Annotated in this window: 51 protein-coding genes and 1 riboswitch (1 of these 52 only partly in view); of the genes, 37 read left to right on the top strand and 14 right to left on the bottom strand. The window is 71.4% G+C overall.

Features of this window, described 5'->3' with window-relative positions; translation table 11 throughout:
• The first annotated feature begins 23 nt into the window (after positions 1–23).
• Positions 24–170, top strand: a complete 147-nt coding sequence (mmpA, locus tag J8M51_RS26550; protein WP_179203551.1) for a morphogenic membrane protein MmpA — start codon at positions 24–26, stop codon at positions 168–170.
• A 30-nt stretch (positions 171–200) separates the two neighbouring features.
• Here mmpA and J8M51_RS26555 read toward each other — a convergent pair whose 3' ends face one another.
• Positions 201–1382 (bottom strand): saccharopine dehydrogenase family protein, encoded by a 1182-nt coding sequence (locus tag J8M51_RS26555; protein ID WP_086764564.1) that lies wholly within the window; start codon positions 1380–1382, stop codon positions 201–203.
• A gap of 103 nt (positions 1383–1485) precedes the next feature.
• Between J8M51_RS26555 and J8M51_RS26560 the strand changes: the two genes are divergently transcribed.
• The 4 genes from J8M51_RS26560 to J8M51_RS26575 all read left to right on the top strand — a co-directional run bounded on the left by J8M51_RS26560 (position 1486) and on the right by J8M51_RS26575 (position 6712).
• Positions 1486–1866 (top strand): MmcQ/YjbR family DNA-binding protein, encoded by a 381-nt coding sequence (locus tag J8M51_RS26560; RefSeq protein ID WP_086764573.1) that lies wholly within the window; start codon positions 1486–1488, stop codon positions 1864–1866.
• Positions 1867–2052: 186 nt separating this feature from the next.
• Positions 2053–3270: a CaiB/BaiF CoA transferase family protein gene (locus tag J8M51_RS26565; protein WP_267299528.1), complete on the top strand. Its 1218-nt coding sequence runs from the start codon at positions 2053–2055 to the stop codon at positions 3268–3270.
• Positions 3267–4481 (top strand): acetyl-CoA C-acetyltransferase, encoded by a 1215-nt coding sequence (locus tag J8M51_RS26570; protein WP_216588274.1) that lies wholly within the window; start codon positions 3267–3269, stop codon positions 4479–4481. Before J8M51_RS26565 ends, J8M51_RS26570 begins: the two co-directional genes overlap by 4 nt.
• A 56-nt stretch (positions 4482–4537) precedes the next feature.
• Positions 4538–6712: a 3-hydroxyacyl-CoA dehydrogenase NAD-binding domain-containing protein gene (locus J8M51_RS26575; RefSeq protein WP_267299529.1), complete on the top strand. Its 2175-nt coding sequence runs from the start codon at positions 4538–4540 to the stop codon at positions 6710–6712.
• A 193-nt stretch (positions 6713–6905) separates the two neighbouring features.
• Here J8M51_RS26575 and J8M51_RS26580 read toward each other — a convergent pair whose 3' ends face one another.
• Positions 6906–7613 (bottom strand): MerR family transcriptional regulator, encoded by a 708-nt coding sequence (locus tag J8M51_RS26580; protein WP_086754263.1) that lies wholly within the window; start codon positions 7611–7613, stop codon positions 6906–6908.
• A gap of 120 nt (positions 7614–7733) precedes the next feature.
• Between J8M51_RS26580 and J8M51_RS26585 the strand changes: the two genes are divergently transcribed.
• Positions 7734–8213 carry a macro domain-containing protein gene (locus J8M51_RS26585; RefSeq protein ID WP_086754261.1) on the top strand — a complete coding sequence of 160 codons (480 nt, stop codon included), beginning with the start codon at positions 7734–7736 and terminating at the stop codon, positions 8211–8213.
• A 105-nt stretch (positions 8214–8318) separates the two neighbouring features.
• Here the strand turns inward: J8M51_RS26585 and J8M51_RS26590 are convergent, their stop codons facing one another.
• Positions 8319–9830, bottom strand: coding sequence for a M1 family metallopeptidase (locus J8M51_RS26590; protein WP_086754259.1), 1512 nt, complete (start codon positions 9828–9830; stop codon positions 8319–8321).
• Between the two features lie 225 nt (positions 9831–10055).
• Here J8M51_RS26590 and J8M51_RS26595 point away from each other — a divergent pair, with 225 nt between their 5' ends.
• The 3 genes from J8M51_RS26595 to J8M51_RS26605 all read left to right on the top strand — a co-directional run bounded on the left by J8M51_RS26595 (position 10056) and on the right by J8M51_RS26605 (position 15106).
• Positions 10056–12020 (top strand): Xaa-Pro dipeptidyl-peptidase, encoded by a 1965-nt coding sequence (locus J8M51_RS26595; protein ID WP_086754257.1) that lies wholly within the window; start codon positions 10056–10058, stop codon positions 12018–12020.
• Positions 12017–13294 carry a M14 family metallopeptidase gene (locus J8M51_RS26600; RefSeq protein WP_086754255.1) on the top strand — a complete coding sequence of 426 codons (1278 nt, stop codon included), beginning with the start codon at positions 12017–12019 and terminating at the stop codon, positions 13292–13294. The genes J8M51_RS26595 and J8M51_RS26600 overlap by 4 nt, the downstream gene beginning before the upstream one ends.
• Before the next feature lie 84 nt (positions 13295–13378).
• Positions 13379–15106, top strand: a complete 1728-nt coding sequence (locus J8M51_RS26605; RefSeq protein ID WP_086754253.1) for a BCCT family transporter — start codon at positions 13379–13381, stop codon at positions 15104–15106.
• 120 nt (positions 15107–15226) lie between these two features.
• On the opposite strand, the gene J8M51_RS26610 is transcribed toward J8M51_RS26605, so the two are convergent.
• Complete coding sequence (locus J8M51_RS26610) at positions 15227–16162, bottom strand: FAD-dependent oxidoreductase (RefSeq protein ID WP_086754251.1); 936 nt, start codon at positions 16160–16162, stop codon at positions 15227–15229.
• A 90-nt stretch (positions 16163–16252) separates the two neighbouring features.
• Here J8M51_RS26610 and J8M51_RS26615 point away from each other — a divergent pair, with 90 nt between their 5' ends.
• Both J8M51_RS26615 and J8M51_RS26620 read left to right on the top strand, forming a co-directional pair.
• A complete protein-coding gene (locus tag J8M51_RS26615; RefSeq protein WP_086754249.1) occupies positions 16253–17287 on the top strand; it encodes an oxidoreductase in 1035 nt (344 codons plus the stop codon).
• Positions 17288–17470: 183 nt separating this feature from the next.
• Positions 17471–19111: an ABC-F family ATP-binding cassette domain-containing protein gene (locus tag J8M51_RS26620; protein WP_267299530.1), complete on the top strand. Its 1641-nt coding sequence runs from the start codon at positions 17471–17473 to the stop codon at positions 19109–19111.
• Between the two features lie 87 nt (positions 19112–19198).
• Here the strand turns inward: J8M51_RS26620 and J8M51_RS26625 are convergent, their stop codons facing one another.
• The 3 genes from J8M51_RS26625 to J8M51_RS26635 all read right to left on the bottom strand — a co-directional run bounded on the left by J8M51_RS26625 (position 19199) and on the right by J8M51_RS26635 (position 22777).
• Positions 19199–21583, bottom strand: a complete 2385-nt coding sequence (locus J8M51_RS26625) for a Tex family protein (RefSeq protein ID WP_267299531.1) — start codon at positions 21581–21583, stop codon at positions 19199–19201.
• Between the two features lie 103 nt (positions 21584–21686).
• Complete coding sequence (locus J8M51_RS26630; protein ID WP_179202933.1) at positions 21687–21830, bottom strand: LPFR motif small protein; 144 nt, start codon at positions 21828–21830, stop codon at positions 21687–21689.
• 80 nt (positions 21831–21910) lie between these two features.
• Complete coding sequence (locus tag J8M51_RS26635) at positions 21911–22777, bottom strand: SCO6745 family protein (RefSeq protein ID WP_086753530.1); 867 nt, start codon at positions 22775–22777, stop codon at positions 21911–21913.
• Positions 22778–22888: 111 nt separating this feature from the next.
• Between J8M51_RS26635 and J8M51_RS26640 the strand changes: the two genes are divergently transcribed.
• The gene (locus J8M51_RS26640) at positions 22889–23842 is read left to right on the top strand and encodes a GlxA family transcriptional regulator (RefSeq protein ID WP_086753528.1); all 954 of its coding nucleotides are present in this window, start codon (positions 22889–22891) and stop codon (positions 23840–23842) included.
• Between the two features lie 60 nt (positions 23843–23902).
• Positions 23903–24538: a DJ-1/PfpI family protein gene (locus tag J8M51_RS26645; protein WP_086753526.1), complete on the top strand. Its 636-nt coding sequence runs from the start codon at positions 23903–23905 to the stop codon at positions 24536–24538.
• Positions 24539–24556: 18 nt separating this feature from the next.
• Here the strand turns inward: J8M51_RS26645 and J8M51_RS26650 are convergent, their stop codons facing one another.
• Positions 24557–25300: an enoyl-CoA hydratase/isomerase family protein gene (locus tag J8M51_RS26650; RefSeq protein ID WP_086753524.1), complete on the bottom strand. Its 744-nt coding sequence runs from the start codon at positions 25298–25300 to the stop codon at positions 24557–24559.
• Between the two features lie 70 nt (positions 25301–25370).
• Between J8M51_RS26650 and J8M51_RS26655 the strand changes: the two genes are divergently transcribed.
• Together J8M51_RS26655 and J8M51_RS26660 are read left to right on the top strand one after the other, a co-directional pair.
• Complete coding sequence (locus J8M51_RS26655) at positions 25371–26081, top strand: HdeD family acid-resistance protein (protein WP_086753522.1); 711 nt, start codon at positions 25371–25373, stop codon at positions 26079–26081.
• A 173-nt stretch (positions 26082–26254) separates the two neighbouring features.
• A complete protein-coding gene (locus tag J8M51_RS26660) occupies positions 26255–26770 on the top strand; it encodes an ATP-binding protein (protein ID WP_086753520.1) in 516 nt (171 codons plus the stop codon).
• 56 nt (positions 26771–26826) lie between these two features.
• On the opposite strand, the gene idi is transcribed toward J8M51_RS26660, so the two are convergent.
• The 4 genes from idi to galE all read right to left on the bottom strand — a co-directional run bounded on the left by idi (position 26827) and on the right by galE (position 30135).
• Complete coding sequence (gene idi / locus J8M51_RS26665) at positions 26827–27420, bottom strand: isopentenyl-diphosphate Delta-isomerase (protein WP_086753539.1); 594 nt, start codon at positions 27418–27420, stop codon at positions 26827–26829.
• Between the two features lie 125 nt (positions 27421–27545).
• Positions 27546–28067 carry a GNAT family N-acetyltransferase gene (locus J8M51_RS26670; protein ID WP_086753518.1) on the bottom strand — a complete coding sequence of 174 codons (522 nt, stop codon included), beginning with the start codon at positions 28065–28067 and terminating at the stop codon, positions 27546–27548.
• Positions 28058–28996 carry a cation diffusion facilitator family transporter gene (locus tag J8M51_RS26675; protein ID WP_086753516.1) on the bottom strand — a complete coding sequence of 313 codons (939 nt, stop codon included), beginning with the start codon at positions 28994–28996 and terminating at the stop codon, positions 28058–28060. Before J8M51_RS26675 ends, J8M51_RS26670 begins: the two co-directional genes overlap by 10 nt.
• A 167-nt stretch (positions 28997–29163) precedes the next feature.
• Positions 29164–30135 (bottom strand): UDP-glucose 4-epimerase GalE, encoded by a 972-nt coding sequence (galE, locus tag J8M51_RS26680; protein ID WP_086753514.1) that lies wholly within the window; start codon positions 30133–30135, stop codon positions 29164–29166.
• 404 nt (positions 30136–30539) lie between these two features.
• On the opposite strand from galE, the gene J8M51_RS26685 reads away from it, so the two are divergent.
• The 20 genes from J8M51_RS26685 to J8M51_RS26775 all read left to right on the top strand — a co-directional run bounded on the left by J8M51_RS26685 (position 30540) and on the right by J8M51_RS26775 (position 51872).
• The gene (locus J8M51_RS26685; RefSeq protein WP_086753512.1) at positions 30540–32375 is read left to right on the top strand and encodes a DUF5941 domain-containing protein; all 1836 of its coding nucleotides are present in this window, start codon (positions 30540–30542) and stop codon (positions 32373–32375) included.
• Positions 32372–33136: a phosphocholine cytidylyltransferase family protein gene (locus J8M51_RS26690; protein ID WP_086753510.1), complete on the top strand. Its 765-nt coding sequence runs from the start codon at positions 32372–32374 to the stop codon at positions 33134–33136. The genes J8M51_RS26685 and J8M51_RS26690 overlap by 4 nt, the downstream gene beginning before the upstream one ends.
• A complete protein-coding gene (locus tag J8M51_RS26695) occupies positions 33124–34188 on the top strand; it encodes an iron-containing alcohol dehydrogenase family protein (RefSeq protein WP_086753508.1) in 1065 nt (354 codons plus the stop codon). Before J8M51_RS26690 ends, J8M51_RS26695 begins: the two co-directional genes overlap by 13 nt.
• Before the next feature lie 28 nt (positions 34189–34216).
• Entirely contained in the window at positions 34217–34945 is a 729-nt protein-coding gene (locus J8M51_RS26700; RefSeq protein WP_086753506.1) for a CDP-alcohol phosphatidyltransferase family protein, read from the top strand.
• Positions 34942–35826: a glycosyltransferase family 2 protein gene (locus J8M51_RS26705; RefSeq protein ID WP_086753504.1), complete on the top strand. Its 885-nt coding sequence runs from the start codon at positions 34942–34944 to the stop codon at positions 35824–35826. Before J8M51_RS26700 ends, J8M51_RS26705 begins: the two co-directional genes overlap by 4 nt.
• A gap of 95 nt (positions 35827–35921) precedes the next feature.
• Complete coding sequence (locus J8M51_RS26710; RefSeq protein ID WP_086753502.1) at positions 35922–36851, top strand: ABC transporter permease; 930 nt, start codon at positions 35922–35924, stop codon at positions 36849–36851.
• Positions 36844–37620, top strand: coding sequence for an ABC transporter ATP-binding protein (locus J8M51_RS26715; RefSeq protein WP_179202931.1), 777 nt, complete (start codon positions 36844–36846; stop codon positions 37618–37620). The genes J8M51_RS26710 and J8M51_RS26715 overlap by 8 nt, the downstream gene beginning before the upstream one ends.
• Positions 37621–38050: 430 nt before the next feature.
• A complete protein-coding gene (hpnC, locus tag J8M51_RS26720; RefSeq protein WP_086753500.1) occupies positions 38051–38953 on the top strand; it encodes a squalene synthase HpnC in 903 nt (300 codons plus the stop codon).
• Positions 38950–39900 (top strand): presqualene diphosphate synthase HpnD, encoded by a 951-nt coding sequence (gene hpnD, locus J8M51_RS26725; RefSeq protein ID WP_086753498.1) that lies wholly within the window; start codon positions 38950–38952, stop codon positions 39898–39900. Before hpnC ends, hpnD begins: the two co-directional genes overlap by 4 nt.
• Complete coding sequence (locus tag J8M51_RS46315; protein WP_368862289.1) at positions 39900–40040, top strand: DUF6380 family protein; 141 nt, start codon at positions 39900–39902, stop codon at positions 40038–40040. Before hpnD ends, J8M51_RS46315 begins: the two co-directional genes overlap by 1 nt.
• Positions 40037–41464: a hydroxysqualene dehydroxylase HpnE gene (gene hpnE / locus J8M51_RS26730; protein WP_086753496.1), complete on the top strand. Its 1428-nt coding sequence runs from the start codon at positions 40037–40039 to the stop codon at positions 41462–41464. The genes J8M51_RS46315 and hpnE overlap by 4 nt, the downstream gene beginning before the upstream one ends.
• Positions 41465–41553: 89 nt before the next feature.
• The gene (locus tag J8M51_RS26735; RefSeq protein ID WP_256964091.1) at positions 41554–42606 is read left to right on the top strand and encodes a polyprenyl synthetase family protein; all 1053 of its coding nucleotides are present in this window, start codon (positions 41554–41556) and stop codon (positions 42604–42606) included.
• Positions 42607–42743: 137 nt separating this feature from the next.
• Positions 42744–44735 (top strand): squalene--hopene cyclase, encoded by a 1992-nt coding sequence (gene shc, locus J8M51_RS26740; RefSeq protein ID WP_086753492.1) that lies wholly within the window; start codon positions 42744–42746, stop codon positions 44733–44735.
• Positions 44735–45379, top strand: coding sequence for a phosphorylase family protein (locus tag J8M51_RS26745; RefSeq protein ID WP_086753490.1), 645 nt, complete (start codon positions 44735–44737; stop codon positions 45377–45379). The genes shc and J8M51_RS26745 overlap by 1 nt, the downstream gene beginning before the upstream one ends.
• A 5-nt stretch (positions 45380–45384) precedes the next feature.
• The gene (gene hpnH / locus J8M51_RS26750; protein WP_086753488.1) at positions 45385–46425 is read left to right on the top strand and encodes an adenosyl-hopene transferase HpnH; all 1041 of its coding nucleotides are present in this window, start codon (positions 45385–45387) and stop codon (positions 46423–46425) included.
• Between the two features lie 4 nt (positions 46426–46429).
• The gene (ispG, locus tag J8M51_RS26755) at positions 46430–47587 is read left to right on the top strand and encodes a flavodoxin-dependent (E)-4-hydroxy-3-methylbut-2-enyl-diphosphate synthase (protein ID WP_086753534.1); all 1158 of its coding nucleotides are present in this window, start codon (positions 46430–46432) and stop codon (positions 47585–47587) included.
• Between the two features lie 40 nt (positions 47588–47627).
• Positions 47628–49604, top strand: a complete 1977-nt coding sequence (dxs, locus tag J8M51_RS26760; RefSeq protein WP_086753486.1) for a 1-deoxy-D-xylulose-5-phosphate synthase — start codon at positions 47628–47630, stop codon at positions 49602–49604.
• Entirely contained in the window at positions 49605–51023 is a 1419-nt protein-coding gene (locus J8M51_RS26765; protein WP_086753484.1) for an aspartate aminotransferase family protein, read from the top strand.
• A 97-nt stretch (positions 51024–51120) separates the two neighbouring features.
• Positions 51121–51753, top strand: coding sequence for a helix-turn-helix domain-containing protein (locus J8M51_RS26770; protein WP_086753482.1), 633 nt, complete (start codon positions 51121–51123; stop codon positions 51751–51753).
• Positions 51750–51872, top strand: a complete 123-nt coding sequence (locus J8M51_RS26775) for a DUF6126 family protein (RefSeq protein ID WP_086753480.1) — start codon at positions 51750–51752, stop codon at positions 51870–51872. Before J8M51_RS26770 ends, J8M51_RS26775 begins: the two co-directional genes overlap by 4 nt.
• A gap of 46 nt (positions 51873–51918) precedes the next feature.
• Here the strand turns inward: J8M51_RS26775 and J8M51_RS26780 are convergent, their stop codons facing one another.
• Entirely contained in the window at positions 51919–52716 is a 798-nt protein-coding gene (locus tag J8M51_RS26780; RefSeq protein WP_086753478.1) for a tyrosine-protein phosphatase, read from the bottom strand.
• A gap of 257 nt (positions 52717–52973) precedes the next feature.
• On the opposite strand from J8M51_RS26780, the gene J8M51_RS26785 reads away from it, so the two are divergent.
• Both J8M51_RS26785 and J8M51_RS26790 read left to right on the top strand, forming a co-directional pair.
• Positions 52974–55049 carry an alpha-galactosidase gene (locus J8M51_RS26785; RefSeq protein ID WP_086753476.1) on the top strand — a complete coding sequence of 692 codons (2076 nt, stop codon included), beginning with the start codon at positions 52974–52976 and terminating at the stop codon, positions 55047–55049.
• Positions 55050–55351: 302 nt separating this feature from the next.
• Positions 55352–55510: riboswitch (cyclic di-AMP (ydaO/yuaA leader) on the top strand.
• A 4-nt stretch (positions 55511–55514) separates the two neighbouring features.
• Positions 55515–56528 (top strand): M23 family metallopeptidase, encoded by a 1014-nt coding sequence (locus tag J8M51_RS26790; protein WP_086753474.1) that lies wholly within the window; start codon positions 55515–55517, stop codon positions 56526–56528.
• A 206-nt stretch (positions 56529–56734) separates the two neighbouring features.
• On the opposite strand, the gene J8M51_RS26795 is transcribed toward J8M51_RS26790, so the two are convergent.
• Positions 56735–57671: the 3' portion of an IS481 family transposase gene (locus J8M51_RS26795; RefSeq protein WP_107473673.1), read on the bottom strand. Its footprint extends 20 nt past the window's final position; only the last 937 of its 957 coding nucleotides appear in the window; its start codon lies off the right edge, out of view; its stop codon occupies positions 56735–56737.

The following is a 57671-nucleotide window of genomic DNA, read 5'->3' on the forward strand; positions in this document are numbered from 1 at the left end:
TCATGATCGGCAGGCTGGGCCGTATGACGACGCACCGAGCACCCAAGCCCGCCGCCGGACCCGCCCAGGCCGTCGAGCGTGCCGTGACGACCGGGCTGATCCTCGCCGTGATCGCCGGACTGGCCTGGATCGCCGGGATGGTCTACACGCTGACCGGGTGGGCCCAGTAGTCCCGCCCGGCCCACCCGATCGGCCGGGTCCTACTGGGACGCCGCCACCCGGAAGGTGATCCCCGCCGCGCGCAGCCGTTCGATCAGCGCGTCGCCCATCGCGACCGCCGTCGTGACCTGCCCCGCCGTGGCCGGGAGGTCGTCGAAGGCCAGGCAGAGCGCGGACTCGGCGAACATCTTCGCCGTCTCGCCGTAGCCGGGGTCGCCGCCCGCGACCTCCGTGAAGACCCGGCGCCCACCGCCCTCGCCGACGAACCGCACCGAGAACCAGCTCTTCGCCCGCTTCTCCTCGCTCGGCCCCTCACCCGGCTTCAGCCGGTCGCCCAGCCAGCGCCGCACCGGCGGCACCTGCGCGGCGGCGACCATCGCGCCGACGAACGCCACCCCGCCCACCGCGTACGGCAGGGTCTTCACGGCCGCGTAGTGGCGGTAGCGGAAGTCCGGTCCGTAGCGCCGCAGGGCGCGCGCCGAGCGCTGCACCACCTGCGCGTCGATGGTCGGCAGCGGCAGCGCCCACGCCCCGACCTCCTTGGCGAACCGGGGCGCGCTCACCGGCGCGTACGCCCGGCGCCCCACCAGGCGCGGCTCGTGCCGCCTGCGGTCCTGCGCGGCGGACATCGTCTGCCGGCCGCGGGAGAACCCGGTGAGCGCGGAGTTGAACGTACCGCCCGAGAACATGCCCTCGGCGCGCACGAAGCCGTCCACGGTGATCGGCACGTCCTCCGGGAGCTGCCGCACGGTGAAGTACGCGCCCAGGTCGTGCGGTATCGAGTCGAAGCCCGCCGCGTGCACGAGACGGGCGCCGGTCTCCCGCGCGCGTGCGTCGTGCCGGACGAACGTCAGGTCGACGAACTCGGGCTCACCGGTGAGGTCCAGATAGTCGGTGCCCTCGTCCGCGCAGGCGGCCACCAGCTCCTCGCCGTGGGTGATGTAGGGGCCGACCGTGGTGGCCATCACCCGTGTCTGCCGGGCGAGTTCGCGTACGGCGTCCGCATCGGACCCGTCCGCTCGCAGCACGCCGATCCCCGCGCCGCCGGGCAGCCGTTCGCGCAGTGCCGCGAGCTTGTCCGCGTCGCGCCCGGCGATCGCCCAGCGCAGTCCCTCGGGCGCGTTCCCGGCGAGATACTCCGCGGTGAGCTGCCCGACGAACCCCGTGGCCCCGTAGAGCACGATGTCGTACGCCCGCTCCGCCCTGCCCTGCCCGTTGCTCATGTAACCCCTCAAGCCTCGCCCGCGACCCGCCCACGCGCCGTTGTCGGTGGCTGAGGCTAGCGTGAGGGACGAGCAGCCGAGCGCGCGGGATCCGGAGGTGGCCGTGGCCGTACCGAAGAACGCCCTGAAAAAATGGGAGAAGGTGCGCGAGTTCGCCCTGGGGATGCCCGGTGCGGCCGAGGAGTTCCCGTGGGGCGAGAGCGTCGCGAAGGTCAACAAGAAGGTGTTCGTGTTCCTCGGGACGGATGACGGCGGCTACCCGCTGGGCGTCACCGTGAAGCTCAGGGACGAGGAGACCCACGCCCACGCCCTCACCTGCCCCGGCGCCGAGCCCGCGGGGTACGGCCTGGGCAGGGCCGGGTGGGTGCGGGTGCCGCTGGAGGAGAAGGGCGCCCCGCCCGCGGAGCTGCTGTGCGACTGGGTCGAGGAGAGCTACCGCGTGATCGCCCCGAAGCGCCTCATAGCGGAGCTGGACGCCCGCTGAAGCCACGGGACGGAAGCCCGGCGAGGGCGGGCTGACACCCGCCGCGACTCCGGGCACAATGACTAAGCGTTTGCTCATTCTGGGCTTGTGCGGAGTGGAACACGTTCTTAGCATCACTGGTGTCACAGCAGATGTGTCACACACGCGACGGGTCACGGACGACCGGTCGCCGAGCATGGGGGCTCCATGGCAGTGGCGAAGACGCCCGGGCACGGACCGCTCGCCGGTGTGCGCGTGGTGGAGCTCGCGGGCATCGGCCCGGGACCGTTCGCCGCCATGCTCCTCGCCGACCTCGGCGCCGACGTCGTCCGCGTCGACCGGCCGGGCGGCGCCGGCCTCGCCGTGAACCCGCTGTACGACGTCACCAACCGCAACAAACGCTCGGTGATCGTCGACCTGAAGTCCCCGGGCGGCCCGGACACCGTCCTCGACCTGGCCGAACGCGCCGACATCCTGATCGAGGGCTACCGGCCGGGCGTCGCCGAACGCCTCGGCGTCGGCCCCGGGCCCTGCCACGCCCGCAACCCGAGGCTCGTCTACGGCCGGATGACCGGCTGGGGCCAGCAGGGCCCCCTCGCCCCCCGCGCCGGACACGACATCGCGTACATCGCCCTCACCGGCACCCTCGGCATGATCGGCACCCCCGGCACCCCGCCACCCGCCCCCGCCAACCTCCTCGGCGACTACGCGGGCGGCTCCCTCTATCTCGTCGTCGGTGTCCTCGCCGCCCTCCACCACGCCCGCGCCACCGGCACCGGCCAGACCGTGGACGCGGCCATCGTGGACGGCGCCGCCCACCTCTCGGCGATGCTCCACGGCATGCTGGCCGCCGGCGGCTGGCAGGACCGCCGCGCCGCCAACCTCCTCGACGGCGGCTGCCCCTTCTACGGCACCTACGAGACCGCCGACGGCCGGTACATGGCCGTCGGCGCCCTGGAGCAGCGGTTCTACGAGGAGTTCATCGACCTCCTCGGCATCAAGGACCGTGCCCCGGCCCGCAAGGACACGGCCGCCTGGGGCGCGCTGCGCGAGACGGTCGAGGCCCGCTTCCGGACCCGTACACGGGACGAGTGGACGGCCGTCTTCGAGGGCTCCGACGCCTGTGTGGCCCCCGTCCTCACGCTCCGCGAGGCCCCGCACCACGCGCATCTCGCGGCCCGGGGCACCTTCACCGACTTCGGCGGCATCACCCAGCCCGCCCCCGCGCCCCGCTTCTCCGCCACCCCCACCTCGGTCCGCACCGGCCCGGCCCAGCCGGGCGCCGCCCTGGCGGACGTGGCGGACGACTGGGGCATACCCGGCCTCCTGGAGGACACCTCCGGCCCGGCCCCCTCCGCCCGGGACACCGACCCGCACCGGCCTCCGGGCCGCACCCTCCCGCCACTGGAAAGGCCAGACTCGTGAGCACCGAAGCGTACGTGTACGACGCGATCCGCACCCCGCGCGGTCGCGGCAAGGCGAACGGCTCCCTGCACGGCACCAAGCCCATCGACCTCGTCGTCGGCCTGATCCACGAGGTCCAGAACCGCTTCCCCGGCCTCGACCCGGCCGCCGTCGACGACATCGTGCTCGGTGTCGTGGGCCCCGTCGGCGACCAGGGCTCCGACATCGCCAGGACCGCCGCGATCGCCGCCGGGCTGCCCGACACGGTCGCCGGCGTCCAGGAGAACCGCTTCTGCGCCTCGGGTCTTGAGGCCGTCAACCTGGCCGCCGCGAAGGTCCGTTCGGGCTGGGAGGACCTGGTGCTCGCGGGCGGTGTCGAGTCGATGTCCCGGGTGCCGATGGCCTCGGACGGCGGCGCCTGGTTCAACGACCCGATGACCAACCTGGCCGTCAACTTCGTACCGCAGGGCATCGGCGCCGACCTCATCGCCACGATCGAGGGATTCTCCCGGCGCGATGTGGACGAGTACGCGGCGCTGTCCCAGGAGCGGGCGGCGGAGGCATGGAAGGACGGCCGCTTCGACCGGTCCGTCGTCCCCGTCAAGGACCGCTCCGGCCTGGTGGTCCTCGACCACGACGAGTACATGCGGCCCGGCACGACCGCCGACTCCCTCGCCAGGCTGAAGCCGTCGTTCGCGGACATCGGCGAGCTGGGCGGCTTCGACGCGGTGGCGCTGCAGGAGTACCACTGGGTCGAGGAGATCGACCACGTCCACCACGCGGGCAACTCCTCCGGCATCGTCGACGGCGCGTCCCTCGTCGCCATCGGCAGCAAGGAGATCGGCGAGCGCTACGGCCTGCGCCCGCGCGCCCGGATCGTCTCCGCCGCGGTCTCCGGCTCCGAGCCCACCATCATGCTCACCGGCCCCGCGCCCGCGACCCGCAAGGCCCTCGCCAAGGCCGGGCTGACCATCGACGACATCGACCTCGTCGAGATCAACGAGGCGTTCGCCGCCGTGGTGCTGCGCTTCGTCCGGGACATGGGCCTCTCCCTCGACAAGGTGAACGTCAACGGCGGCGCGATCGCCCTCGGCCACCCGCTCGGCGCGACCGGGGCGATGATCCTCGGCACCCTCGTCGACGAGCTGGAGCGGCAGGACAAGCGGTACGGCCTGGCCACGCTGTGCGTGGGCGGCGGCATGGGCGTCGCGACCATCGTCGAACGCGTGTGAAACCCGGCGGAACCAAGAGACTTCTGAACCAAGAGACTTCTACGGAGACCCCCGCTATGACCGTGAGCACCACCATCCGCTGGGAACAGGACCGCACGGGCCTCGTCACCCTCGTCATCGACGACCCGAACCAGTCCGCGAACACCATGAACCAGGCGTTCCGCGACTCCCTCGCGGTCGTCACCGACCGGCTGGAGGCGGAGAAGGACACCATCCGCGGTGTCGTCATCACCTCCGCCAAGAAGACCTTCTTCGCCGGCGGCGACCTCCGCGACCTCATCCGGGTCACCCCCGACACCGCCCAGGAGCTGTTCGACGGCGGCCTGGAGATCAAGCGGAACCTGCGCCGTATCGAGACCCTCGGCAAGCCGGTCGTCGCCGCGATCAACGGCGCGGCCCTGGGCGGCGGCTACGAACTGGCCCTCGCCTGCCACCACCGCGTCGCCCTCGACGCCCCCGGCTCCAAGATCGGCTGCCCCGAGGTCACCCTCGGTCTGCTCCCCGGCGGCGGCGGTGTCGCCCGCACCGTACGGCTGCTGGGCATCGCCGACGCCCTGCTGAAGGTGCTGCTCCAGGGCACCCAGTACACCCCGCGACGCGCCCTGGAGAACGGCCTGATCCACGAAGTGGCCGCCACCCAGGACGAGTTGATGGACAAGGCCCGGGCCTTCATCGACGCCAACCCCGAGTCGCAGCAGCCCTGGGACAAGCCCGGCCACCGCATCCCCGGCGGCACGCCCGCCCACCCGAAGTTCGCGGCGAACCTCCCCGCGTTCCCCGCCACCCTGCGCAAGCAGACGAACGGCGCGCCCTACCCGGCGCCGCGCGCCATCCTCGCCGCCGCCGTCGAGGGCGCCCAGGTCGACTTCGAGACCGCCCAGGTCATCGAGGCGCGCTACTTCGTGGAGCTGGCGGCGGGCCAGACCTCGAAGAACATGATCCAGGCCTTCTTCTTCGACCTCCAGGCCGTCAACTCCGGCGCGAACCGCCCCAAGGGCGTCGAGCCCCGCCAGGTCCGCAGGGCCGCCGTCCTCGGCGCCGGGATGATGGGCGCGGGCATCGCCTACTCGTGCGCCCGCGCGGGCATCGACGTCGTCCTCAAGGACGTGACCCCCGAGGCGGCGGCCCGGGGCAAGGCCTACTCGGAGAAGCTCTGCGCCAAGGCGGTCGCCAAGGGCCGCACCACCCAGGAGAAGGCCGACGCCCTCCTCGCCCGGATCACGCCCACCGCCGATCCGGCGGATCTCGCGGGCTGCGACGCCGTCATCGAGGCCGTGTTCGAGAACACCGAGCTGAAGCACAAGGTCTTCCAGGAGATCGAGGGGGTCGTCGCACCGGACGCCCTGCTCTGCTCCAACACCTCCACCCTCCCCATCACCGAGCTGGCCGAGGGCGTCGTCCGCCGGTCCGACTTCATCGGGCTGCACTTCTTCTCGCCCGTCGACAAGATGCCGCTCGTCGAGATCATCAAGGGCGCGGAGACGGGTGACGAGGCCCTGGCCCGTGCCTTCGACCTCGTCCGGCAGATCAAGAAGACCCCGATCGTCGTCAACGACTCGCGTGGTTTCTTCACCTCCCGGGTCATCGGGCACTTCATCAACGAGGGTGTCGCGATGGTGGGCGAGGGCATCGAGCCCGCGTCCGTCGAACAGGCCGCGGCCCAGGCGGGTTACCCCGCGAAGGTGCTCTCCCTCATGGACGAGCTGACCCTCACCCTGCCGCGCAAGATCCGGGCCGAGTCCCGGCGGGCCGTGGAGGAGGCGGGCGGCACCTGGGTGGAGCACCCCGCCGACACGGTCATCGACCGCATGGTCGACGAGTTCGCCCGTCCGGGGCGCAGTGGTGGCGCGGGCTTCTACGACTACGCCCCCGACGGCAGCCGCGGCAAGCTGTGGCCCGGCCTCCGTGAGCACTTCACCCGGCCCGGCCACCGCATCCCCTTCCGCGACATGCAGGAACGCATGCTGTTCGCGGAGGCCCTGGACACCGTCCGCCTCGTCGAGGAGGGCGTCCTCACCTCGGTCGCCGACGCCAACATCGGCTCCCTCTTCGGCATCGGCTTCCCCGGCTGGACCGGCGGCGTCCTCCAGTACATCAACGGCTACGACGGCGGCCTCCCGGGCTTCGTCGCCCGCGCCCGCGAACTGTCCGACCAGTACGGCGACCGCTTCACACCGCCGGCTCTGCTGGTGGAGATGGCGGAGAAGGGGGAGCGGTTCAGCGACGAGTGAGCCCCGGGTCGGCGCAGGCCTTCCGCCAGCCCCGCGCCCCTGCTTTTCAGGGGCGCGGGGAACTGCGCGACCAGCCCCCACCGGACGAACGCCTGGGGGTCGAAGGGGCACAGCCCCTTCAGGATGGGACGGGTAGGGGCGGCGGGGCGAGGAAAGCCGGCGCACGGTCTCAGAACGCCGCTCAGGACTCCGCTCAGGACTCCGCGAGCCACTGCCCCAGCTCGTCCCGCAACGACCGCTGAAAGGTCGTCAACAAGGCCTGCACGACAAGCGGTTGCATATGCGCCGACAGGGACTTCACGGCCTGCGGATCACGCTCGGCCACCGCGTCGCGGAAGAGCCTCGACAACGCGTGGGCCGCCGCGCGCGCATGGTCGACCAGGACGGTCCGCGCGGCGAGGATCGACTCCTCGGACAGGGGTACGTCGAGCAGCTCCACCCCGAGCCGCAGCAGCCCGGGATCCACCCGCAGAGCGTCGCTGTCCCGCTCGGCCACCCCCAGCGCGACGAGCCGCTCCACCTCCTCCTCGCTGAGCGACCGCCCCGCCCGCCGGTCCAGCTCCGCACGGGTGACCGTCTCCACCGCGTCCGGCGCCCAGGACGCCACCACCGCGCGCTGGAGCGCGAGGTCGCGCGGGCCGAGGTCCGGCGGCAGCCGCCGCAGATACCGTTCGACGGCGGCGAGGGTCATGCCCTGCCGCTGCAGTTCCTCGATCAGCGCGAGCCGCGCGAGATGGTCCCGTCCGTAGTGACCGACCCGGCGCGGCCCGATCACCGGCGGCGGCAGCAGCCCCCGGGTGCCGTAGAAGCGGACCGTCCGCACCGTGATCCCCGCCCGCGCGGCCAGCTCGTCGACGGTGAGAACGATCTCCTCGGCGCCCTGCCCGGTGTCGGTCGTCATGCACAGCAGTATCACTGTCACACCGGTACCGCGGCACCTCGGTCACCGCCGACAAGCACCGCCGACAGGCACCGCCGGTTGTCAGTGCCGATTGTCAGTGCCGCCCCGTACGGTGGCGTCATGTCGGGGATCACCTACGTCCGGGGGGACGCCACCGTGCCGCTGGGCAAGGGCGTCAAGGTCATCGCCCATGTCAGCAACGACCTGGGCGGCTGGGGCAAGGGCTTCGTCCTCGCCCTGTCCCGCCGCTGGCCGGAGCCGGAGGCGGCCTACCGTGCCTGGCACCGCGACCGCGCGCACAACGACTTCGGACTCGGCGCCGCCCAGTTCGTCCAGGTCGGCCCCTACACCTGGGTCGCCAACCTGATAGGCCAGCGCGGCACCCGCACCGGCAGCAAGGGGGTCCCCGTCCGGTACGAGGCCATTGACACCGCCCTCGGCCTGCTCGCCGGCAAGGCCCTGGAGCTGGACGCCTCGGTCCACATGCCCCGCATCGGCTGCGGCCTCGCGGGCGGCAAGTGGTCCCGGGTCGAGCCCCTGATCACCGGCCGACTGGTCAGCCGCGGCATAGCGGTGACGGTGTACGACCACGGGGACTGACCCGGGACCGGTGAGCGGTGCTCCGCGCGAAGGAGCTGCCAGGACGCGGGCCTCCACCGAAGCGAAGGCCCGTAGGCCTGTCAGGGGCGCCCGCTCTCAGTGTCCTCACTGCCCACCCCTGTCCCCACGCCCATGAACGGAGTTCGTCGCCACGATCTTCTTCCAAGACTTCGGCGCCTTGGGAGCAACACCCGCCACAGCCAAGCCTCCCTGCTCAGCCGCGGCAGCACCCGGCTTCGACGGCTGGTACAGCCACGTATCGAACAGCGCCCCCAACGACTCCCCGGACACCTCCTCCGCATACGCGACGAAGTCGCCCACCGTCGCGTTGCCGTGCGCGTACTTCGCCGGCCACCCCTTCAGGATCGCGAAGAACGCCTCGTCCCCGATCTCGTCGCGCAGCGCCTGCAGTGCCAGCGCCCCCCGGTCGTAGACGGCCAGATGGAACTGGTTCTCCGGCCCCGGATCACCAGGCTTCACCGTCCAGAAGGGATCGTCGGCCGGATGGGAGGCGTAGACATAGTCCGCGATCTCCCGCGCCGTCCCCTCGTTCTCGTGCTCGGACCACAGCCACTGCGCGTACCGCGCGAAGCCCTCGTTGATCCAGATGTCCTTCCACCCGGCGACGGAGACGAGGTCGCCGTACCACTGGTGGGCCAGCTCATGGACGACCACGGACACGTTCGACCCGTTCGCGAACTGCCGTGGGCTGTAGAACGGCCGGGTCTGGGTCTCCAGCGCGTACCCGACCTGCGGGGTGTTGGGGACGTACCCGCCGAGCGCGTTGTACGGATACGGCCCGAAGTACTCCGTCAGCCAGTCGGCGACCTCGCCCGTACGCTCGACGCTGGCCCGGGCCGCCCCGTAGCTGTCGCCGATGTCCTTGCTGTAGGCGTTGACGATCGGGATGCCGTTCTCGGTCCGGCCGGTCGTGACGTCGAACCTCCCGACGGCGAGGGTGGCCAGATAGGTGGCCTGCGGCTTGTTCGACCGCCAGTTCCACCGGGTCCAGCCGGCGCGTGAACTCGTCGACTGGAGCGTGCCGTTGGAGATCGCCTGCGAGCCGTCCGGCACCAGCACGGACACGTCGTACGTGGCCTTGTCGAGCGGATGGTCGTTGCTGGGGAACCACCACCAGGCCGCCTCGGGCTCACCCGCCGCGACACCGCCGTCGGGGGTGCGGAGCCAGCTGGTGAAGCCGTACGCCTCCTTCGCGGACGGCACCCCGGCGTAGCGCACCACGACCGTGATCTCCGTGCCCTCGGGCAGCGGGTTGCGTGGTGTGATCTCCAGCTCGTGCTCGCCGGAGGTGGCGAACGTCGCCACGGCGCCGTTGACCCGGACCTCGCTCACGTCCAGCAGAAAGTCCAGATCGAAGCGGGAGAGATCCTCGGTGGTCCGGGCGAGCAGTGTCGCCGTACCTTCCAGACGGTCCGTCACCGGCTGGTACTTCAGCCGGAGGTCGTAGTGGGAGACGTCGTAGCCGCCGTTGCCGTAGGCCGGGTAGTAGGGGTCGCCGATCCCCGGCGCACCGGGCGCGAAGTCGGCCGCCGAGGCCGGGATCGCCAGCAGCAGGGAGGCCATGAACGCGCCCGGGGCGATGAGTCTGCGGTGCACGAATCACTCCAAGTCGTGGGGGGAGCTCTTGCGTGTGTCTGTGCGGAGCCTATTCAGTTCCTGTGGACCCGGTCGTGTCCATGGCCGCCGCCGTCACACGATCGCCATTCGGCCGACCTGGGCGACCCGGGCCCACGCTCCTTTCCGGCCACACCGTGGCCCGAAGCCTCGCGAGCCCCAAAAGGGCCTCTTTTGCACGGGAGTTGACCGCAGTACCGTCCGCGCATGCCGATACCAGTGCGACGCACACGCTTCACGATCTGGAGACCGCTCGCGACGGCGGCCACGGCCGCCGCCCTCACGGCCACGTTCCTCACCCCCGCGGTCGCCGGCACCCCGGCTCCCCGCAAGAGCCAACCGGTCTACTCGTACGACAACGCCGTCCGCGAGGCCGTCTGGGTGGACACCGGCCTGGACGGCGACCGCGACGGCCGGTCCGACCGGGTCGCCGTCGACATCGTCCGCCCGAGTGAACCGGCCGCGCGGGGCCGCAAGATCCCCGTGATCATGGACGCCAGCCCGTACTACTCCTGCTGTGGACGAGGCAACGAGAGCCAGCGCAAGACGTACGACGCGAACGGGAACGTCGTCCAGATGCCGCTGTTCTACGACAACTACTTCGTGCCCCGCGGCTACGCCTTCGTCGCCGTCGACCTCGCCGGGACCAACCGTTCCGACGGCTGTGTGGACGTCGGCGGCCGCTCCGACGTCCAGTCCGCCAAGGCGGTCGTCGACTGGCTCAACGGCCGGGGCAGGGCGTACACCACCCGCACGGGCACCACACGGACCAGGGCCGACTGGACCAACGGCAGAACCGGCATGATCGGCAAGAGCTACGACGGCACGATCGCCAACGGCGTGGCCGCCACCGGCGTCGAGGGCCTGGAGACCATCGTCCCGATCGGCGCGATCTCCTCCTGGTACGACTACTACTTCGCCGAGGGCGCCCCCCTCTACGACTCCGGCCCCGAATGGCTGTCGGACTACGTCGAGAGCCCCGCCGCCCGCGCGAAGTGCGGAGCCGTCCAGCGGGAACTCGTCGACGGGGCACCCCGCACCGGCGACCGGACCCCCCTCTGGACCGAACGCGACTACGTCAAGGACGCCCGGAAGATCGACGCCAGCGTCTTCGTCGTCCACGGACAGCAGGACCTGAACGTCCGCGCCAAGCACTTCGGCCAGTGGTGGGACGCCCTCGCGAAGCACGGCGTGGAGCGGAAGATCTGGCTCTCCCAGACCGGCCATGTCGACCCCTTCGACTTCCGCCGCGCGGAGTGGGTCGACACCCTGCACCGCTGGTTCGACCATGAACTCCTCGGCTACGACAACGGCGTCGACGACGAGCCGATGGCCGACATCGAACGCCACCCGGACCGGTGGGAGACCGCCAAGGTCTGGCCGCCGCGTGCCACGAAGGCCACCACCCTCCGCCCGGCCCGGGGCGACGAACCCGGTGTCGGCACCCTCGGCCTGCGCAAGCGGCCCGGCACCGAGACCTTCACCGACGACCCCGCGCTGAACGAGACCGACTGGGCCGCCCACGTCGACCGGTCCACCCCCGAGAAGGCCGGCTTCGTCACTCCGCCGCTCACCAGGGCCCTACGGCTCTCCGGCTCCTCCCGGGTGACCGTGACCGCCACGCCCACCACCTCCACCGCGCACCTCTCGGCGGTCCTCGTGGACCTCGGCCCGGACACCGTCCGCGACTACGCCGCCGCCGGCGAGGGCATCACCACCCTCACCGAGCGCAGCTGCTGGGGCCCGAGCACCACCGGCGACAGCTCCTGCTTCCGCGAGACCACCGCCAGGACGGCCGACGTCGACTACACGATCTTCAGCCGCGGCTGGGCCGACCTCGGCAACCACTCCTCCACCACCGGCGCCCCGCTCACCCCCGGCCGCCCGTACACGATCACCCTCGATCTGCACGCGAGCGACCACGTCGTACCGAAGGGGCACCGTCTCGCGCTGATCGTCGCGGGCACCGACAAGGACCTGATCGACCCGCCGTCGAGCACCCCCACGCTGACCCTCGACCTCCGGCGCACCTCCGCGAAGGTCCCGCTGGTCGGCGGCGCCCCGGCCTTCACGAAGGCCACCTCGGGCAGCACCGCCCGCCCGCGGTCGTCGGTCCTCGACGGCGTGCGCGACCCGAGCCGGGCCGCCCGCGTCCCGGGCGGTGGCGTATGAGGGCCCGTATCGCGACCCTGATCGCCACCGCGCTCGCCGCGCCCCTCCTCGCGACGCCCGCGCAGGCGGACACCGCCGACAGCGCCCTGCCGCGCACCGGTTTCGAACAGTCGGACGGTGCCCGGTGGACCGGCCAGCCGGAGGAGCGGGAGTTCCTGGCCGCCGTCGACCGGCGGAGCGACCGGGTGTCGATCACCCGCATCGGCACGACCGAGCAGGACCGTCCGCTCCGGCTCGTCCGCATCGGCACCCGCCCCACCTCCCGCACGGTCCTCCTCATCTGCAGCCAGCACGGCGACGAGCCCTCCGGCCGCGACGCCTGCCTCACCACCATCCGCGACCTCGCCTTCGCCAGGGACCGGCGGACCGAGCGGCTGCTGCGCTCCACCACCGTCCTCGTCGTGCCCACCGCCAACCCCGACGGCCGGGCCGCGAACACCCGGGGCAACAGCGACGGCGTCGACATCAACCGCGACCACCTCGCCCTGCGAACCGCCGAGGCACGGGCACTCGCCGCCGTCCTCCGCGACCGCGAGCCCGACATCGTCTACGACCTGCACGAATACGGCGCCACACCCCTGTACTACGACAAGGACCTCTTCGACCTCTGGCCGCGCAACCTCAACACCGACCCGGCCGTCCACTCCGAGGCCCGCAGGCTCTCCCTCGACCACGTCCGCCCGGCCGCCGAAACGGCCGGCCACTCGACCGGCACCTACGGCATCTGGACCGACCCGGTCACCGGCGACCCGATCCGTCAGGTCGCGGGCGACGGCCAGGAACGCATCCTGCGCAATATGTCCGGAATCAAGCACTCGGTCGGCCTGCTGATCGAGAGCCGGGTGGACCCGCCGACGGCCGACACCCCGGAACCGGTCAACAACCGGCGCCGGATGCACTCCCAACTCGCCGCCCTGAAGGGCCTGTTCGGCTTCGCGGCGGAACGCGGCCGACAGGTCGACCGGGTGACCGGCGCGGCCCGGCTCGCGGGTCTGCGCGACACCGGCCCGGTCTACGTCGGCGGCGCCGACAACGACCCCGCCGAACCGGCCGAGGTGATCCAGGACCCGCCCTGCGGCTACCGGCTCACCGCGGAGCAGTACGAGGAGTACGCCGACGAGCTGAACCTGCACGGAGTGCGCGTTCGCCCAGGTGACGACGGGGCCGGCGTGCTCGTACCGCTGCGCCAGCGGCTGCGCGCGCTCGTGCCGCTGCTGCTGGACGCGCGGGCGCCGTACCGCCTCACGGAGGGGGTTCCCGACACCACCTGTTGAACAAGTAGGGGTCGGCGTCACATGTGGTAGGGGTTCCTGGGCAGGAGAGAGTCAGTTCCAGCCATTCGCCGAAAGGTTCCACCTGTGACGCACGATCATCACACCACCCACCACGGGAGAGGCGCGCTTCCGGGTTCGGAGGCGGGTCTCTCCGGCGGCGGGCGGCCCCGGACGGACCGCGTCGTGTTCGGAGTGACGGCGGCACTCACCCTCGCCTTCGTGCTCTGGGGCGCCATCTGGACCGACTCGCTCGAAACCGCCTCCGGCAAGATGCTGAACGGCCTGATCCACAACGGTGGCTGGGCCTTCATGCTGGCCGCCTCCTGTTTCGTCGTCTTCGCCCTGTGGCTCGCAGTCAGCCGCTACGGCCGCATCCACCTCGGCGTCGAGGGCGAGAAACCCGAGTTCCGCACGGTCTCCTGGGTCGCCATGATGTTCAGCGCCGGTATGGGCATCGGCCTGATGTTCTACGGCGTGAGCGAGCCCCTCGCCCACTACACCTCGCCCCCGCCGGGCACCGACCCCGCCGGTTCCGGCGAGCGCATGGAAACGGCGATGGCGACCACCCTGTTCCACTGGACGCTGCACCCCTGGGCGATCTACGCGGTCGTCGGCCTCGCCATCGCCTACAGCACCTTCCGCAAGCAGCGCCGCCAGACCATCAGCGCCGTCTTCACCCCGCTGATCGGCGAGAAGAACGCGAACGGCACCGCCGGCCGGGTCATCGACATCCTCGCGATCGTCGCCACGATCTTCGGCTCGGCGGCCTCGCTCGGTCTCGGCGCCCTCCAGATCGGCTCCGGCTTCACGGAACTGAACTGGATGAACAAGGTCAGCACCGGTCTGCTCGTCGGCATCATCGCCGTCCTGACCCTCGCCTTCGTCGCCTCGGCCGTCTCCGGCGTGGAGAAGGGCATCCAGTGGCTGTCCAACACCAACATGGTGCTGGCGCTGGTGCTCGCGGTCTTCGTCTTCGTCGCGGGCCCGACCATCCTGGTCCTCGACCTGCTGCCCACCTCGGTCTTCTCCTACCTCGGCGACCTGCCCCAGCTCGCGGGCCGCACCGAGGCCTCCGGCGGCGACGGCGTCGCCGACTGGCTCGGCAGCTGGACCGTCTTCTACTGGGCGTGGTGGATCTCCTGGACGCCCTTCGTCGGTATGTTCATCGCCCGCATCAGCCGGGGCCGCACGATCCGCCAGTTCGTCGGCGGGGTCATCCTCGTCCCCGGCTCGGTCAGCCTCGTCTGGTTCGCGGTCTTCGGCGGTACGGCGATGAAGCTGCAGGAGCAGGGCCGCATCGGTGAGGAGGCCACACCCGAGGGCCAGCTCTTCGCCGTCCTCCACGAGTTCCCCATCGCCACGGTCTCCAGCCTCCTCGTGATGATCCTCGTCGGCATCTTCTTCGTCTCCGGCGCCGACGCCGCCTCCATCGTGATGGGCACGCTGTCCCAGCGCGGCGCGCTCGAACCCGGCCGTTTCGTCGTCGTCTTCTGGGGTGTCGTCACGGGGGCCGTCGCCGCGATCATGCTCCTCGTCGGCAGCGGGCAGGGCGACGCCCTCACGGGCCTGCAGAATCTGACGATCCTGGCCGCCGCGCCCTTCGTCCTCGTGATGATCGGCATGTGCGTCGCCATGATGCGCGACCTGCGCCGCGACCATGTCATCGTGCGCGAGGAGATGGCCTCCGAAGCGGTCGAACTCGCCGTCATCGAGGGCCACAAGCGCTACGACGGCGAGTTCGAGATCAGGGTCGGCCCGGGCCAGGGCACGGACATCGAGGGCGACCCGATCGGCAGCCATCACCCGGAGTGAGCACTGTGCGGGGGCTGGTGGGCAACGAGCGCCCCGTCGGGGGCGCCGGGCTGTGCCGATACGCGGCCTCGCCGCGTGAGCGCGACCAGCCCCCACAACCCGCACCCGACCTACGGCCGTTCAAGCCGTGGTCAGTCGCGCGGCGACCTCCGCACAGCCCCAGGCGACCGTCACCCCGGCCCCACCGTGCCCGTAGTTGTGCACCAACACCCGCCCGCCCGGCAGGACTTCCCGCTCCAGACGGACCGCCGGGCGGGCCGGCCGCAACCCCACCCGGTGCTCGATGACCCGCGCCCCGGCGATCTCGGGCCGAAGGGCCGCGCACCGCTCCACGATCTCCTCGGCGATCACCGGATCCGGCGTCAGTGTCCAGGCGTCCTCCTCCGCCGTACCCCCGAGGATCAACCCACCGGGCTGCGGCATGACATACGTACTCTTCGACCCGGAGTGATCCACGGAGGTGAGCCAGGTCGTGATCCCCGGGTTCTCCACCACGACCAACTGCCCCCGCACGGGCCGTACGGAGGCATCCGGGACCAGCTCCCGTGCCCCGATCCCCGTGCAGTTGACGACGACGGACGCCTCGACCGCCGCGAGATCGGTCACCGTACGTTCCTGCACCACCCCACCCGCCGCGACGAACCGCTCGCGCAGCCACCGCAGATGGACCGGCATGTCGATCAGCGGCAGCCGCGCCCACAGCCCGACCCCCGGGTACTCCTCGGCCGTCGCCACGCGCAGCCCCGCCACCCGTGAGGCCCACTCGCCGAGCCCGTCCAGCGCGGTCTCGCCGTGTACGCCCTCGACCATGCGTACGCCCGTCTCGTCCGGGCGGGCCGCCAACTCCTCGTACACGGACAGGGAGTCGAGCGCCCAGGCGCCGACGAGTTCCTCCGGTTCGATCCGGTAGGGCCACCACAGACCGCCCGCCACGGCGGACGTCGTGCGCTCTCCGGGCTCCCGTGCCCAGATCCGAACCCGTCCGCCGCGCTCCGCGAGAACGACGGCCGTCGTCAGACCGACGACCCCGCCACCGACCACGATCACGTCACTCATATCGCTGTTCGATTCATTGGCCACCCCGGGACGTTAACGGAATATGTCATGCCGTGCTCACAAGTCTGACTTTGTGGGGATACTCACACCATGTCCGCCGAATACGTGACCTTCGGCCTGGCGCCGGCGATGCGAGCCGGTGGCGTCCTCGCCAACGGTGACTACCAAGTGCACCGGGACTTCGTGGACTTCATGGTCGACGGACGCCCGCTGCTGTTCCAGCTCTCCGACCTCGACGCCGTCTCCCCCCTCGCCTCCGACATCCCGCCCTCGATCTTCACCGCGCAGGTGCGGGGCCTGCTCCTGGAGGCCGAGGCACCCCTCGCCCGCGGCCGTCACGTCATCTACGGCTGCCCCGAATGCGCCGACCTCGCCTGCGGCGCCGTGACCGCGGTGATAGAGCGCGACGGCGACGACTTCGTCTGGCGGGACTTCGCCTGGCAGACGGAGGAGGAGGCGGACCTGAAGCTCAACGGCTACACGGGCATCGGCCCCTTCCGGTTCCACGGCCCCGAGTACCGGAGCGCGCTGAAGTCCCTGCTGCGCGAGTCCGCCGCCGAGCCGTCGGGCCGGCGCCGGGTCCTCCTCATCGGTGCCCGGGTCGCGGTCCTCGCCAAACTCGCCGCGGCCCTGCGCGCGATCGGGATCGGCGCGGACATAGCGCACGACACCACCGGGGTGACCCCCGAGGAACTGCGCACCTACGGTGTGGTGGCCTTCGGCCGCGCCGTCGGCGAGACGGACCGTGCCGCGGTACGGCTCGCCTTCGACCGGGCGGGGGTGCGGGTCGAGTACGTCGACGGGCTCGCCCCGATCATCCCGCTCCTGGTCGCCCAGATCGAACACGCCCTCGACCGCAGCCCCACGGAACAGCGCCGCCTCACCCGCCTCGTCGCCGCCGGCGGCCAGGCCGGCATCGAGATCACCTCCACCTGCCGGGTGGAACTGACCGCCTACCGCCTGGACCGCCTCCACCGCCCGCACACCTACCGCTTCTTCGACGGCATCCTCCCGGCGGGCCAACACCGCATCGGCCTGGACACCAGGACGATGAGAGGAGACTCCTTCATCGTGGCCCGCACTGCGGAAACGGTGCTGGTGGAACCGATGGCGTACGACCGATAGGGGCGCGGGGAACCGCGCGAACGGGGTCCGGGGCGGAGCCCCGAAGCCTGTGACGGGGGGCCGAAGGGGGCGCGCAGCCCCCTGGGAGGATGGGACGGGTAGGGGCGGCGGGGGCGAGAAAAGGACGGAGCCGCCCCCACCACCACCCAGCGCCCCCACCCCCTGTCGTTAGGATCGCCCCTCGTGACCGCCACCCTCGTCGTCAAGAACCTCACCGCCGCCCACGGCGACCGCCCCCTCTTCTCCGGCCTGGACCTCGTCGTCGCCCCCGGAGACGTCATCGGCCTGGTCGGCGCCAACGGCGCGGGCAAATCCACCCTCCTCCGCCTCCTCGCCGGCCTGCTCCCCCCGGAGGAGGGCGAGCTACGGCTCTCCCCGCCCACGGCGAGCGTCGGCCACCTCCCGCAGGAGCCGGAGCGCCGCGAGGGCGAGACCGTACGCGAGTTCCTCGCTCGGCGCACGGGCGTCGCGGAGGCCCAGCGGGTGATGGACGAGGCCACGCAGGGCCTGGTGGACGGCGTGCCGGGCGCCGACGACGCGTACTCGGTGAGCCTGGAGCGCTGGCTCGACCTCGGCGGCGCCGACCTCGACGAACGCGCGGAGGAGGTCACCGACTCCCTCGGCCTCGCCGTCGACCTGGACCAGCCGATGACCGGCCTCTCCGGCGGCCAGGCGGCCCGCGCGGGCCTCGCCTCCCTCCTCCTCTCCCGCTACGACGTCTTCCTCCTCGACGAACCCACCAACGACCTCGACCTGGACGGCCTGGAACGCCTCGAACGCTTCGTCTCCGGTCTGCGCGCCGGCACGGTCGTCGTCAGCCACGACCGCGAGTTCCTCACCCGCACCGTCACCAAGGTCCTGGAGCTCGACCTCGCCCAGAACCAGATCAACCTCTACGGCGGCGGCTACGAGGCCTACCTGGAGGAGCGCGAGACGGCCCGCCGGCACGCCCGGGACGACTACGAGGAGTACGCCGACAAGAAGGCCGCCCTCCAGGACCGCGCCCAGACGCAGCGTTCCTGGATGGACAAGGGCGTCAAGAACGCGCGCCGCAAGGCGAACAACGACAACGACAAAATCGGCCGCAAGTTCCGCAGCGAGGCCAGTGAGAAGCAGGCCGCGAAGGCCCGGCAGACCCAGCGCATGATCGAACGGCTGGACGTCGTCGAGGAGCCGCGCAAGGAGTGGGAGCTGCGCATGGAGATCGCGGCGGCCCCGCGCTCCGGTGCGGTGGTCGCCACGATGCGCGACGCGGAGGTGCGGCGGGGCGACTTCGCCTTCGGCCCGGTGTCCCTGCAGATCGACTGGGCCGACCGGATCGCCATCACCGGCGCGAACGGCGCGGGCAAGTCGACCCTCCTGGGCGCCCTGCTCGGCCGGGTCCCCCTGGACTCGGGCCACGCGGCGCTCGGCTCGGGTGTCCTCGTCGGCGAGGTCGACCAGGCCCGGGGGCTCTTCCACGGCCCCGAGTCCCTCCTCGACGCCTTCTGCGCGGCCGTCCCCGACACGGAACCCGCCGAGGTCCGCACCCTCCTGGCCAAGTTCGGCCTGAAGGCCCACCACGTCCTACGCCCCGCGATCACCCTTTCCCCGGGCGAACGCACCCGCGCGGCCCTCGCGTTGCTCCAGGGCCGAGGCGTCAACCTCCTGATCCTCGACGAGCCCACCAACCACCTCGACCTCCCGGCCATCGAGCAGCTCGAATCCGCGCTCGACACGTACGAGGGCACGCTGCTCCTGGTGACCCACGACCGCCGCATGCTGGACGCGGTCAGGGTCACACGGCGCTTCGTGGTGGAGGCGGGGAAGGTGACGGAGAACTAGGCCCCGTCGCCGACTGCGGCCCGGCGGGGAACTGCGCGACCAGCCCCCACCGAACCCGCACTCACCTACTCACCCACCCCGAACCACTCACCCCCGCTTCTTGTCCACCAACCCCGCCCGCCGCAACGCATCAGCCATCGCACTGTTCGCCGGCGGCGGCGCCGCAGCCGCACCCCCCTGCCGCGAACCCCCACGCCCCTGCTGCCGAGGCGGCTGCCCCCCACGCCCTCCACGCTGGGGCCGGCCTCCCGGACCCCCCTGCCCCTGCGGCGCCCCCTTCGGCGCCGCCTCGTCCTCCAACCGCAGCGTCAACGAGATCCGCTTCCGCGGAATGTCGACGTCGAGCACCTTCACCTTCACGATGTCCCCGGGCTTGACCACATCCCGCGGGTCCTTCACGAACGTCTTCGACAGCGCGGAGACATGCGCCAGCCCGTCCTGATGGACACCGACGTCGATGAACGCCCCGAACGCCGCGACGTTCGTCACGACACCCTCCAGCACCATCCCGGACACCAGGTCGGAGATCTTCTCGACGCCGTCCTTGAAGGTGGCCGTCTTGAAGGCCGGCCGAGGATCCCGCCCCGGCTTCTCCAGCTCCTTGAGGATGTCGGAGACGGTCGGCAGGCCGAACGTCTCGTCCACGAAGTCCCCGGCCCTGAGCGACCGCAGCACCCCCGTGTTGCCGATGAGCGCCGCCACCTCCTGCCCGGAGGTCTTCACCATCCGCCGCACGACGGGGTACGCCTCCGGATGCACACTGGAGGCGTCCAGCGGATCGGAGCCGCCCCGGATCCGCAGGAAGCCCGCGCACTGCTCGTACGCCTTGGGACCGAGCCGCGCCACGCCCTTCAGCTCGGAGCGCGAGGTGAAGGGGCCGTGGGCGTCGCGGTGGGCCACGATGTTCTCGGCGAGCCCGGAGGAGATACCGGACACCCGGGAGAGGAGCGGCGCGGAGGCCGTGTTCACGTCCACGCCCACGCCGTTCACACAGTCCTCCACCACCGCGTCCAGCGAACGCGACAGCTTCACCTCGGACAGGTCGTGCTGGTACTGCCCGACACCGATCGACTTGGGGTCGATCTTCACCAGCTCGGCCAGCGGGTCCTGCAGCCGGCGTGCGATCGACACCGCGCCGCGCAGCGAGACATCCATCCCCGGCAGCTCCTGCGAGGCGAACGCCGACGCCGAGTACACGGACGCGCCCGCCTCGGACACCATCACCTTGGTGAGCTTCAACTCCGGGTGCCTGGTGATCAGTTCACCGGCGAGCTTGTCGGTCTCGCGGGAGGCCGTGCCGTTGCCGATCGCGATCAGGTCGACCGCGTGCGCCTCGGCGAGCCGCGCCAGCTTGGCGAGGGACTCGTCCCACTTGTTGGCGGGGACGTGCGGATAGATGACATCGGTGGCGACGACCTTGCCGGTGGCGTCCACCACGGCGACCTTCACGCCCGTACGGAAACCGGGGTCGAGGCCGAGCGTCGCACGGGTGCCGGCCGGGGCGGCGAGCAGCAGGTCGCGCAGGTTCGCCGCGAACACGTTGACCGCCTCGTCCTCGGCGGCCGTCCGCAGCCGCAGCCGCAGATCGATGCCGAGGTGGACGAGAATCCGGGTCCGCCAGGCCCAACGGACCGTGTCCTTCAGCCACTTGTCGGCGGGGCGGCCACGGTCGGCGATGTCGAAGCGATGGGCGACGATGCCCTCGTACGAGGACGGGCCGGGCTGCTCGGAGGGCTCCTCCGGCTCCAGCACGAGATCGAGGACGTCCTCCTTCTCACCGCGCAGCATCGCCAGGATGCGGTGGGAGGGCAGGTCGGTGAACGGCTCGGCGAAGTCGAAGTAGTCGGCGAACTTGGCGCCCGCCTCCTCCTTGCCGCCCTTGACCTTGGCGGCCAGCCGGCCCCGTACCCACATGCGCTCGCGCAGCTCGCCGATCAGGTCGGCGTCCTCCGAGAACCGCTCGGTGAGGATCGCCCGCGCGCCGTCCAGCGCGGCCTGCGGATCGGCGACGCCCTTCTCGGCGTCCACGAACGCCGAGGCGGCGGCCAGCGGGTCGACGGTCGGGTCGCCGAGCAGGCCCTCGGCCAGCGGTTCGAGACCGGCCTCGCGGGCGATCTGGGCCTTCGTGCGGCGCTTGGGCTTGAAGGGGAGGTAGATGTCCTCCAGCCGCGCCTTGGTCTCGGCGCCCCGGATCTGCGCCTCGACCTCGGGCGTCAACTTGCCCTGCTCGCGCACCGACTCCAGGATCGCCGTCCGCCGCTCCTCCAGCTCCCGCAGATAGCGCAGCCGCTCCTCCAGCGTGCGCAGCTGGGCGTCGTCCAGCATCTCGGTCGCTTCCTTGCGGTAGCGGGCGATGAAGGGCACGGTCGAACCGCCGTCGAGCAGCTCCACCGCGGCCTTGACCTGCCGCTCCCGTACGCCGAGCTCCTCGGCGATCCTGCCTTCGATGGACCCTACGAGGGGTGTCGTCACGTTGCCGTACCGCCTTCTCCACTGAGGTTGCGCGGCAATTGTGGCAGGTGGCACCGACAGCGGGGGCTCAGGGAGCGAAACGCGCGGCCCGATCCGGCCGTCCTCAGGCCCGCCGGGTCCGCCCGCCGCGGCGCGTCGAACCCGACGCGCCCCCGAAGAGCCGGGCCAGTGCCCGGAAGGGCAGCGTGACCACCGTCGCGATGGCCCCACCGATCTGTCGCAACACGTCTGCGATGGCGCGGAACACGTAGCTCTCCTTTCGTCTCCCGGCCCACCGGGCCAGGAACGATCGGGTACCGCGCCCCGCACGGTTCATGCCCGGTCCGTTCAGCGCTTGCCGATCATCCCGGCCGGGAACGCCCCCGCCCCGAGCATCGTCGTCACCAGCCCCGTCATCAGCTCGGTGAGCCGCTCCACCCCGGCCGCGCCCAGATGCTCGTACGGCGCCGCGTCGAGGCGGTCCGTCGCGTTCTCGATCTCCCGGCGGAAGGCGACGCCGGACTCCGTCAGCTCGCCCTCGGCGTCGAGCAGTCCGCGCTCCCGGAGCCGGGCCGTCGCGGCGTCCCAGTCGCCCCGGGACCAGCCACGGGTGCCCAGGGCCCACTTCGGTGCCATGCCCTTGCCGGTCGCGGAGTGGCTGGCCAGCGCCTCCACCGGGCCGAGCCCGGCGTCGAGGAGCACCGCGAGATGCCCGTCGCCCCGGTGCTCCCGCAGCAGCGTGGCCGCGTGCCAGAGCGCGAGATGAGGGCGCTCGGGTATGGGCAGATCGGCGTGCGCGGCGTACAGGGGGCGCGCGGTCCTCGTGCACGCCTCGGTGGCGCGCAGGGCCAGCTCCGCCGCCTCGGCGAGCTCCGCGGAGGCGATCAGGTCCTCGCCGAGCAACCGCCGCAGTGTGGCGTCGGCGGTGCGTTCACGGGCCGCCAGCACCACCGACGGCGACGCCGTCTCCCACACGGCCGGGACGTGCTCCGCCACCAGCTCGTGCCGGAAGTTGAAGAACGTGGCCGTCACCGCGCCCGCGCCGACACGGCCCAGGGCCGCCGCCCGCACCGCGAAGTACGCGGCCCGCGGGTCCGCCACCCCCACGGCGGTCAGCTCACGCCCCAGGTCCGGCGAGAAGTAGTGCGCGGAGTGGAACGGGTTGAGGAAGCCGTGACAGCGCCGCCCGGCGCGCTCCGGCAGAGAGGAAGTCATGCCCGGCAGGTTACCGACCGGTTGGTTGGTGGCTCACCGGTGGGGGCGCATGGCAGGAAAGGTGGGGTACCCGTCATTGCGGCCATGGCACGGACGCCCAAGAATCGAAGCATGCGAACCGTCCTGGCCGTCCTCTTCGACGGCGTGCAGAGCCTCGACGTCACCGGCCCGCTGGAGGTCTTCGCGGGCGCGGAACAGCACGCTCCGGGGACGTACCGCATCGTCACGGCCTCCCTGGACGGCGCACCCGTCCGCACCTCCAGCGGCCTCACCCTCGTCCCGGACCACGCCCTGGCCGACGCTCCCGCCCCGCACACCGTCGTCGTGCCGGGCGGCCGGGGCACCCGGAACCCCGCCCCCGGGATCATCGCCTGGCTGCGCGCGTCCGGCCCGCGCGCGGAGCGACTGGTCTCGGTCTGCACGGGCGCGATCCTGCTCGCCGAGGCGGGCTTCCTGGACGGCCGCCGGGCGACCACCCACTGGGCGTACTGCGACACCCTGGCCCGCAACCACCCGGCGATCGAGGTCGACCCGGACCCCATCTTCGTCCGCGACGGACATATCGCCACCTCCGCCGGTGTCACCTCGGGCATCGACCTCGCCCTCGCGCTCGTCGAGGAGGACATCGGCCGCGAGGCCGCCCTCGCCATAGCCCGCCATCTGGTCGTCTTCCTCCGCAGACCGGGCAACCAGGCCCAGTTCAGCGCTCAGCTCGCCGCCCAGACCGCCCGCCGGGAACCGCTGCGCGAGTTCCAGCAGTGGATCACCGAGCACCCCGGCGACGACCTGGGCGTGGAGCGGCTGGCCGCCCGCGCCCGGCTCTCGCCCCGGCACTTCGCCCGCGCCTTCCAGGCGGAGACGGGCATGACCCCGGGCCGGTACGTCGACCGCGTCCGCCTCGAACACGCCCGCCGCCTCCTGGAGGACACCTCCGACGGCGTCGAGGAGATCTCCCGCACCTGCGGCTACGGCACCTCCGAGGCCATGCGCCGCGCCTTCGTGAAGGCCCTCGCCACGTCCCCGGCGGAGTACCGCCGCCGCTTCCGCCCCGCCCCGACCGGCTGAGCCGCCCCGACCGACCGAGCGCTCCGACCGACCGAGCCGACCCCCACCGAAAGGTCCCCGATGCAGATCGCCATCGTCCTCTTCGACCGCTTCACCGCCCTCGACGCGGTGGGCCCCTACGAGATGCTCGTGCGGCTCCCCGACGCCGACCTCGTCTTCGTCGCGGAGGAGGCCGGCCCGGTCCGCTCCGACACCGGCTCACTCGCGATCACGGCCGACCGGACGCTCGCCGAGGTCCGGGCCCCGGACGTCGTCGTGGTGCCGGGCGGCCCCGGCCAGCTCGACCAGATGGAGAACGAGACCCTGCTCGACTGGCTGCGCACGGCGGACCGTACGAGCGTATGGACGACCTCCGTGTGCACCGGCTCGCTGCTGCTGGCCGCGGCGGGGCTCCTCGAAGGCCGCCGGGCCACCACGCACTGGCTCGGGCTGGACCACCTCCAGCGGTTCGGCGCCGAGCCCACGGGGGAGCGGGTGGTGATCGACGGCAAGTACGTCACAGCGGCCGGGGTGTCCTCCGGCATCGACATGGGCCTGACCCTGGTCGGCCGGATCGCGGGCGACGAACACGCCCAGGCCGTACAGCTGCTCACCGAGTACGACCCGCAGCCGCCCTACGACGCGGGCGCCCCGCACAAGGCGCCCGCCCATCTCGTGGAGGAGTTCCGCACCAAGAGCCGCTTCACCCCGCGGTGAGCCACCGGCGGCGCGGCCTCACACCGTCCAGGTGAACCGGGGCGGTCTGCGCTCCAGGAACGCGGCGACGCCCTCCGCGGTGTCGCCGCTGCCGCGGGCCTGCCCGGCCCAGTGGCCGTCGCGGTCGGTCCGGCCGTTCGCGAACTCCTTGGCCGCCGCCTGCGTCAGCTGGGAGCGGGAGACCAGCACCCGGGTGAACTCCGCGACGCGCGCGGCCAGTTCACCGGCGGGCAGCACCTCGTCCACCAGTCCCGTGCGCAGCGCCCGCTCCGCGTCGATCAACTCGCCGGAGAACAGCAGGTACTTGGCGGTGCCCGGCCCGACCAGCGACACCAGCCGCCGGGTGGAGGAGGACGCGTAGACGATCCCCAGCTTCGCCGGCGTGATCCCGAACAGCGTCCCCTCCTCCGCGAACCGCAGATCGCAGGCCGCCGCCAACTGGGCGCCGCCGCCCACACAGTGCCCGCGGATCGCCGCGAGGGTCGGCTTCGGGAACGCGGCGAGCGCCTCCTCGGCGAGGCAGGCCAACCCCTGGGCCTCGTCCGGCGACTCCCGTAGCGTGGAGATGTCGGCCCCCGCACAGAACGTCCCGCCCTCCCCGGTGAGCACCAGCACCCGTACACCGGGGTCGGCGGCCAGCCGGTCGAGCAGCGGCGGCAGCGCCCGCCACATCCCGGCCGTCATGGCGTTGCGCTTGGCCGGGTGGTGGACGACGACGGTCGCGACCCCGTCGGCGACGGTGTCCAACAGCTGAGGCTCCATGCACCGGATGCTAGCCACCCCTCCCGCCCATACGATCAAGAAGGGGCCCGGAACCGCGAGGAGGCCCCGCATGTTCGGATCCAGGAACGCCAAGGCCGCACCCACCGCGCGGGACGCCGCGTCCGCGCCCGCCGGGACGGGTGTGTACGCCGCCGAGGACCTGGACGCCGAGACCGCCCGGCTCAGCCGGGGCTTCGGCCGGCTCGCCGTGCTCGGTGTGGTCCTGGTGATCGCGGGGATCGTCGGACTCTGCTACGTCGGCTTCGCCACCCTGACCTCGATGATCCTCTTCGGCTGGCTGCTGCTGGTCGGCGGCGCGATCGGACTGCTGCACGCGGTCGAGGCGCGCGGCACCAACTTCTTCTGGCTCGGGGTCGTGGTCGCCGCGCTGAACATCGCGGCCGGTGTCGTCGTCATCAAGAGCCCGGAGGCGGCGGCCGAGGCGCTCACCATGTTCGCCGCGCTGCTCTTCCTGACCGGCGGGGTGTTCCGGCTGGTCGGCAGCCTCGTGGTGCGCGGCCCCCAGTTCGGCTGGACCCTCGTCCAGGGTGCCTTCGGACTCCTCCTCGGCATCCTGGTCCTCGCCTCGTGGCCGAGCAGCAGCAAGTACGTCATCGGTACCTTCTTCTCGCTCGCCCTGCTCTTCGACGGCCTCGGCCTGATCGCCACCGGCTTCGGCGGCCGGCGCGTCGTCGGTCTGGTCTCCGAGCGGCTCACGGAGAGTGAGCGGCCGCAGGAAGAAGGAGACAGGTCCGGCGGCAAACCCGTACAACCCGAATAGTTCCGAAAGCGGCACACCCCGAACAAGAGCGGTCGTGCGCCTGGCCGACTCGCTCGCAAGTGGTCCGAAAGTCGTCGATAGACGCTGACTTCTGTTCAGTTCTCCGTACGCAGCGCTGAGTTACCAACACTCGACCTGTGGTGACAATCGAGCGCAAGGGTGGCGACCGGACAATGGACGACCAAGGGCGCGGGAGCGACCCACGCCCTGACGGCGGCGGGCACGGCTCCGACGACCCGAGGCCGCCGGAGCCACTGCCCTACGAAGGGGTCTGGCGGTTCACCGCTGCCGCCGTCGACGCCTCGGTGCCGCATGCGCGGCGCGCCGTCCGGGACCTGCTCGCCCGACAGGGCGTGCCGATCTCGGACGACCTCGTCCAAGGACTTCTGCTGATCGTCTCCGAGCTGGTGACGAACGCCGTGAAACACGCGGCGCTCCTGTCGCCCACCCTCGCCGTCGAGGTCGCCGTCGGGGCGGAGTGGGTGCGGGTCTCGGTGGAGGACAGCCACCCCTACCGCCCGACCGCCCTGGAGACCGACCACGGCCGGCTCGGCGGCCGTGGTCTGCTCCTGGTGCGCGAGATCACGCTGGAGGCGGGCGGGGTCTGCGACGTCGAGCACACCGCGAGCGGCGGCAAGGTGATCTGGGTCGCCGTGCCGCTCGCACCCGCACGCCTGATCCAGGGGTGAGCACCCGGGAGTGAGGGATCGCCGGCCCCGGACCGGGACCGCCGATCCCCGGCGCGTCACCAGCCCGCGGCCGGTCCCGTCAGCTCTCTGATCGCCGGCCGGGCCATGTCCAGGACCGTCATGAACCACGCCGAGAAGGTGTCCTTGGCATGCCGCTCCGCCAGCTCGTCCGGGGTGACGAACGCGGTGTCCCCGACCTCCTCCGGATCCGGCCGCAGCGGGGCCTGCAACAGCCCGACGAAGAGGTGGTTGAACTCCTGCTCCACCAGGCCCGAGGCCGGATCCGGGTGGTTGTAGCGGACCGTGCCCGCCTCGCCGAGCAGCGCCGGGGAGACCCCCAGCTCCTCGTACGTCCGCCGCGCGGCCGCCGCGAAGGGGGACTCGCCCGGGTAGGGGTGGCCGCAGCAGGTGTTCGACCAGACACCGGGGGAGTGGTACTTGCCCAGCGCCCGCTGCTGGAGCAGCAGCCGTCCGCGCTCGTCGAAGAGGAAGACGGAGAAGGCCCGGTGCAGCAGCCCCGGCGGTTGATGGGCGGCCAGCTTTTCCTCGGTGCCGATCGTGGTGCCGTCCTCGTCGACCAGCTCCAGCAGGATCGCTTCCGTGGTGCCGCTCGGGGGACTGTGCATCGCGGTGGCAGGTGTGATCGGCATGCCCATCCTTCGCCTCGTTCTTCGAGCCTCAAGTTTGCCGCACGAAAACCGGCACTCCCGGCACTTCGCGCCAACCTGCATGTCCTACCCGCGCACCCCGCCCGAAGACACCTACGGACCGCGCGTCAGACCCCGAAGGCGGCCGGATACCTGATCGTGCCGGGTGCGACGGAAGCGGCACCGTCCAGTACCAGCGCCATCATCGCCTCGTCCGGCACATCGAAATCGGGCCGGATGCCGTACTCGGACGCCCGTACGAATCCAAAGCGCGGGTAGTACTCCGGGTGCCCGAGGACGAGGACGAGCCGCTCCTCCGCACGCGCGCGTGCCGCCTCCAGCGCCGCCCGTACGACGGCCGCTCCCGCCCCCTGCCGCTGGTGGTCCGGCAGCACCGCGACGGGGGCCAGCGCCAGCGCGGGCGTCTCGTCCACATGGCAGCGCGTGATCAGCGCGTACGCCGCGATCGAGCCGTCCGGCGCCTCGGCCACGTACGACAGCTCCGGCACCCAGGCCCCCGGGTCCTCGCGCAGCGCGTCGACGAGCCTTGCCTCCGCGTCGGTCTCGAAGGCGGCGGCGTTGACGCCGTACACCCCGGCCCGGTCCTCGGTCGTCTCCGGTCGTGTGGTCCAGTGGGTTCTCAGTGACACAGCTTCGCCTCGTGTTCCGCGTGGCCGCTCGGCTCCAGCTGGAAGGTGCAGTGCTCGACGTCGAAGTGGTCGCCGATGCAGCCCTGGAGGTCGTGCAGCATCTTCTCGTGGCCGATCGAGTCCAGCGTGTCGGAGCCGACCACCACATGGGCGGAGAGCACCGGCATACCGGAGGTGATCGTCCAGGCGTGCAGATCGTGGACGTCCTCCACACCCGGCAGCGCCAGTATGTGGGCCCGGACCTCGGCCATGTCGACGTTTTTCGGCGCCGCCTCCAGCAGCACGTCCAGGGTCTCGCGCAGCAGCTTCACCGTGCGCGGGACGATCATCAGACCGATGACCAGCGAGGCGATCGGGTCGGCGGCCTGCCAGCCGGTGAGCACGATGACCGTGCCGGAGATGATCACGGCCAGCGAGCCGAGCGCGTCCGCGGCCACCTCCAGGAAGGCACCCCGGACGTTCAGGCTCTCCTTCTGGCCACGCATCAGCAGGGTCAGCGAGATCATGTTCGCGACCAGACCGATGGCGCCGAACACGACCGCCAGCCCGCCCTCGGTCCCGGCCGGTGTGATGAAGCGCTGGATCGACTCGTACAGGATGTAGCCGCCGACGCCGAGCAGCAGCAGACAGTTGGCGAGCGCCGCGAGTATCTCGGCGCGGGCGTAGCCGAAGGTGCGGTTGCCGCTGGGCGGGCGGTTGGCGAAGTGGATCGCGAGGAGGGCCATGCCGAGGCCCACCGCGTCCGTCGCCATGTGGGCCGCGTCGGCGATGAGCGCCAGCGAATCGGCGAGCACACCGCCGACGATCTGGACCACCATGACGGTGAGCGTGATCGACAGCGCGATCCGCAGCCGCCCGCGGTACGCCGCCGCCGCCGTACCGGTGGTCGGCGCGTGGTGCGCGTGCCCGTGGTCATGACCGGCCCCCATGGAATCCGCCTTTCAGATGCGTCCGTTTGTTCGGCTCCGGATCACAGTGAACTACGGGTGGGGGGTATCCGGCAACGCGGCACTGAACACCGTTGTCATGTGCTCTGACCTGCGGAAACGATACGCAGGTCAGAGCGTTGCCGTGATCGTGGAGGGCCCGTCCGCGATCAGAGACCGCGGTGCTGCCGCCAGCCCGCCCAGGCCGACTCGACCATCTCGGGCACCCCGCGCCGGGCCGTCCAGCCGAGCTCCCGTTCGGCCAGCGCGGCCGAGGCGACCGCGCGCGGCGCGTCGCCGGGGCGGCGCGGCCCGACCAGCGCGGGACGGTGGTCCCCGGTCACCTCACCGATGAGGTCGACGAGTTCGCGGACCGAAACGCCTTCGCCGCGGCCGATGTTCACGGTCAGATCGCCTGTGGCCCCTCCACCGGTGAGCCGCCGGGCCGCCGCGAGATGGGCGTCGGCGAGATCGGCGACATGGATGTAGTCCCGGACACAGGTGCCGTCGGGGGTCGGGTAGTCGTCGCCGAAGATCCGCGGGGCCTCGTCGCGGGTGAGGCGGTCGAAGACCATCGGGATGACGTTGAAGACGCCGGTGTCCGCCAGCGACGGGTCGGCGGCGCCCGCCACGTTGAAGTAGCGCAGGCACACGGTCGCGATGCCGTGCGCCCGCCCGGCGGCCCGGACCAGCCACTCACCGGCGAGCTTGGTCTCGCCGTACGGGCTCATCGGGGCGCACGGGGTGTCCTCCGTGATGAGGTCCGCGTCCGGGTTGCCGTAGACGGCGGCGGAGGAGGAGAAGAGGAACCGCTCGACGCCGGCACCGGCCACCGCCTCCAGGAGGGTGGCGAGACCGCCGACGTTCTCCTGGTAGTAGCGGGTGGGCTGGGCCACGGACTCGCCCACCTGCTTACGTGCCGCGAGGTGGACCACACCGGTCACGGCGTGCTCGGTGAGGACGCGCTTGAGGAGGTCGCCGTCGAGGGCGGAGCCGTGGATCAGGGGAATGTCCTCGGGGAGGCGGCCGCGGACCCCTGCGGAGAGGTCGTCCAGTGCGACGACCTGTTCGCCTGCCCCGGTCATGACCTTCGCCACGTGTGCGCCGATGTAGCCCGCCCCGCCTGTGATCAGCCATGTCATGCGGTCAACCTTATGCGGGGGGTGTGTTGTGGCTGTTCGCCGTAGGGGGTGTGCAGGGTTCGCGGGCGCACGCGCGCCCATGGCCGGTCGCGCGGTTCCCCACGTCCCTCCGGGGGTGCGCAACCAGGCCTCTCACGGAGGAACGAGCCCGCGTTTTTGCCCGCCTATCTACCGATATCCGCACCGGAGTTTGTGGCACAACCCCCAAATCCCCGATGATGATCGCGGCGGAGGCGCGACGGCCTGAGCAGGTCCGGCTGATCGGGCCGTGAACGGGCGGTGAACGTCCGCTTCCCTTCATCCGATAACCTCTGCCGACACGCCGCCGGGCCCCAGGGCCCGTGCGCCCCCAGCACATTCACACGTCCGGCGCGGTCGCGTCGGCACCCAGGGAGTGAGTTCGTCTGTCGACCGCCATCCTCACCGGTCAGCCGGTGCCCGGGTCGTCGCTGGAGGGCGATCTGCGGTCGCTCGGCTTCGATGTGCGGACCGCCTCCGACGCCGGTGACACCGAGACGCTCCTGGCGACGGTGCCCGCCGACCAGCGGGTCGCGATCGTCGACGCCCGCTTCGTGGGCCATGTGCACGCGCTCCGCCTGGGCCTCACCGACCCCCGCTTCGAGGCCGCGGCCCTCCCGGGCGCGGTCACCGTGCGGCCCGCCGCCCGTCAGGCGCTGACCCGGGCGCTGGCCCGCGAGGGCGCGGCAGCCGGCGGCACCACGGCCGTCGCCGTCGACAGCGTCGCCGACCGGATCGTCGCCACCCTCGACACCGACGGCGTCCCCCTGTACCGGCCCGAGCTGGGCACCCTGGTCGCCACCGTCCCCGCGGACCCGCAGGCCCGCAACGAGGCCCGCCAGGCGGTCGCCGCCGTCGACGACGAGGCCGTACGGCTGCGCACGGCGGTCAAGTCCCGCGACGGCTTCTTCACGACGTACTTCATCAGCCCGTACTCCCGCTACATCGCCCGCTGGTGCGCCCGCCGGGGCCTGACCCCGAACCAGGTCACCACGGCCTCGCTGATCACCGCGCTGATCGCGGCGGGCTGCGCGGCCACCGGCACACGCGGCGGGTTCGTCGCGGCCGGGCTGCTGCTGATCTTCTCCTTCGTCCTCGACTGCACCGACGGCCAGCTGGCCCGCTACTCGCTGCAGTACTCGACGCTGGGCGCCTGGCTCGACGCCACCTTCGACCGAGCCAAGGAGTACGCCTACTACGCGGGCCTCGCGCTCGGCGCCGCCCGGGGCGGGGACGACGTCTGGGCCCTCGCCCTCGGCGCGATGGTCCTGCAGACCTGCCGCCATGTCGTCGACTTCTCCTTCAACGAGGCGAACCACGACGCCACCGCCAACACCAGCCCCACCGCCGCCCTCTCCGGCAAGCTCGACAGCGTCGGCTGGACGGTCTGGGTCCGCCGCATGATCGTCCTGCCGATCGGTGAACGCTGGGCCATGATCGCCGTCCTCACCGCTCTCACCACACCCCGCATCACCTTCTACGCGCTGCTCATCGGCTGCGCCTTCGCCGCGACCTACACCACGGCGGGCCGCGTGCTGCGCTCGCTGACGCGCAAGGCCCGGCGCACGGACCGGGCGGCGCGGGCGCTCGTGGACCTCACCGACTCGGGCCCGCTCGCCGAGCTCGCGGCCCGTCCCCTGCGCCGCTTCGGCGGCAAGGCGGACGAGTCGATGGGCGGGTCGCTCTCGCGGCTGTCCGGCGCGGCGGGCGCCGTCGTGCTCCTGCTCTTCTGGACCTGGGCCGAGCCCTACGGCAGTTGGCTGCCCGTCGCCTTCGCGGTGATCTACGTCCTCAACGCGGGCGCCGCCCTCACGCGGCCCCTCAAGGGCCCCCTCGACTGGCTGATCCCTCCGCTGTTCCGCGCCGCCGAGTACGGCACCGTCCTGCTCCTCGCCGCCAAGGCCGAGGTGAACGGCGCCCTCCCTGCGGCTTTCGGGCTGGTGGCGGCCGTCGCCTACCATCACTACGACACGGTGTACCGCATCCGCGGCGACGCCGACGCGCCACCGCGGTGGCTGGTGCGGGCGATCGGCGGTCATGACGGCAGGACCCTGCTGGTCACCGTCCTCGCCGCGCTGCTCGCGCCCACAGAGTTCACAGTCGCGCTCACGGCTCTCGCCGTGGCCGTGGCGCTGCTGGTGCTTCTCGAGAGCATCCGCTTCTGGGTGACCGCTCACAAGACCGGCGCACCCGCCGTACACGATGAAGGAGAACCCGCATGATCGGCCTCGTGCTGGCGGCCGGCGCCGGACGGCGTCTTCGCCCCTACACCGACACCCTCCCCAAGGCACTCGTGCCGGTCGGGCCCGAAGGGTCCGTGGAAGGAGACGCGGAGCACCTCACGGTTCTCGACCTCACCCTCGGCAACTTCGCCGAGATCGGTCTGACCGAGGTCGCGATCATCGTCGGCTACCGCAAGGAGGCCGTGTACGAGCGCCGCGAGGCGCTGGAGCAGAAGTACGGCGTCAAGATCACCCTGATCGACAACGACAAGGCCGAGGAGTGGAACAACGCCTACTCCCTGTGGTGCGGCCGTGACTCCATCAAGCACTCGGTGATCCTCGCCAACGGCGACACCGTGCACCCGGTCTCCGTCGAGAAGACCCTGCTCGCCGCCCGCGGCGACGGCAAGAAGATCATCCTCGCCCTCGACACGGTGAAGTCCCTCGCCGACGAGGAGATGAAGGTCGTCGTCGGCCCCGAGGGCGGCATGACCAAGATCACCAAGCTGATGGACCCCGCCGAGGCGACCGGTGAGTACATCGGCGTCACCCTCATCGAGGGCGAGGCCGCCGACGAGCTGGCCGACGCCCTGAAGACGGTCTTCGAGACGGACCCGCAGCAGTTCTACGAGCACGGCTACCAGGAGCTCGTGAACCGCGGCTTCCGTATCGACGTCGCGCCCATCGGTGACGTCAAGTGGGTCGAGATCGACAACCACGACGACCTCGCCAAGGGACGTGAGATCGCGTGCCAGTACTGACGAGGCTCATCCCCTCGCCGGTCGTCGTGGACATCCGTCCCGGCGCGCTCGATGACCTGGCGACGATCCTGTCGGACCAGCGCATCGCGCCGTCGGGCCGGCTGGCCTTCGCGATCAGCTCGCGCTCCGGCGCCGCGCTGCGCGACCGGTTCGCCCCCGCGCTGCCGGAGGCGGACTGGTTCTGCGACGCCGACGGCACCATCGACGGGGCGGTACGGCTCGCCGACTCGATCAAGAAGGGCGGTCACTACGACGCCGTGGTCGGGCTCGGCGGCGGCAAGGTCATCGACTGCGCCAAGTACGCGGCCGCCCGCGTCGGCCTGCCGCTGGTCGCCGTGGCCACCAACCTCGCCAACGACGGTCTGTGCTCCCCGGTCGCCACCCTCGACAACGACGCGGGCCGTGGCTCCTACGGGGTGCCGAACCCGATCGGCATCGTCATCGACCTGGACGTCATCCGCGAGGCCCCGGTGCGCTTCGTGCGGGCCGGCATCGGCGATGTGATCTGCAAGATCTCCGCCGTGGCCGACTGGGAGCTGTCCAGCCGCGAGACCGGCGAGAAGGTCGACGGACTGGCCGCCGCCATGGCCCGGCAGGCCGCCGAGGCCGTGCTGCGCCACCCCGGCGGCGTCGGCGACGACGACTTCCTGACCACGCTCTCCGAGTCCCTGGTGCTCTGCGGGATCTCCATGTCCGTGGCCGGTGACAGCCGTCCCGCCTCGGGCGCCTGCCACGAGATCAGCCACGCGTTCGACCTGTCGTTCCCCAAGCGGAACGCCCTGCACGGCGAACAGTGCGGTCTCGGCGGCGCGTTCGCCACCTTCCTGCGGGGCCACCACGAGATCGCGGGCCAGATGACCGAGGTGCTGCGCCACCACGGCCTCCCCGTCCTCCCGGACGAGATCGGCTTCACGGTCGACGAGTTCGTCCAGGTCGTGGAGTTCGCCCCGCAGACCCGGCCGGGCCGCTACACCATCCTGGAACACCTCGAACTGAGCACCGAACAGATCAAGGACGCCTACGCCGACTATGCCAAAGCCATCAGTAGCTGAACTCCGGCCGGTCGTTCACCCCCCGGGTGTGAAGGACCGCCGGAGCGGTGAGCACTGGGCCGGCCGGCTCTACATGCGCGAGATCTCGCTGCGGATAGACCGGCACCTGGTGAACACCCGGGTCTCGCCCAACCAGCTGACCTACCTGATGACCGTCTTCGGCGTCCTCGCCGCCCCGGCGCTGCTGGTGCCGGGCATCCCGGGCGCCGTCCTCGGTGTGCTGATGGTCCAGCTGTATCTGCTGTTCGACTGCGTCGACGGCGAGATCGCCCGCTGGCGCAAGCAGTACTCGATGACCGGCGTCTACGTCGACCGGGTCGGCGCCTACCTGTGCGACGCCGCCGTCCTCGTCGGCTTCGGGCTGCGCGCCGCCGACCTGTGGGGCACCGGCCGGATCGACTGGCTGTGGGCCTTCCTCGGCACCCTCGCCGCGCTCGGCGCCATCCTGATCAAGGCCGAGACGGACCTCGTCGGGGTCGCCCGGCACCAGACGGGCAAGCCGCCGGTCCAGGAGTCGGCCGCCGAGCCGCGCTCCTCCGGCATGGCGCTGGCCCGCAAGGCCGCCGCCGCCCTGAAGTTCCACCGGCTGATCCTCGGCGTCGAGGCCTCCCTGCTGATCCTGGTCTTCGCGGTGCTGGACCAGATGCGGGGCGACCTCTTCTTCTCCCGGCTCGGCGTCGCCGTCCTCGCCGGCATCGCGCTGCTCCAGACACTGCTGCACCTGGTGTCGATCCTGGCCTCCAGCAGGCTGAAGTGAGCGCCTCCATGAAGGTCGGCGCGGTGATCATCACCATGGGCAACCGCCCCGACGAACTCCGCGCCCTCCTCGACTCGGTCGCCAAGCAGGAGGGCGACCGGGTCGAGGCGGTCGTCGTCGGCAACGGCTCGCCCGTCCCGGACGTCCCCGAGGGCGTACGGACGGTCGAGCTGCCCGAGAACCTGGGCATCCCCGGTGGCCGCAACATAGGCATCGAGGCGTTCGGGCCCAGCGGCCGGGACGTCGACGTCCTGCTCTTCCTCGACGACGACGGCCTGCTCGCGCACCACGACACCGCCGAACTCTGCCGCCGTGCCTTCGACGCCGACCCGAAGCTCGGCATCGTCAGCTTCCGGATCGCCGACCCGGAGACCGGGGAGACCCAGCGGCGCCATGTGCCCCGGCTGCGGGCCGCCGACCCGATGCGCTCCTCCCGGGTCACCACCTTCCTCGGCGGCGCCAACGCCGTACGCACCCAGGTCTTCGCCGAAGTCGGCGCGCTGCCCGACGAGTTCTTCTACGCGCACGAGGAGACCGACCTCGCCTGGCGGGCCCTCGACGCGGGCTGGATGATCGACTACCGGTCCGACATGGTGCTTCACCACCCGACGACGGCGCCCTCCCGGCACGCGGTCTACCACCGCATGGTCGCCCGCAACCGCGTCTGGCTCGCGCGCCGCAACCTCCCGGCCCCGCTCGTCCCGGTCTACCTGGGCGTCTGGCTGCTGCTGACGCTGCTCCGCAAGCCCTCCGGACCTGCCCTGAAGGCCTGGTTCGGCGGCTTCAAGGAGGGCTGGACGAGCGCCTGCGGCCCCCGCCGGCCCATGAAGTGGCGTACGGTGTGGCGGCTGACCCGACTGGGCCGACCGCCCGTCATCTGACAAGCTCGAAATCTGAGAGCATTCGGCCGTACCCGGTCCAGGTTTCCGCCTCGGCCCGACCAGGCTGCGCACTTTGAGGACGAAAGTTTCCATTTGTGAGTGAGACAACGCATGACGGCAGGGTTGTGGTGAGCGACCGTCCGTCGCCCGACGACGGGCTCTCCGCGACGGAACTGGCCGCCAAGTACGGGCTCGCCGTGAGCGGCGCCCGGCCCGGACTCGCCGAGTACGTCCGCCAGATGTGGGGGCGGCGGCACTTCATCCTCGCCTTCTCCCAGGCGAAGCTCACCGCGCAGTACAGCCAGGCCAAGCTCGGCCAGCTGTGGCAGGTGGCCACCCCGCTGCTCAACGCGCTGGTGTACTTCCTGATCTTCGGCCTGATCCTGGGCGCCGACCGCGGCATGCCCCGCGAGGTGTACATCCCGTTCCTGGTCACGGGTGTGTTCGTGTTCACCTTCACCCAGAGCTCGGTGATGGCGGGCGTCCGCGCGATCTCCGGCAACCTCGGCCTGGTGCGCGCCCTGCACTTCCCGCGCGCCTCGCTGCCGATCTCCTTCGCGCTCCAGCAGCTCCAGCAGCTGCTGTTCTCGATGATCGTGCTGTTCTGTGTGGCGGTCGGCTTCGGCAGCTACCCGAAGCTGTCCTGGCTGCTGATCGTCCCCGTGCTCGCGCTGCAGTTCCTCTTCAACACCGGCCTCGCGCTGATCATGGCCCGTATGGGGTCCAAGACCCCGGACCTCGCGCAGCTGATGCCGTTCGTGATGCGGACCTGGATGTACGCCTCCGGCGTCATGTTCTCCATCCCGGTGATGCTGGAGGACCACCCCAAGTGGATCGCCGACGTCCTCCAGTGGAACCCGGCCGCGATCTACATGGACCTGATGCGCTTCGCGCTGATCGACGGCTACGGCTCGGAGAACCTGCCCCCGCACGTGTGGGCGGTCGCCGGCGGCTGGGCCCTGCTGATCGCGCTCGGCGGTTTCGTGTACTTCTGGAAGGCGGAGGAGAGGTACGGCCGTGGCTGAGTCACACATCCCCACCGTCATCGCGGACGAACTGCACATCGTCTACCGCGTCAACGGCGCCAAGACCGGCAAGGGCAGCGCCACCGCCGCCCTCAGCCGCATACTCAAGAGGGGCTCCGACGACGCGGCGCGGGGCGTGCGCAAGGTGCACGCCGTCAAGGGCGTCTCCTTCACCGCCTACCGAGGCGAGGCCATCGGCCTCATCGGCTCCAACGGCTCCGGCAAGTCGACCCTGCTGCGCGCCATCGCCGGTCTGCTCCCGGCGGAGAAGGGCAAGGTCTTCACCGACGGCCAGCCCTCGCTGCTCGGCGTCAACGCGGCCCTGATGAACGACCTCACGGGCGAACGGAACGTCATATTGGGCGGGCTCGCGATGGGCATGTCCCGCGAGCAGATCAGGGAGCGCTACCAGCAGATCGTCGACTTCTCCGGCATCAACGAGAAGGGCGACTTCATCACCCTCCCGATGCGCACCTACTCCTCCGGTATGGCCGCCCGCCTGCGTTTCTCCATCGCGGCGGCCAAGGACCACGACGTGCTGATGATCGACGAGGCCCTCGCCACCGGTGACCGCTCCTTCCAGAAGCGCTCCGAGGCCCGCATCCGCGAGCTGCGCAAGGAGGCCGGCACGGTCTTCCTGGTCAGCCACAACAACAAGTCCATCCGCGACACCTGCGACCGCGTCCTGTGGCTCGAACGCGGCGAACTGCGCATGGACGGCGCGACGGACGAGGTCCTGAAGGAGTACGAGAAGTTCACGGGGAAGTAGCCCGTACCGCCCGGGCCCCGTCGGAACTGATCCGGCGGGGCCCGGCGTCTGCAAGGGGTAACCGGGATCCCGGTACAGGCACGGGGGCCGGGAGCGGCGTCCGCAAAGGAAACGCCAACTTCGGCAAGGATGCGTCAACTCCGGCCACCCATAGGAATCTTGGGGGCAATCGGTGCGTTCTTGTGATGTGCAGGACACCCCCACGGAGCATGGTGCGTTGTACAACGTAAGCTGTACCGGTGCCGAATCGCGGCAAGTGGGTCCATAATGCGCGACACCCGGCATCAGCCGCAGACGCCGCCCACTGGGCGGCGTGTCCGAAATAGTGCGTATTGGGTCGGCAGTGTAGAACGGGAGATGTGACGGCCATGGCTACGGAGACTCCCCAGCTCAAGCACGCTTCTGCCGTTCCCGCGCCGGGTGACGAGCGGTGACCGAAACCGGGACGGCGCGCACCGGGGACCCGGAGCGCGACACCCTCGACAAGGCCGGGGCTGAGAACTTTCCCGTCGCTCCGTTCTTCCTGCCGAGGGCCTGGCGCGACGACCTCATGGCGGTCTACGGATTCGCCCGCCTCGTCGACGACATCGGCGACGGCGATCTCGCCCCCGGCGGCGCCGACGCCCGCCTCCTGGGCGTCTCCCCGCAGGACGCCGACGACCGGCTCCTCCTGCTCGACGCCTTCGAGGCCGACCTCGGCAGGGTCTTCGACGGCACCCCGGGCCACCCGCTGCTGCTCCGCCTCCAGCGCACCGTCCGCGACCGCGCCCTCACCCCCGGGCCGTTCCTCGCCCTGATCGCCGCCAACCGCCAGGACCAGCTGGTCAAGCGGTACGAGACCTACGACGACCTGCTCGCGTACTGCGCGCTGTCCGCCAACCCGGTCGGCCACCTGGTCCTCGCCGTCACCGGCACCACCACCCCCGAGCGGGTCCGGCACTCCGACGCGATCTGTACGGCGCTGCAGATCGTCGAGCACCTCCAGGACGTCGCCGAGGACCTGGGCCGCGACCGGATCTACCTGCCCGCCGCGGACATGAAGCGCTTCCACGTCCAGGAGGCCGATCTCGCCGCCCCCACCGCGGGCGCCTCGGTGCGCGCACTGATCGCGTACGAGGCGGAGCGCGCCCGGAACCTGCTGACCGACGGAACCCCCCTCGTGGGGAGCGTCCACGGCAGACTGCGGCTGCTCCTCGCGGGGTTCGTGGCGGGCGGCCGGGCGGCCGTCCACGCGATCACCGCCGCCGAATTCGACGTACTTCCCGGCCCGCCCAAGCCCGGCAAGCTCCGGCTGCTGCGCGAGGTGGGCGCGACCCTGCGAGGAGAGGGGTGATCCGGACCGTGGAGTCGGAACCACACGCGTCCGCGCCGGTACTCGCCGCCTACAGCTACTGCGAGGCCGTCACCGGACAGCAGGCCCGTAACTTCGCCTACGGCATCAGGCTGCTGCCGACGCCCAAGCGCCGCGCGATGTCCGCGCTGTACGCCTTCTCCCGGCGCGTCGACGACATCGGCGACGGCGCGCTCGCGGTCGAGGTCAAGGCGGCCCGGCTGGAGGAGACCAGGGCCCTGCTCACCCGGGTCCGGGACCGCTCCGTCGACGAGGACGACACCGACCCGGTCGCCGTCGCCCTCGCCCACGCCGCGACCGCCTTCCCGATCCCGCTCGACGCCCTCGACGAACTCATCGACGGCGTCCTCATGGACGTACGCGGCGAGCACTACGAGACCTGGGACGACCTCAAGGTCTACTGCCGCTGTGTCGCCGGCGCCATCGGCCGGCTCTCCCTCGGTGTCTTCGGCACGGAACCAGGGGCGCGCGGCGCGGAGCGCGCCCCGGAGTACGCCGACACCCTCGGGCTCGCGCTCCAACTGACCAACATCCTCCGCGACGTCCGGGAGGACGCGGAGGGCGGGCGGACCTATCTGCCCGCCGACGACCTCGCCAAGTTCGGCTGCTCCGCGGGGTTCGCCGGGCCGCTCCCGCCCGCCGACTCCGACTTCGCGGGTCTGGTGCACTTCGAGGTGCGCCGGGCCCGCGCCCTCTTCGCCGAGGGCTACGGGCTGCTGCCCATGCTCGACCGCCGCAGCGGCGCCTGTGTCGCCGCCATGGCCGGCATCTACCGGCGCCTCCTCGACCGTATCGAGCGCGAGCCGGAGGCCGTGCTGCGCGGCCGGGTCTCGCTGCCCGGCCGGGAGAAGGCCTACGTCGCCGTACGCGGGCTCTCCGGTCTGGACGCCCGCCATGTCTCGCGCCGTACCGTCAGGAGGCGCGTCTGATGGACAATCCGGGCCAAGGTGACTCCATCGGGGAGAAGTGGTACGCAACCCTCCGCGACAACCGGGCGTCCCTGACTTCGACGGTCTGCCGCGAACCGCTCCGGTACCCCGGCGGACCGGCAGGGGAGGGTGCACGATGACCGACGGCGCACAGTCCGAGGGACTGTCCGACACGAACCGTACGGGCCGGCCCCGGAGCACGGCCGTGGTGGTCGGCGGGGGGCTGGCCGGCATCACCGCCGCGCTCTCGCTCGCCGACGCCGGTGTGGACGTCACCCTCCTGGAAGGCCGGCCCCGGCTCGGCGGACTCGCCTTCTCCTTCCAGCGCGGCGACCTGACCGTCGACAACGGACAGCACGTCTACATGCGGTGCTGCACCGCCTACCGCTGGTTCCTCGACCGCGTCGACGGAGCCGCGCTCGCGCCCTTGCAGGATCGTCTCGACGTGCCGGTCCTCGACGCCGACGGTCCGCCCGGGCGACGGCTCGGCAGACTGCGGCGCGACGCGGTGCCGGTCCCCCTGCATCTGGGGCGCAGCCTCGCCACGTACACCCATCTCTCGCTCGCCGAGCGCGCCGGGGTCGGTCGGGCCGCGCTGGCGCTCAAGGCACTCGACCTCGCCGATCCGGCGCTGGACGAACGGGACTTCGGCGACTGGCTGGCCGCGCACGGTCAGTCGGCGCGGGCGATCGAGGCACTGTGGGACCTCGTTGGGGTCGCCACCCTCAACGCGGTGGCCCGGGACGCCTCGCTCGGGCTCGCCGCGATGGTGTTCAAGACGGGACTCCTGTCCGAGCCGGGCGCCGCGGACATCGGCTGGGCCCGTGTCCCGCTGGGCGAACTGCACGACCGGCTCGCCCGCAAGGCCCTCGACTCGGCGGGCGTCCGTACGGTGCTGCGTACCCGTGTCACCTCCGTCTCCCGTGGCGAGAAGGGGAGTTGGCGGGTCGAGGTGCCCGGCGAGAGCCTCGACGCCGACGCGGTCGTCCTCGCCGTACCGCAGCGCGAGACGTACGACCTGCTGCCCGAGCGCGCGCTCGACTCGCCCGGACGGCTGCTGGAGATCGGCACCGCGCCGATCCTCAACGTCCATGTGGTGTACGACCGGAAGGTGCTGAGCAAGCCGTTCTTCGCGGCGCTCGGCTCCCCGGTGCAGTGGGTCTTCGACCGGACCGAGGCGTCCGGGCTGCGCTCGGGCCAGTATCTGGCGCTGTCGCAGTCCGCCGCGCAGGACGAGATCGACACGCCCGTCGCGGAGCTGCGCGAGCGGTATCTGCCCGAGCTGGAACGGCTGCTGCCCGGCACGCGCGGCGCCGAGGTGAAGGACTTCTTCGTGACCCGGGAGCGCACCGCCACGTTCGCTCCCACCCCCGGCGTCGCACGGCTCAGGCCCGGCGCCCGCACCAAGGCCCCCGGCCTGTACCTGGCCGGAGCGTGGACCGCCACCGGGTGGCCCGCGACCATGGAGAGTGCGGTCCGCAGCGGCATCGGCGCGGCGGACGCCGCCCTCGCCGCGCTGGGCCGCCCCCGCGAACACCTCTTCCGCTTTGAGGAGGCGGCGTGACGCTCGAAGCGCACCGGACCGGATCCCGCACTCTCGGTACCACGAACACATCGACATCTGGAGAGACTGTGCCCACTGTGCCCCCGGCCGTGACGGCCGCCGCGAGGACCGCGGTGGACGTCACCGCGCTCCTGGAGCGCGGGCGGACCCTGGCCACGCCCGTGCTGCGGGCGGCCGTCGAACGGCTGGCGCCCCCCATGGACACCGTCGCCGCCTACCACTTCGGCTGGATCGACGCCCATGGCAAGCCCGCGGACGGCGACGGCGGCAAGGCCGTCCGACCCGCGCTCGCCGTCATGTCCGCCGAGGTCACCGGCGCCGCACCCGAGACCGGCATCCCCGGCGCGGTCGCCGTGGAACTGGTGCACAACTTCTCGCTGCTGCACGACGACCTCATGGACGGCGACGAACAGCGCCGCCACCGCGACACCGTCTGGAAGGTCCACGGCCCCGCCCAGGCCATCCTCGTCGGCGACGCCCTGATGGTCCTCGCCAACGAGATCCTCCTCGAACTGGGCACCGCCGAGGCGGCCCGCGCCACCCGCCGCGTCACCACGGCCACCCGCGCGCTCATCGACGGCCAGGCCCAGGACATCTCCTACGAGCACCGCGAGCGGGTCACCGTCGAGGAGTGCCTGGAGATGGAGGGCAACAAGACCGGCGCCCTGCTCGCCTGCGCCTGCTCCATCGGCGCCGTCCTCGGCGGCGCGGACGACCACACCGCCGACACGCTGGAGAAGTACGGCTACCACCTGGGCCTCGCCTTCCAGGCCGTCGACGACCTGCTCGGCATCTGGGGCGACCCGGTCGCCACCGGCAAGCAGACCTGGAGCGATCTGCGGCAGCGCAAGAAGTCCCTGCCGGTCGTGGCCGCGCTCGCGGCGGGCGGCGCCGCCTCCGAGGAACTCGGTGAGCTGCTGGCCGCCGACGCCAAGAGCAACGACTTCGAGAACTTCTCCGAGGAGGAGTTCGCCGCGCGTGCCGCCCTCATCGAGCGGGCCGGCGGCCGGGAGTGGACCACCGAGGAGGCCCGCCGCCAGCACACGATCGCCATCGAGGCACTGGACTCCATCCGGATGCCCGAGCGGGTGCGCGAGGAGTTCGCGGCGCTCGCCGACTTCGTCGTCGTACGGAAGAGATGACCGCCATCACCCAGGAGCCGACCGTCATCGGTCGAATAGCCCTCGCGTAGTCGCCGGCCGGTGCTCGTCACCGGACACGCACCGGCCGACGGCTGACCCACCGCAGAGAGATCCGTCCACTGCACGAAGGGGAAGCCATGACAGCGACGACCGACGGAAGCACCGGGGCCCTGCCGCCCCGCGCCCCCTCGGCCAGCGACACCGACCACGACACCCCGCCGGCGGACGTCCGGGGCGCCGCCGCGGACGCCGTACGGCGTGGCACCGACTTCCTCCTCTCCCGGCAGGACGCCCAGGGCTGGTGGAAGGGCGACCTGGAGACCAACGTCACCATGGACGCCGAGGATCTGCTGCTCCGTCAGTTCCTGGGCATCCGCGACGAGAGGACCACCCGGGCCGCCGCGCTGTTCATCAGGGGCGAGCAGCGCCCGGACGGGACCTGGGCCACCTTCTACGGCGGCCCGTCCGACCTCTCCGCCACCGTCGAGGCGTATGTCGCGCTGCGGCTGGCCGGGGACGATCCCCAAGAGCCCCACATGGCGCGGGCGTCCGCGTGGATCCGGGAGCGTGGCGGGATCGCCGCGGCCCGGGTCTTCACCCGGATCTGGCTGGCGCTGTTCGGCTGGTGGAAGTGGGACGACCTGCCGGAGATGCCACCGGAGATCGTCTGGTTCCCGAAGTGGATGCCGCTCAACATCTACGACTTCGGCTGCTGGGCCCGGCAGACGATCGTGCCGCTGACCGTCGTCTCCGCGAAGCGCCCGGTGCGGCCCGCCCCGTTCCCGCTGGACGAGCTGCACACCGACCCCGGGCGGCCCAATCCGCCCAGACCCCTTGATCCGCTGGGCAGTTGGGAAGGCGCCTTCCAGCGGCTCGACAAGCTGCTGCACGGCTACCACAAGGTGGCGCTGAAGCGGCTGCGCAGGGCGGCGATGAACAGCGCGGCCCGCTGGATCGTCGAGCGACAGGAGAACGACGGCTGCTGGGGCGGCATCCAGCCCCCCGCCGTGTACTCGATCATCGCGCTGCATCTCCTCGGCTACGACCTCCAGCACCCGGTGATGCGGGCCGGGTTGGAGTCCCTCGACCGGTTCGCCGTGTGGCGCGAGGACGGCGCCCGGATGATCGAGGCCTGCCAGTCCCCGGTCTGGGACACCTGCCTCGCCGTCATCGCGCTCGCCGACGCGGGCGTGCCCGCCGGTCATCCCCAACTCGTCAAGGCCGCCGACTGGATGCTCGGCGAGGAGATCGTCCGCCCCGGAGACTGGTCGGTGAAGCGGCCCCGACTCCAGCCGGGCGGCTGGGCGTTCGAGTTCCACAACGACAACTACCCCGACATCGACGACACCGCCGAGGTCGTCCTCGCACTGCGCCGGGTCGAACACCCCGACCCCGAGCGGGTGGAGCGAGCCGTACGGCGCGGGGTGCGCTGGACCGTCGGCATGCAGTCCAGGAACGGGGCGTGGGGCGCCTTCGACGTCGACAACACCAGTCCGTTCCCCAACCGGCTGCCGTTCTGCGACTTCGGCGAGGTCATCGACCCGCCGTCCGCGGACGTCACCGCGCACGTGGTGGAGATGCTCGCGGTCGAGGGGCTGTCCCACGATCCCCGCACCCGGCGCGGCATCGAGTACCTGCTCGCCGAACAGGAGCCGAACGGCGCCTGGTTCGGGCGCTGGGGCGTCAACTACGTCTACGGCACCGGGTCGGTGGTCCCCGCGCTGGTGACCGCCGGGCTGCCCGCCGCCCATCCCGCGATCCGCCGGGCCGTGGCCTGGCTGGAGACCGTGCAGAACGACGACGGCGGCTGGGGCGAGGACCTGCGCTCCTACCCCGACCCCGCCGAATGGGGCGGCAAGGGCGCCTCCACCGCCTCCCAGACCGCGTGGGCGCTGCTCGCCCTGCTGGCGGCGGGCGAACGGGACACCAAGGCCACCGAACGCGGCATCGAATGGCTGGCCCGGACCCAGCGCGCGGACGGCTCCTGGGACGAGCCCTACTTCACCGGCACCGGCTTCCCCTGGGACTTCTCGATCAACTACCACCTCTACCGGCAGGTCTTCCCGCTCACCGCGCTGGGCCGGTACGTCCACGGCGAGCCGCCCGTCCTGACGGCACGGGGACACTGATGGACACGCCCGCCGCCCCGGCCCCGCTGCTGATCGCCTGCGCGCTCGGCATCGAGCAGCTAGCCCTGCGCAGCGGCGACCGGGGCGGCACCGGGGGCCCGGTCACCGTGGTGCGCACCGGGATGGGGCCGCGGGCCGCCGAGCGGTCCGTCACCCGGCTGCTCACCGACCCGGAGCTGCGGGACGCGGCGGTCCTGGCCACCGGGTTCTGCGCCGGACTCGCGCCCGGGATGCACCCCGGTGACGTGGTGGTGGCCGAGGAGACATGGGGGCCGGGAGGCGCTGTGACGTCCTGTGTGTCCACCAGACGTCTGGTCGAAGAGCTGGAGCGCGCCGTACCCGGCCGTACGGTCCACACCGGCCCGCTCACCGGATCCGACCACGTCGTCCGGGGGCAGGAACGGGCCGGCCTGTTCGCGACCGGCGCGATCGCGGTCGACATGGAGTCCGCCGTCACGCTCCACTGCGCCGTGCGATCGGGCGCACGCCCGGTTGCGGCCGTCCGGGTGGTCGTGGACGCTCCAGAACATGAACTGGTCCGGATCGGCACGGTACGCGGTGGAATATCAGCCTTCCGCGTCCTTCGTGCCGTCCTTCCCGCTTACTACGAATGGCACCGTTCCTTGCTGCTCCCCTGGAGGTGAGCCAGATGGCCATGCCGCTCCGCCAGTCCATCAAGGTGGCGACCTATCTCGCCGAACAGAAGCTCCGCAAGCGGGACAAGTTCCCGCTGATCGTCGAGTTGGAACCGCTCTACGCCTGCAATCTGAAGTGCGAGGGCTGCGGCAAGATCCAGCACCCGGCGGGCGTGCTCAAACAGCGCATGCCGGTGGCGCAGGCCGTGGGCGCCGTCCTGGAGTCCGGCGCGCCGATGGTGTCCATCGCCGGCGGCGAGCCCCTGATGCACCCGCAGATCGACGAGATCGTCCGACAGCTGGTGGCGAAACGGAAGTACGTCTTCCTCTGCACCAACGCCCTGCTGATGCGCAAGAAGATGGAGAAGTTCAAGCCCTCGCCGTACTTCGCGTTCGCCGTGCACATCGACGGGCTGCGTGAGCGGCACGACGAGTCCGTGGCGAAGGAGGGGGTGTTCGACGAGGCCGTGGCCGCCATCAAGGAGGCCAAGAAGCGCGGCTTCCGGGTCACCACCAACTCGACCTTCTTCAACACCGACACCCCGCAGACCATCATCGAGGTCCTCAACTTCCTGAATGACGACCTCCAGGTCGACGAGATGATGATCTCGCCCGCCTACGCCTACGAGAAGGCGCCCGACCAGGAGCACTTCCTCGGAGTCGAGCAGACCCGCGAACTGTTCAAGAAGGCCTTCGCCGGGGGCAACCGGCGGCGCTGGCGGCTCAACCACTCGCCCCTGTTCCTCGACTTCCTGGAGGGCCGGGTCGACTTCCCGTGCACGGCGTGGGCCATTCCCAACTACTCGCTCTTCGGCTGGCAGCGGCCCTGCTATCTGATGAGCGACGGGTACGTCACCACGTACCGGGAGCTGATCGAGGACACCGACTGGAACGCGTACGGCCGGGGCAAGGACCCGCGCTGCGCCAACTGCATGGCGCACTGCGGCTACGAACCGACCGCCGTCCTCGCCACCATGGGATCGCTGAAGGAGTCCCTGCGCGCCCTGCGCGAGACCGTGTCCGGGAACCAGGCGAACCACGGGAACCAGGGGTGATGTGATGACCGCCGTATCGCTGGGCGTCCCCGAGCTGCCCGCCCGACCGATCGCGGAGCGCCGTCACTCACGGCGTATCCACGTCGGCGCGGTGGCCGTGGGGGGCGGGGCCCCGGTGTCGGTGCAGTCGATGACGACGACCCGGACGTCGGACGTCGGCGCCACCCTGCAGCAGATCGCCGAACTCACCGCCTCCGGCTGCCAGATCGTCCGCGTCGCCTGCCCCACGCAGGACGACGCGGACGCCCTCGCCACCATCGCCCGCAAGTCGCAGATCCCGGTGATCGCGGACATCCACTTCCAGCCGAAGTACGTGTTCGCGGCGATCGAGGCGGGGTGCGCCGGGGTACGGGTGAACCCCGGCAACATCAAGCAGTTCGACGACAAGGTCAAGGAGATCGCGCGGGCGGCGAAGGACCACGGGACCCCGATCCGGATCGGGGTCAACGCGGGCTCGCTCGACCGGCGGCTGCTGCAGAAGTACGGCAAGGCCACGCCCGAGGCGCTGGTGGAGTCCGCGCTGTGGGAGTCCTCGCTGTTCGAGGAGCACGACTTCCGGGACATCAAGATCTCGGTCAAGCACAACGACCCGGTCGTGATGATCGAGGCCTACCGGCAGCTCGCCGCCCGGTGCGACTACCCGCTGCACCTGGGTGTGACCGAGGCCGGTCCCGCCTTCCAGGGGACCATCAAGTCCGCCGTGGCCTTCGGGGCGCTGCTCAGCGAGGGGATCGGCGACACGATCCGGGTCTCGCTGAGCGCCCCGCCGGTCGAGGAGATCAAGGTCGGCATCCAGATCCTGGAGTCGCTGAACCTGCGGCAGCGGCGGCTGGAGATCGTCTCCTGCCCCTCGTGCGGGCGGGCGCAGGTCGATGTGTACCGGCTCGCGGACGAGGTCAGCGCCGGTCTGGAGGGCATGGAGGTGCCGTTGCGGGTGGCCGTCATGGGCTGCGTCGTCAACGGGCCCGGGGAGGCGCGGGAGGCGGACCTGGGGGTCGCCTCCGGCAACGGGAAGGGGCAGATCTTCGTGAAGGGCGAGGTCATCAAGACCGTGCCCGAGTCGAAGATCGTGGAGACCCTCATCGAGGAGGCGATGAAGATCGCCGAGCGGATGGAACGGGACGGCGTCGCGTCGGGGGAACCGGCGGTCACCGTGAGCTGACAACACGGGCTGAGAAGCACGGATCGAGAGGGGGCCCGACGTGACGATTCTGGAGAGCATCCGGCAACCGCGCGACCTGAAGGCGCTGACCGAGGCGGAACTCGGTGAACTGGCCGAAGAAATCCGGGAGTTCCTGGTGCACGCGGTCGCCAGGACCGGTGGTCACCTGGGACCCAACCTGGGGGTGGTGGAACTGACCGTCGCCCTCCACCGGGTCTTCGAGTCACCCGTCGACCGCATCGTCTGGGACACCGGGCACCAGAGCTATGTGCACAAGCTGCTGACCGGACGGCAGGACTTCTCCAAACTGCGCGGCAAGGGCGGCCTGTCCGGCTATCCCTCGCGCGAGGAGTCCGAGCACGACATCGTCGAGAACAGCCACGCCTCCACGGCCCTCGGCTGGGCGGACGGCCTCGCCAAGGCCCGGCAGGTGCAGGGGGAGAAGGGCCATGTCGTCGCGGTCATCGGCGACGGCGCCCTGACCGGCGGTATGGCCTGGGAGGCCCTCAACAACATCGCGGCGGCCAAGGACCGGCCGCTGATCATCGTCGTCAACGACAACGAACGCTCCTACTCGCCCACCATCGGCGGCCTCGCCAACCACCTCGCGACCCTGCGGACCACCGACGGCTACGAGCAGTTCCTCGCCTGGGGCAAGGACGTCCTGCTGCGCACCCCGATCGTCGGCAAGGAGGTCTACGAGGCGCTGCACGGGGCGAAGAAGGGCTTCAAGGACGCCTTCGCACCCCAGGGGATGTTCGAGGACCTGGGGCTCAAGTACGTGGGTCCGATCGACGGACACGACATCAAGGCCGTCGAGTCCGCGCTGCGCCGCGCCAAGCGCTTCCACGGGCCCGTCCTCGTGCACTGCCTGACGCAGAAGGGGCGGGGGTACGAGCCGGCGCTCGCCAACGAGGAGGACCACTTCCACACCGTCGGTGTGATGGACCCGCTGACCTGCGAGCCGCTCACCCCCGCCGGCGGACCGTCCTGGACGTCGGTCTTCGGCGACGAGATCGTCCGGATCGGCGACGAGCGCGAGGACGTCGTGGCGATCACGGCGGCCATGCTGCACCCCGTCGGGCTCGGCAGGTTCGCGGAGAAGTTCCCCGACCGGGTGTGGGACGTCGGCATCGCCGAGCAGCACGCGGCGGTCTCGGCGGCCGGGCTCGCGACGGGCGGGCTGCATCCGGTGGTGGCGGTCTACGCGACCTTCCTCAACCGGGCCTTCGACCAGCTGCTGATGGATGTGGCGCTGCACCGGTGCGGGGTCACCTTCGTCCTGGACCGGGCCGGAGTGACCGGCGTCGACGGCGCCTCGCACAACGGCATGTGGGACCTGTCCGTCCTCCAGGTCGTGCCGGGGCTGCGGATCGCCGCGCCGCGCGACGCCGAGCAGTTGCGGACGCAGCTGCGGGAGGCGGTCGCCGTGGACGACGCCCCGACACTGATCCGCTTCCCGAAGGAGTCCGTGGGGCCGGAGATCCCGGCCCTGGACCGGGTGGGCGGCATGGACGTCCTGCACCGTTCCCCGACCGCGAAGGCCCCGGACGGCCCGTCGGTGCTGCTGGTCGCCGTCGGTGTGATGGCGTCCGTGTGCCTCCAGGCCGCGGAGCTGCTGGAGAGCCGGGGCATCGGCTGCACCGTCGTCGACCCCCGCTGGGTCAAACCGGTCGACCCGGCGCTGCCCTGGCTCGCCGACGAACACCGGCTGGTGGCCGTCGTGGAGGACAACAGCCGCGCGGCCGGGGTCGGTTCGGCGGTCGCCCTCGCGCTGGGGGACGCCGAGGTCGACGTGCCCGTACGGCGGTTCGGCATCCCGGAGCAGTTCCTCGCGCATGCCAAGCGCGGGGAGGTGCTGGCCGACATAGGGCTGACGCCGGTCGAGATCGCCGGGCGGATCAGCGCCTCACTGGCCGCCCGGGACGACTTCGCCAAGGGCGACCCGAAGGGGGAATCGAAGGAGGAATCGAAGGGGGACCCGTCCCAGGCCGAGCCCGCCGAGGAGAAACCGTAGATGACCACCGTGGAACCCGCCGTCGGCGCCGGGGAGACCGGGGAGTTCGACCTCGGCAGACTCCTGGCCGAGCGCGGCGCCGAGCGCTATGAGCTCCATGCCCGGCACCTCAACCACCAACTCCCGCGCATGCTGCACACCATCGGCTTCGACAAGGTCTACGAGCGGGCCGAGGGCGCGTACTTCTGGGACGCGGACGGCAACGACTACCTGGACATGCTCGCCGGGTTCGGGGTGATGGGGCTCGGCCGCCACCACCCCGTGGTCCGCAAGGCGCTGCACGACGTGCTCGACGCCCAGCTCGCCGACCTCACCCGCTTCGACTGCCAGCCGCTGCCCGGACTGCTCGCCGAGAAGCTGCTCGCCCACAGTCCGCACCTGGACCGGGTGTTCTTCGGCAACAGCGGGACCGAGGCCGTCGAGACCGCCCTGAAGTTCGCCCGGTACGCCACCGGCCGACCGCGCGTCCTCTACTGCGACCACGCCTTCCACGGGCTCACCACCGGCTCGCTCTCGGTGAACGGGGAGGACGGCTTCCGGGACGGCTTCGCCCCGCTGCTGCCCGACACGGCCGTACCGCTCGGTGATCTCGAAGCCCTGGCACAGGAGTTGAAGAAGGGAGATGTCGCCGCCCTGGTCGTCGAGCCCATCCAGGGCAAGGGTGTGCACGAGGCGCCGCCCGGCTATCTGCGCGCCGCCCAGGAACTGCTGCACCGGCACAAGGCGCTGCTGATCGTCGACGAGGTGCAGACCGGCCTCGGGCGGACCGGGGACTTCTACGCCTACCAGCACGAGGACGGCGTGGAGCCGGACCTCGTCTGTGTGGCGAAGGCGCTCTCCGGCGGCTATGTCCCGGTCGGCGCGACCCTCGGCAAGGAGTGGATCTTCAAGAAGGTCTACTCGTCCATGGACCGCGTCCTCGTCCACTCGGCGAGCTTCGGCTCCAACGCCCAGGCCATGGCCGCCGGGCTCGCCGTCCTCGCGGTCATGGAGCGGGAACGGACCGTGGCCGGGGCGCGGGCCACGGGGGAACTGCTGAAGAGCCGGCTCACGGCGCTCATCGACAAGTACGAGCTGCTCAGCGACGTACGCGGCCGGGGGCTGATGATCGGCATCGAGTTCGGCCGCCCCAAGTCACTGAAGCTGCGCGGCCGTTGGACGATGCTCCAGGCGGCCCGCAAAGGGCTCTTCGCACAGATGGTGGTCGTACCGCTGCTGCAACGCCACCGCATCCTCACCCAGGTCTCCGGGGACCATCTGGAGGTGATCAAGCTGATCCCGCCGCTGGTCGTCGGGGAGCGGGAGGTGGACCGGTTCGTGGCGGCCTTCACCGAGGTGATGGACGACGCGCACAGCGGGGGCGGACTGATGTGGGACTTCGGGAAGACGCTGGTGAAGCAGGCGGTCGCCCACCGTTAGCGGCCTCCACGACCGCGCGGGCACGGGACGGCTTCGCCGGCTTTGCCTCTGAGGCAAGAAATTTGCCGCAGAGGCAAAGCTCCGGCTGAATGGGGTCATGACCCCCTCCGAGGGTACGCACCCTTCCGAGCCTCCGGCGGACCAGGCCCTGCCCGCCGTCGCCCCGCAGCTGCGGGCCCTGCGCCGCCGGGCCGCCCTCACCCTGGAGGCCGCGGCCCGCGCCGCCGCGCTCTCGCCCGCCCACCTCTCCCGGCTGGAGACCGGGCAGCGCCAGCCCTCGCTGCCGATGCTGCTCGCGCTGGCCCGTGTCTACGGCACGACCGTCTCGGAGCTGCTCGGCGAGACCGTCGCCGAGCGGGACGCCGTACTGCGCGCGCCCGACATGGAACCCACCCGGGCCGGCGGCTGGACCTACTGGCAGGCGGGCGCGTCCGGGCGCGGGATGCAGGCGCTGCGGGTCCATGTGCCGCACGGCTCGCAGGGCGACATCGTGCGGGTGCACCCCGGTGAGGAGTGGCTCTACGTCCTCAAGGGGCGGCTGCGGCTGCGCCTCGGGGACACCGCGCATCTGCTGGCGCCCGGGGACAGCGCGCACTTCGACTCGCTGACCCCGCACCGCATCGCCGCCGCCGATCACGACGGCGCCGATCTCCTGTTCGTCCACACCCTGCTGCAGAGCCCGGCCGCCGCGCTGTGCCTCGGGCCGATCACCCCCGGAGAGACCCCATGACCGACCTGGAAGAGAAGTTCCCCCGCGCCCTGTGGGTACGGCTCATCATCTACATCGCGGTCGGCCATGTCTTCGCGGCCTTCATCTATCTGCTGTTCGAGCTGGGAGCCAAGCAGTAGCGGAGCGGTGGCCGAGCGGGGGAGCGGCGGCGGGTCGGCCGCCGGGTCAGTCGAGGAGGCGCTCGCGCAGACGCTCCCGGGTCTGCGGGGTGACCTTCAGGCCCTGCTCCAGATAGGTGTCCACGTCGCCCCAGGTCTCGTCGACGGTGTCGAAGGCCGCCTGCAGGTACTCGGCGCGGGCGTCGAAGAGCGGGCTCAGCAGCTCCATGACCTCGGGGGAGTAGGCGCTCGCGGCGCTGCTGGTGCGGTGCACCTTGTAGCGGCGGTGCTTGGCGTTCGACTCCAGATAGTCGGCGACGATCGCCTCGCGCTCCACGCCCAGGGCCAGAAGGGTCACCGCGACGGAGAGGCCCGCGCGGTCCTTGCCCGCCGCGCAGTGCATCAGCGCGGGCACGCTGTCCTCGGCCAGCGCGTGCAGCACCCGGGAGTGCTCGGCCGTGCGGTCCTTGATGATCCGCCGGTAGGAGGCGATCATCCGGCCCGCCCCCTTGCCGTCGTCCAGCAGCTCCCGCAGCTGGTCCAGGTCGCCGTCGCGGACCATCTTCCAGAACTCGGCGCCGTCCGCCGGGTCGCTCAGCGGCAGGTTCACATTGAGGACGCCGGGCAGCCCGACGTCCGGGCCCTCCAGCTTCTGGTCGGCCGCGTTGCGGAAGTCGAAGACCGTGTGCAGGCCCAGCGAGGCCAGGAACGCCGCGTCCTCGTCGGTCGCGTGTGCCAGGTGGCCGCTGCGGAACAGCACTCCGTGACGCACCCGGCGGCCGTCCACGGTCGGCAGACCGCCCACGTCCCGGAAATTACGCACTCCGGTCAGCTCGGGCTCGGTCGACGGGATCTGCTGCGTCACGGGGGCTCCCTCCCATCCGGCCGCCGGCGCCGGGCGCCGACGGGCACGCACTCGGCACCGAGGCGCGCCCTCGACGATACGACATGGGTGCGTACGCCAATGAGTTGTCCACAGGGGGATGCGAGAGGCCCGGAGCGGTTGTCCACAGGCGGCTCGGCCGACGCGGCGGCGGTTGTCCACAGGCGCCGCCGCGCGTCCGCGACGACCTGCGATGATGTTGAAGCCCGATCGCACCTGTTCGAATCTGTGGGGGCTTGATGTTGGAAATCGGCGCAGACGGCCGGACGTGGCTTCTCACCGGGCCCAGGAGCAGTTATGCCCTGCGGCTCACGGAGGACGACGAGCTGCTGCACCTGCACTGGGGTCCCCGGATCGCGCTCGCCGACGCCGAGGAGCTGGCCGCCCGGCAGCAGCTGGCGTACTGGCCGTTCGAGGCCCCGGTCGACGGTCACGAGGAGTATCCCGTCGAGGGCGGCCCCCGCTTCACCCGTCCCGCGCTCTCCGTGCGCACGGACGAGCGGCGCGGCACCGAGTGGACCTTCCGGGGGCACGAGGCCGACGGCGACGAGCTGCGGCTGCGGTTCGGTGACGACGGACTCGGGATCACCCTGCACTACCGGATGCGCGACGACGTGGTCGAGCGCTGGGTGACCCTGGCCAACGACGGGCCGGCGGTGGAGCTGCTGCGGGCCGACTCGGCGACCTGGACGCTGCCGCCGCGCGCGGAGGAGTCCTGGCGCCTCTCCCAGCTGCACGGGCGGTGGGCGGCCGAGTCCCGGCTCGTGCGCGGCGACCTCACCTACGGCGAGAAGGTCATCGGCAGCCGGCGCGGCCACACCGGGCACCAGCACCTGCCCTGGGTCGCCCTGGACACCGACGCCACCGAGGAACGCGGCGAGGTCTACGGCTGCGCCCTCGGCTGGTCGGGGTCCTGGCGGATCGCCGTCGCCCAACTCCCGGACGCCCGTGTGCAGATCACCGGCGGCGCCGGTTACGACGAGTCCGGGCTGCTGAGGCTGGAGACGGGGGAGACGTTCACCACGCCCGTCTTCGCCGGCCTGTGGAGCGACGGCGGCTTCGGCGGGGCCAGCCGCGCCTGGCACGCCTACCAGCGGGCGTACGTCATCCCGGACGCGGAGCAGGACCGGCCGGTGCTCTTCAACTCCTGGGAGGCCACCGAGTTCGACATCTCGGAGGACCAGCAGGGGACGCTGGCGCGGGCGGCGGCGGCCATCGGGGTCGTGCTGTTCGTGGTGGACGACGGCTGGTTCGGGGCGCGGACCAGCGACCGGGCCGGGCTCGGCGACTGGGCGCCCAATCCGGACCGCTTCCCGAAGGGGCTGAAGCCGCTCGCCGACTATGTGCACGCCCTCGGGATGCAGTTCGGTATCTGGGTCGAGCCGGAAATGGTCAACCCGGACAGCGAGCTGTACCGGGCACACCCCGAATGGGCACAGTTCCAACCGGGACGAAAGCGGACGGAGCTGCGTAATCAGCTCGTTCTCAACCTCGCCCGCGAGGATGTTCAGGAATACCTCTGGGAGCGGCTCGACGCGCTGCTGTCCAGCGCGCCGATCGACTACGTGAAATGGGACTTCAATCGCTGCTTCACCGATGCCGGCTGGCCCGGAGAGCCGTATCCGCAGAAGCTGTGGGTCGAGCATGTGCGTGCCTTCTACGCGCTGCTGGACCGGCTGCGGGCCGCGCACCCGGGGGTGGCGTTCGAGTCGTGCTCGGGCGGCGGCGGCCGGATCGACCTCGGGGTCATGGCGCGGACCGACCAGGTGTGGACCTCCGACAACACCGACCCGCTGGACCGGCTCGCCATCCAGCACGGCTTCAGCCAGGTCCACCCGGCGCGGGCCATGGCCGCCTGGGTCACGGACAGCCCGAACAACCAGCTCAACGGCCGGGTCAGCTCGCTGCGGTTCCGCTTCGTCAGTGCCATGGCCGGGGTGCTCGGGGTCGGCGGCGACCTCACCCGGTGGTCCGAGGAGGAGCTGGCCGAGGCGCGCGGCTGGGTCGGGCTGTACAAGGAGATCCGGCCGGTCGTGCAGCGCGGCGACCTCTACCGGCTGCGGCCCCCGGCGGGCGGGCTGAGCGCCGTGGAGTACGTCCACGGGGACGAGGTCGTCATCCTCGCCTGGCTCCAGGCCCAGCACTACGGCGAGCCGCTCGCCCCGCTCCGGCTGCGTGGACTCGACCCGGAGGGCACGTACGAATGCCGCGAAACGGGCGAAGTGTACCGAGGGGCGGTGCTGTTGCATCACGGGTTGCGGACGGGACTGCGGGGCGACTTCGATGCGGCAGTTATCCGCCTGCGTCGCACTTGAGTGAACTGTCCGAAATGCAGCTGTAATTCCAACAAGCCCTGGAATAAAGCCTACTGGGTCGTAGGTGCGTGAGCAGCGTCATATTCGTGACGTTCCGTTGCCGCCATGTCCACGTAATCCGGGCGGATTTCCAGGGTGGTTGGAAAAGGGCCAGGATCGGTGATTTACGGAGCGTGATCGTGAATTGATGTAAGGATCAGGGAGGAAGACGCACAGGAAGTCCCAATGGTTGTCTCTGTGGGCACAAGTCGCTTACGTTCGGCGTCAATCCGGACGGACGCCCAATCCTGCCGCCGACCGGAGCCGCGTACCGACCCGATCCACGGCAGGAGCGGGGGACCCACAGGAATCACCGCCTGTTCCGGTCTCCGGAACGGCTAGGGGTAAAGCCGTGCGCAAGCACGGCCGGACATCTCCAGTCCGCACCCGACAGCTCACCTCGCAGGCGCCGGAGAGGAATTCGCCATGCCCGCGAAGGGTAAGCACCGCCGTCCGAAGTCCCAGCGTTTCACCCGCTCGATCGCCGCCGCGGGGACCGGTGGCGCGGCGCTCGCGCTGCCCCTGATCGGAGCCGCCGGCGCCCACGCCGCGACCCCGACGGCCACCGTTTCCGGGGTGGCCGAGAAGACGGCCACCGTCGCCGCCGAGAAGGCCGCGGCCGAGGCGGGCGCACGGATCGAGCAGGCCGAGAAGGCCGCGCAGGCGGAGAAGACCAGCACCAAGAAGGCGCCGACCAAGACCTACTCGGTCAAGGTCGGCGACTACCTCGCCAAGATCGCGGACGAGCAGGACGTGGACGGCGGCTGGAAGCGGCTGTACTCGGACAACCGCGCCGCGATCGGCTCCGACCCGTCGCTCATCCACCCGGGACTCAAGCTCAGCATCGGCGGGCAGGCCGGCTCGGGCGGGACGTCGCAGTCGTCCAAGCCGCAGCTGTCGCAGTCCTCGAAGCCCGCCGAGTCGTCCGGGTCCTCGCAGTCGTCGAAGTCCTCCGGCTCGGCGAAGCAGGAGTCGAAGGACACCCAGGCGTCGACCTCCACGTCGAGCAACCAGTCCTCGTCGTCCAGCGGCTCCGGCTTCAGCGTGCCGATCCAGGGCGCCACCGTCGGCACCGCGTACAAGACCGCCGGCAGCATGTGGTCCAGCGGCTACCACACGGGTGTCGACTTCGTGGCCCCGACCGGGACGACCCTCAAGGCCGTCGGCGCGGGCACCGTCGTCTCCGCCGGCTGGGGCGGCGCGTACGGCAACCAGGTCGTCGTCAAGCTCGCCGACGGCTACTACGCCCAGTACGCCCACCTCTCCTCGATCTCCGTCTCCGCGGGCCAGTCCGTGAGCGGCGGCCAGCAGATCGGCCTCTCCGGCGCGACCGGCAACGTCACCGGCCCGCACCTCCACTTCGAGATCCGGACCAGCCCGAACTACGGCTCGGACATCGACCCGCTGGCCTACCTCCGCTCCAAGGGTGTCAGCGTCTGACGGCACCTCGACCGCGTACGCGGCGAAGGCCGGCTCCCGTGACCGGGGGCCGGCCTTCGGCGTCTCCCTAGGGCCTGTCTTCACATTCCCGCCTGCCCCGCGACGCCATGCACGCTCCCCCACTCTCGGCTTCGCTCGACCGGGAGGTACCCCCACGACGCCGCGGGGCCGCCCTCCGGGCGACGACGGGAATGTGAAGACAGGCCCTAGCTGTATTGAGCCGCAGCGTTGTTGACGCGGCTGATGGGTGGCTGGCCGCCGAGTGCGGTGTGGCAGCGGTGGTGGTTGTAGGTGTGCAGGAAGTCTGCCAGGGCGTCGGCGCGTTCGGTGTTGCTGGTGTAGGGCCGCAGGTAGGCCCATTCGTCGAGCAGGGTGCGGTTGAAGCGTTCGACCTTGCCGTTGGTCTGCGGCCGGTAGGCGCGGGTGAGCTTGCCGGTCGCGCCGAGGTCGGCCAGCGCCTGCTGCCAGGCGAAGCTCTTGCGGTAGGGCCAGGCGTTGTCGGTCAGGACCCGCTCGATGCGGTCGATGCCCGATGCGGCGAAGAAGGCCGCGGCCCGGCGCAGGAAGGCGGCGCAGGTGTCGGCCTTCTCGTCCGGGTGGATCTCGCTGTAGGCGACGCGAGTGTGGTCGTCGACGGCGGAGTGGACGTAGTCGAAGCCCATGCCGCTGCGCGTGGTCCGGCCCGCCCGGCGGCCCAGCACCTTGTGGCCGCCGCCGTCGGGGATCCGGCCGAGCTTCTTGACGTCGACGTGGATCAGTTCGCCGGGGCGGTCGCGTTCGTAGCGGCGGATCACGGCGCCGGTGGGGCGGTCCAGCCAGGCCAGGCGGTTGAGGCCGTGGCGGGTCAGGATCCGGTGCACGGTGGAGGTGGGCAGGCCCAGGACCGGGCCGATGCGGGCCGGGCCGGGCTTGCGCTCCCGCCGCAGCCGGCACACCCGGTCCTCCGCCGTCGCCGGGGTGCGGTGCGGCGTCCGATGCGGCCTGCTCGAACGGTCAAGAAGCCCGGCCTCGCCTTCACAGCGCCAGCGGCGGATCCACTTGTGGGCCGTGGCGCGTGAGATGCCCATCTCTGCGGCCACGTGCGCCACGGGACGACCCGAGCGGACACGTTCGACGAGCAGCCGCCTGCCGTGAACGGTCAGC

It is taken from the genome of Streptomyces griseiscabiei, from assembly GCF_020010925.1.
Classification (GTDB): Bacteria; Actinomycetota; Actinomycetes; order Streptomycetales; family Streptomycetaceae; genus Streptomyces; species Streptomyces griseiscabiei.

What these genes read in the sequence shown, in the direction of transcription:
- J8M51_RS26655 (WP_086753522.1), top strand. Translation starts at nt 25,371, where the DNA reads ATGTTCGGATCCAGGAACGCCAAGGCCGCACCCACCGCGCGGGACGCC.
- ispG (WP_086753534.1), top strand. Translation starts at nt 46,430, where the DNA reads ATGACCGCCGTATCGCTGGGCGTCCCCGAGCTGCCCGCCCGACCGATC.
- J8M51_RS26575 (WP_267299529.1), top strand. Translation starts at nt 4,538, where the DNA reads ATGACCGTGAGCACCACCATCCGCTGGGAACAGGACCGCACGGGCCTC.
- J8M51_RS26790 (WP_086753474.1), top strand. Translation starts at nt 55,515, where the DNA reads ATGCCCGCGAAGGGTAAGCACCGCCGTCCGAAGTCCCAGCGTTTCACC.
- J8M51_RS26650 (WP_086753524.1), bottom strand. Translation starts at nt 25,300, where the DNA reads ATGGAGCCTCAGCTGTTGGACACCGTCGCCGACGGGGTCGCGACCGTC.
- J8M51_RS26770 (WP_086753482.1), top strand. Translation starts at nt 51,121, where the DNA reads ATGACCCCCTCCGAGGGTACGCACCCTTCCGAGCCTCCGGCGGACCAG.
- galE (WP_086753514.1), bottom strand. Translation starts at nt 30,135, where the DNA reads ATGACATGGCTGATCACAGGCGGGGCGGGCTACATCGGCGCACACGTG.
- J8M51_RS26690 (WP_086753510.1), top strand. Translation starts at nt 32,372, where the DNA reads ATGATCGGCCTCGTGCTGGCGGCCGGCGCCGGACGGCGTCTTCGCCCC.
- J8M51_RS26610 (WP_086754251.1), bottom strand. Translation starts at nt 16,162, where the DNA reads ATGAGTGACGTGATCGTGGTCGGTGGCGGGGTCGTCGGTCTGACGACG.
- J8M51_RS26785 (WP_086753476.1), top strand. Translation starts at nt 52,974, where the DNA reads ATGTTGGAAATCGGCGCAGACGGCCGGACGTGGCTTCTCACCGGGCCC.
- J8M51_RS26765 (WP_086753484.1), top strand. Translation starts at nt 49,605, where the DNA reads ATGACCACCGTGGAACCCGCCGTCGGCGCCGGGGAGACCGGGGAGTTC.
- J8M51_RS26775 (WP_086753480.1), top strand. Translation starts at nt 51,750, where the DNA reads ATGACCGACCTGGAAGAGAAGTTCCCCCGCGCCCTGTGGGTACGGCTC.
- J8M51_RS26585 (WP_086754261.1), top strand. Translation starts at nt 7,734, where the DNA reads ATGTCGGGGATCACCTACGTCCGGGGGGACGCCACCGTGCCGCTGGGC.
- J8M51_RS26645 (WP_086753526.1), top strand. Translation starts at nt 23,903, where the DNA reads ATGCAGATCGCCATCGTCCTCTTCGACCGCTTCACCGCCCTCGACGCG.
- J8M51_RS26660 (WP_086753520.1), top strand. Translation starts at nt 26,255, where the DNA reads ATGGACGACCAAGGGCGCGGGAGCGACCCACGCCCTGACGGCGGCGGG.
- idi (WP_086753539.1), bottom strand. Translation starts at nt 27,420, where the DNA reads ATGCCGATCACACCTGCCACCGCGATGCACAGTCCCCCGAGCGGCACC.
- J8M51_RS26745 (WP_086753490.1), top strand. Translation starts at nt 44,735, where the DNA reads ATGGACACGCCCGCCGCCCCGGCCCCGCTGCTGATCGCCTGCGCGCTC.
- J8M51_RS26580 (WP_086754263.1), bottom strand. Translation starts at nt 7,613, where the DNA reads ATGACGACCGACACCGGGCAGGGCGCCGAGGAGATCGTTCTCACCGTC.
- J8M51_RS46315 (WP_368862289.1), top strand. Translation starts at nt 39,900, where the DNA reads ATGGACAATCCGGGCCAAGGTGACTCCATCGGGGAGAAGTGGTACGCA.
- J8M51_RS26565 (WP_267299528.1), top strand. Translation starts at nt 2,053, where the DNA reads ATGGCAGTGGCGAAGACGCCCGGGCACGGACCGCTCGCCGGTGTGCGC.
- J8M51_RS26615 (WP_086754249.1), top strand. Translation starts at nt 16,253, where the DNA reads ATGTCCGCCGAATACGTGACCTTCGGCCTGGCGCCGGCGATGCGAGCC.
- J8M51_RS26600 (WP_086754255.1), top strand. Translation starts at nt 12,017, where the DNA reads ATGAGGGCCCGTATCGCGACCCTGATCGCCACCGCGCTCGCCGCGCCC.
- hpnE (WP_086753496.1), top strand. Translation starts at nt 40,037, where the DNA reads ATGACCGACGGCGCACAGTCCGAGGGACTGTCCGACACGAACCGTACG.
- hpnH (WP_086753488.1), top strand. Translation starts at nt 45,385, where the DNA reads ATGGCCATGCCGCTCCGCCAGTCCATCAAGGTGGCGACCTATCTCGCC.
- J8M51_RS26635 (WP_086753530.1), bottom strand. Translation starts at nt 22,777, where the DNA reads ATGACTTCCTCTCTGCCGGAGCGCGCCGGGCGGCGCTGTCACGGCTTC.
- J8M51_RS26640 (WP_086753528.1), top strand. Translation starts at nt 22,889, where the DNA reads ATGCGAACCGTCCTGGCCGTCCTCTTCGACGGCGTGCAGAGCCTCGAC.
- J8M51_RS26675 (WP_086753516.1), bottom strand. Translation starts at nt 28,996, where the DNA reads ATGGGGGCCGGTCATGACCACGGGCACGCGCACCACGCGCCGACCACC.
- shc (WP_086753492.1), top strand. Translation starts at nt 42,744, where the DNA reads ATGACAGCGACGACCGACGGAAGCACCGGGGCCCTGCCGCCCCGCGCC.
- mmpA (WP_179203551.1), top strand. Translation starts at nt 24, where the DNA reads ATGACGACGCACCGAGCACCCAAGCCCGCCGCCGGACCCGCCCAGGCC.
- J8M51_RS26555 (WP_086764564.1), bottom strand. Translation starts at nt 1,382, where the DNA reads ATGAGCAACGGGCAGGGCAGGGCGGAGCGGGCGTACGACATCGTGCTC.
- J8M51_RS26595 (WP_086754257.1), top strand. Translation starts at nt 10,056, where the DNA reads ATGCCGATACCAGTGCGACGCACACGCTTCACGATCTGGAGACCGCTC.